Raw genomic sequence first — 56,414 nt, forward strand, 5'->3', positions numbered from 1 at the left:
TGGAGCCCTCCTGCATCCTGACCCTGCGCGACGAGTTCCTGGCGCTGGTGCCCGGCGAGGCCGCCGAGGCAGTGGCGGCGTCGGCCATGCTGTTCGAGGAGTTCCTGATGCGCGAGGACAAGGCCGGGCACCTGTCCCTGCCTCTCGACGGCATCGGCCGCGAGGCCTATCTGCACGGCCACTGCCACCAGAAGGCCTTCGGCGCCATGTCGGCGGTCGAGGGCGCGCTGCGGATGATCCCCGGCCTCGACCTGAAGGTGATCGAATCGTCGTGTTGTGGCATGGCGGGCGCCTTCGGCTATGATGCCGAGACCATCGACGTGTCACTGGCCATGGGCGAGCTGTCGCTGCTGCCGGCGGTGCGCGCGGCACCGGCCGATGCGGTGATCGTCGCCGACGGCACCTCCTGCCGGCACCAGATCGCCGACGGCGCTGCACGCCGCGCCGTGCATGTGGCGGAAGTGCTGGCGGGCGCGCTCCATGGAGCTGCGCCGTAATGGCGCCGGTTCGGGTTGGCTCCCGGCCGCCGGCGCTCGATGCGGCCCGTATCCGCGGGGCCGGTCATTCCACGACGGGACACGACGCATGAGCCTTGCCGATACCGATTTCGACGCGCCGCTCTCGCGCCCCGCGCTGGCCGTGGAACTGACCGACCGGATGCGCCGGATGATCATGGAGGGCGAACTCCAGGCCGGCGAGAAGGTGCCCGAAAAGGCGCTGACCGAACGCTTCGGCGTCTCCCGCACGCCGGTGCGCGAGGCCCTGAAGGTGCTCGCCCACGAAGGCTTCGTGCAACTGGTGCCGAACCGTGGGGCCATCGTCTCGGGCGAGACGATGAACGAACTGACCGAGCTGTTTCCGCTGGTCGCGGCGCTGGAGGGCCTGGCCGGCGAACTGGCGGCCGAGCGCGCCTCCGAGGCCGAGATCGCGGCGATCGCCGATCTCACCCGCCGGCTCGGCGCCGCCTACGAGGCGCGGGACCGGCCGGCCTATTTCGAGATCAACCAGGCGATCCACAGCGCCATCCTGGCCGCGGCGGCCAATCCGACGCTCTCCCAGCACCATGCCATGGTGGCGCGTCGGGTCTACCGGGCGCGCTACCAGGCCAATCTGACGCCGGAGCGCTGGCTGACCGCGACCCGCGAGCACGAGGGCATCCAGGCGGCGCTGGAGGCGCGCGACGGCCCGCTGCTGGGCAGCCTGATGAAGGCGCATCTGACCCATAAGCTGCAATCGCTGCTCGCCCATGCCGAGGCCGAGGCGGCCGCCGGCTAGGACGTCGTCACCGCCACGCGGCAGGCCTGCCGGTCAGTCGCCCACGTAATCGGCGTCGGCTGCGGGCTGCGCGGCCGGCCGGCGCGGCTTGCGCATGGCCAGCACCACCGCGATGAGCAGGAAGCAGCCGGTGATCGTGTAGAGCCCGATCGAGATCCAGCTCGACACGAGGATGCCGGCATCGCCGCCGGAGATCGCCAGCGCGCGACGCAGCATGCTTTCCATCTCGCCGCCGAGCAGCAGGCCGAGCACGACCGGCACCACCGAAATCTCCAGCTTGCGCAGCACGAAGCCGAGCACGCCGAAGCCGACCATGACCTGCAGGTCGAAGGTGGAATGGCTGATCGAATAGATGCCGACGAAGGAGATCATCACCACGAAGGGCATCAGCGCCCACATCGGGATGGAGAGCATCCGGGTGAACAGGCCGACCAGCGGCAGGTTGAGGATCAGGAGGAAGACGTTGGCCATGAACAGCGCCGCGATCAGCCCCCAGACGATGTCCGGCTGGTTCTGGAACAGCAGCGGCCCGGGCGTGATGTTCAGCGAGATGAGCAGCGCCAGGAGCACCGCCGTCGTGCCCGAGCCCGGCACGCCGAGCGCCAGCATCGGCACCAGCGCGCCGCCGGCCGCGGCATTGTTGCCGGCCTCAGGCGCCGCGACGCCGCGGGGATCGCCCTTGCCGAAGGTGTCGTTGTTGTTCGAATAGCGCTTTTCCAGCGTGTAGGCGATGAACGAGCCGAGCGACGCCCCGGCGCCGGGCAGGATGCCGGAGATGAAGCCGAGGCCGGAGCCGCGGAACATCGCCCCCAGCGACTTGCGGATATCGGGCCAGCGGGCGAAGGCGCGGTTGACCGGCACCGCGCCGGAATGGCCGCCGATCCCGTGTTCCAGAAGGATCAGCGCTTCGGAGATGGCGAACAGACCGACGATGGCCACGATGGCGTGGAAGCCGTCATAGAGATGGAAGCTGCCGAAGGTGTAGCGCGGCACGGCGCTTTGCGGATCGATCCCGACCGTGCCCAGGGCGAGGCCGATGCCGGCCGCCAAGAGCGTCTTGGCCGGATTGGCGCCGGTGATGCCGCCGATCGTCGCGAAGGCCATGACATAGAGCGCGAAATACTCGGCCGGGCCGAAGCGGATGGCGAACTGCACCAGCAGCGGGGCGAACAGCACCAGGCCGATGGTCGCGGTCACGGCGCCGACGAAGGACGCGATGCCTGAGATCGCCAGCGCCTCGGGCGCCTTGCCCTGCTGGGCCATCGGATAGCCGTCGAGGCAGGTCATCATCGCCGGCTCGTCGCCGGGAATGTTGAGCATGATCGACGAGATGCGGCCGCCATACATGCAGCCGTAATAGACGCAGGCGAGCAGGATCAGCGCCGAGCCCGCGGGCAGCTGCAGCGAGAAGGCCAGCGGGATGAGGATCGCCACGCCGTTGACCGGGCCGAGGCCGGGCAGCGCGCCGATGATCGTGCCGATGAAGCAGCCGAACAGCGCCAGCCCGATATTGGTCGGGGTCAGGGCGGTGGCGAAACCGTCGGCGAGAAAACCAAGAATTTCCACGTGATCTCCTTGGCACCGGCCAGGCGGTGACTAACCGAAGAGCGGTCCTGTCGGCAGGGGCAGGCCGAAAACGCCGTCGAAGAGGAAGAACAGCCCGAAACCGATCACCAGTCCGGTGATGACGGATTGCAGCCAGCTGGCACCGAGGATGCGGGCCAAAAGAAGCGCCGCAACGCTCGTCGACAGCGGAAAGCCCGCCGGTTCGAGAATGATCGGATAGACGATGAGGACCGCCAGCATGGCGATCTGGCCCCAGACATGCGGCCAGCGGAACCAGACCGGATCGGGATCCGGCTTGACGATCAGGAAGGCCGCGAACAGCCCAAGCGGCACCGCGACCATGCGCGGAAACAGGCTCGGGCCGGCCGGATCGCCGTAGGCGACGCTGTAGCCGCCGGCGGCGATCCAGTACCAGATCGCGAGGGCGAGCAGAATCGCCCCCGCGATACGGTCACTGAGACGCAGGCTCGGGGTCGGTCTAGTTGATGACACCGATGGCCTTCGAAATCTCGGCTGCCTTCTTCTCGGACTCGCGGACGAAGGTGTTGAACTCCTCGCCGCCGCGCCAGATCGGCGTCAGGCCGGATTCGGTCGCGGCCGTCTGCCAGCTTTCCGAATCGTAGAGCGCGTTCATCTTCTCGACCCAGAAATCATAGGCGTCGTCGGGGACTTCGCCGCCCATGTAGAAGCCGCGCCAGTTGTAGCCGACCGCGTCGACGCCCTGCTCCTTGGCGGTGGCGATGTCCGGATAGGCCGGCAGCCGCTCGTCGGACATGACCGCGAGAGCCTTGGCGTCGCCGGACTGGATGAAGCCGCCGATCTCGCCGATGTCGGTGAGGACGACGTCGATATGGCCGCCGAGGAGCTGGGTGACGGCGTCACCGCCGCCGGAGAACTCGACCCAGCGGATGTCCTTCAGCTGGTCGGTCGGAACGCCGGCTTCCTGCGCGAGGATCAGGAACCGCAGATGGTCCCAGCCGCCGATCGAGGAGGAGCCGCCGACCACGACGCCGGCCGGGTCTTCCTTGACCGCGGCGAGAACGGCGTCGAGCGAGTCGTATTCGGAGTCCTTGTTGACCAGCATCGTGCCGACATCGGCACCAAGCATGCCCAGCCAGCGCATCTGGTCGATGCCGGCCGGATACTTGCCCTGGGCGATCTGGGTGATGCCGACGGTCGAGGTCGCGACGATCAGATTGGGGTCGTCATTGCGCTTGGACGCGACATTGGCGAAGGCTACCGCGCCGACGGCGCCCGGCATGTTGGTCACCTGGACGGCGCCCGGAACGAGACCCTCGTCCTGCAGGATGCGGCCGACGGTGCGGCAGGTGAAGTCCCAGCCGCCACCCGGATTGGCCGGTGCGATGCATTCGACATTCGACGGCTCGAATGCGGCAGCGGGCATGGCGATCGCCGCCACGGCCGCGGCCATCAACAAACGTTTCAGAAACATGACTTCCCTCCCTCAGGCGGCAGTTCTTGCGTCCCCGCCATTGTGTCGGCCGTGGGAGATCGTGCCGACAGCGGCATTCTCCCGTGTGCCTTCCCTAGTGGATGACACCGAAGCATTCCGGCGGTCAAGGCTGGTGCGATGCTCTCTTGTGCTGCAACGCGGAAGAAAGTCGTGCTGCGATGCAGCATGGGATTTCGAAATTTACTTTCGGCGGGCCCGTCGCGTATGGGAACCGTAATGCCAGCGAAACAATGGGAGGGGGGCGATGGCCGACGCATGCGACGTGCTGCCGATGCCAATGCGCGCGGGACGCCGGATCGCCATCGCCACGGCGAGGCGTTGACCCGTATGGACCAGCCGCTCGCCGGTATCCGCGTCGTCGACCTGACGCGCATCCTGTCCGGCCCGTTCTGCTCGATGCTGCTCGGCGACCTCGGCGCCGACGTCATCAAGGTCGAGGCGCCGGGGCAGGGTGACCATGTCCGCGGCCTCGGGGCGATCGTCGACGGCATGTCCTGGTACTTTGCCGGCTTCAACCGCAACAAGCGCTCCCTGACGCTCGACCTGAAGAGCGACGCCGGCAAGGCGGTGCTGCGCCGGCTTCTCGCCGACGCCGACGTGCTGGTGGAAAACTACCGGCCCGGCGTCCTGGCCGCGATGGGCTTCGACCGGGAGACCCTCGACGCCATCAACCCGCGGCTCGTCGTCGGCTCGGTCAATGGCTACGGCTCCACCGGCCCCTATCGCGACCGCCCGGCCTTCGACTTCATCACCCAGGCGATGTCGGGCTTCATGTCGGTGAACGGCTCGCAGGAAAGCGGGCCGATGCGCGCCGCGCCGCCGCTGACCGACCTGATCGCCGGGCTCTACACGGCCTTCGCCATCGTCGCGGCGCTGCGCGTACGCGATCGCGACGGCGAGGGGCAGGCGGTCGAGGCCTCGATGATGGGCGGCATGATGTCGATGCTGGCCTATCTCTCGGCGGCGCAACTGGCGACCGGCAAGACGCCGCCGGCGACCGGCAACGACCATCCCATCGCCTCGCCCTACGGGCTGTTCCGCGCCGCCGACGGCCATGTCGCCGTGGCGCCCTCGACCGCCCCGACCCTGCGCCGTTTTCTGGAGGCGATCGGGCTGATCGGCCTTCTCGACGAGCCGCGCTTCGCCAGCAATGCCGACCGCGTGGCGAACCGCGCGGCGCTGAACGCCCTGATCGACGACGCCATGTGCCACGAGCCCCAGGATGTCTGGATCGAGAGGCTCAACGCGGCGGGCGTGCCCTGCGGCCGGGTCCAGACCCTCGGCGAGGTATTCGCGGACCCGCAGGTCGCCGCGCAGGAGATGGTTCTGGACGTTCCCCATCCCGGCCACGGCACCGTGCGGATGACCGGCTTCCCGATGAAATTCGCCAAGACGCCCTCGCAGCTGCGCCATCCGGCGCCCGATCTCGGGCAGGACACCGAGGCGGTGCTGGCGGAAGCCGGCTATGATGCCGCCGACATCGCGCAATTGCGGGCGGACGGCGTCGTCTGAACGCCGGCTGCCGAGGCGGTCGTTCGTCGCCGGCCGGCGCACGCTCGCCTGATCGAACAACTCTGGAGGACCATGCCATGACGACGATCCCGACGATTCCCCTGTTCAGCGGCGGACCGGAGGTGGCGCGCCTCTGCCTCGGCACCATGATGTTCGCCGACCGGACCGACGAGGCCGAGGCGGCGCGCATGCTCGACCGCTATTTCGAGGCCGGCGGCAATTTCATCGACACCGCCGATTCCTATACCGGCGGCAAGTCCGAGGCGATGCTGGGGCGGCTCCTGAAGGAGCGCCGTGCCGATTGCGTGCTGGCGACCAAGGTCGGCAACCCGGTCACCGATGTCGAGGGATCGGGCGGCCTGTCGCCCGGATGGATCGCCCGGGCCGCGGAGATGTCGCGCGAGCGGCTGCAGACCGAGACGATCGACCTCTACTATCTGCATCTCGACGACGAGACGACGCCGCTGGACGAGGTGATCGGTGCGCTGGGCGAGCTGATCGCCAAGGGCACCATCCGCCACTGGGGCTTTTCCAATTTCCGCGGCTGGAAGATCGCCGACATGGTCCGCATTGCCGACAGGCTGGGCGTGGCGCGGCCGGTCGTGGCGCAGCCCTACTATCACATGCTCAACCGCACGTCGGAGACCGACTATCTGCCCGCCTGCCACCATTTCGGCATCGGGGTCGTGCCCTATTCGCCGCTCGGTCGCGGCATCCTGACCGGCAAGTATCGCGGCGGCGTGCCGGACGATTCCCGCGCCGCGCGCGGCGACAAGCGCATGCTGGAGGCGGAGTTCCTGCCCGGCACGATCGAGGCGGCCAACAAGGCGGCCGACTATGCCGAGCAATCCGGCCGCGATCCGGGCGCCATGGCGCTGAACTGGCTCCTGGCGAATGCCGCCGTCTCCAGCATCCTGATGGGGCCGCGCAGCCTCGCGCAACTCGACGGTTATCTCGGCGTGGTGGGCGCCCGCTACGACGCGGAGGACGAGGCGTTTCTCAGCGGGCTCTGTGCGTCGGGCCATACGCCCGTCGTCGGCCACAGCGATCCACGCTATCCGTATCGCGGCCGCGTGCTGCGCTTCTAGCGGCGAGGCTGTCGGCGGCTGGTGCCCTGCCGGGCATCGCCGCTGTCACCCTGCGCCGGGCACGGCAGTCCGGCGGGCCAGTTGATGGCAACGGGAGCGCGGACGGGACAGGACGCGGCGAGGCCGCGATCGATGCGGGGAGAGGGAGGGGTCAGGCGGCCTGCTGGCTCTGCCGGCCGCCGCGGCGTGGTGGCTGCCATGCCGCCAGACCCGTCGCGATCGCCGCACAGGCAAGGCCGACGGTGCCCGGCGCCCCCTCACGTTCGAAAGCGGCGATCTGTTCGGCGGGAAGGCCGAGGCGTGTCGCGGCATCGTCGTGGGAGAACCACATATGGTCCAGCCACGCACCAAATTCGTGGGCGGTCATCCGAGTTACCTCCGACTGGGATAGTTCTATTTGGCCCACGAAGATCGACCGGAGTCAATTCCATCAGCGCCATTCTTATAGTTCATAAGCGGCAGTTATTTGTTTCAGATGACAGAATCGTTGCTATACGCAACCATCGACTGACCGGCGCGGTCGCATGCGCCAGCCGGCACGCCGCGCCGCGACGCCAGCCGGCCATTTCGGCGCTTGATGCGCGTCGGGCAGGCTTCTAGACCGGTTGGGGAGGAGTCCGCCGCAAGGCGGCCGATGGCCACGGGCCGGGATTTCGGGAGGAATCGTCTTGGATTTTGCGCTCACCGACGAGCAGAGCCAGATCTTCACCATGGCGCGGGATTTCGCCACCGAGAAGATGGCGCCCCATGCCGCCCGCTGGGAAGACGAGAAGGCGCTGCCGCGCGAGGTACTGACCGAACTGGCCGGGCTCGGCATGGCGGCGATCTATGTGCGCGACGACTACGGCTCCGGCCTGTCGCGGCTCGACGCGGCGCTGATCTTCGAGGCCCTGTCCTATGGCGACCCGTCGGTGTCGGCCTTCCTGTCGATCCACAACATGGTCGCCTGGATGATCGACAGCTTCGGCAGCGAGGAGCAGCGGGCCGAATGGCTGCCCAAGCTCGCGTCGATGGAGAAGGTCGCGAGCTACTGCCTGACCGAGCCGGGCTCGGGCTCCGACGCCGCCGCACTGCGCACCAGCGCGAAGCCGGACGGCAATGGCTACGTCCTCAACGGCACCAAGAGCTTCATTTCCGGCGCCGGTTTCTCGGACCTCTATGTCGTGATGGCACGGACCGGCGACGCGGGGCCGAAGGGCATTTCCGCCATTCTCGTCGAGAACGGCACCGAGGGCCTGTCCTTCGGCGCGCTGGAGAAGAAGATGGGCTGGGTCGCCCAGCCGACCGCCGAGGTGCGCCTCGACGGCTGCAGCGTGCCCGGCGGCAATCTTCTCGGCGAGGAAGGCAAGGGCTTTGCCTATGCCATGATGGGCCTCGATGGCGGCCGGTTGAACATCTCGGCCTGCGCGCTGGGCGCGGCCCAGGCGGCGCTCGACAAGTCGGTCGCCTACATGCAGGACCGCCAGGCCTTCGGGAAGAGCCTCACCGAATTCCAGGCGCTGCAGTTCCGGCTGGCCGACATGGAAACCGAGCTGCAGGCGGCGCGCATCTTCTTGCGCCAGGCGGCGTGGAAGCTCGACACCAAGGCACCCGACGCGACCAAGCATTGCGCCATGGCCAAGCGCTTCGTCACCGACACCAGCTTCAACGTCGCCAACATGGCCCTGCAACTGCATGGCGGCTACGGCTACCTCGCCGATTACGGCATCGAAAAGATCGTGCGCGATCTCCGGGTCCACCAGATCCTGGAAGGCACCAACGAGATCATGCGGATGATCACCGCACGCGCACTCCTGGCGGAGCATTCATGAGCATCGAGACCAACGCAGCCAATGACGACGTCCTGATACGCGCCGAGGGGCGGGCGGGGCGCATCACCCTCAACCGGCCGAAATCCCTGAACGCCCTGTCCCATGCCATGTCGCTGGCGATCGAGGCGGCGATGGATAGCTGGGCCACGGACCCGGCCATCGACCTCGTGATCATGGACGCGGCCGGCGACCGGGCCTTCTGCGCCGGCGGCGACATCCAGAAGATCTATCACGACAGCCGCGCCGGGGACCTGTCGGCGGCCCGCCGTTTCTGGGCCGAGGAATACCGGCTGAACGCGAAGATCGCCCGCTATCCCAAGCCCGTGGTCGCGCTGATGGACGGCATCGTCATGGGCGGCGGCGTCGGCCTCGGCGGCCATACCAGCCACCGCGTCGTCACCGAGCGCTCGATGGTCGCCATGCCCGAATGCGCCATCGGCCTCGTGCCCGATGTCGGGGCGACGCTGATCCTCGCCAACGCACCCGGCCGGCTCGGCGAATATCTGGCGCTGACCGGTTTCCGCATGGGGCCGGGCGAGGCGATCGCCGCCGGCTTTGCCGACACCTGCGTCCGCTCCGACGATCTCGCCGGGCTGACCGCGGCGCTGGTCGAGAGCGGCGATCCGCAGATGATCGCGCGCTTTGCCGACGCGCCGCCGCCCTCGACGCTGGCCGAACAGACCGAGGCGATCGACGCGGCATTTTCGGGCGTCGACGCGGCCGACATCCTGCAGCGCCTCGCCCTCGACGGCGGGGAATGGGCGCAGCGCACGGCCGCGCTGATCCGCAAGGGCTCGCCGATCTCGGTCGGCGCGACGCTGGAGCTGGTGCGGGCGTCGCGGGCCGAGCCGACCATCGAGGCGGCGTTGCGCAACGAATACCGCTTCACCTACCGCTCGATCGACGAGGGCGAATTGCTGGAGGGCATTCGCGCCGCGGTGATCGACAAGGACCGCACGCCGAAATGGTCGCCGGCGCGGATCGAGGACCTGCCGCGGGAGCGGGTCGCCGCGATGCTGGCGCCGCTGGGCGAACACGAACTGACATTCGACCAACAGGCAGGGGAGGAACGGCCATGAAGATCGGTTTCGTCGGTCTCGGCAATATGGGCGCGCCGATGGCGGCCAATCTGGCGAAGGCCGGCCATGCGGTGAGCGGCTACGACGCGGCCGGCGTGACCGCCGAGGGTGTCGCCCCCGCCGCAACGCTCGCCGAGGCCGTGACGGGCATGGAGGCGGTGATCACCATGCTGCCGAATGGCGACATCGTGCGCGCCGTCCATGGCGACATCGTGCGCCAGGCTGAAGCCGGGGCATTGCTCATCGACTGCTCGACGGTGGACGTGGACAGCGCCCGCGCCGCCCACGACATGGCCCGCGAGGCGGGGCTCTTGTCGCTGGACGCGCCGGTCTCCGGCGGCACCGGCGGCGCGGCGGCCGGCACGCTGACCTTCATGGTCGGCGGCAGCGACGAAGCCTTCGCCAAGGGCAAGCCGCTCTTCGACATCATGGGCCAGAAGGCGGTGCATTGCGGCGAGGCCGGTGCCGGCCAGGCGGCGAAGATCTGCAACAACATGATCCTCGGCATCTCGATGATCGGCGTCTGCGAGGCGTTTCACCTTGCCGACAAGCTCGGCCTCGACCGCCAGGCGATGTTCGACGTGGCCTCGACCTCGTCGGGCTCCTGCTGGTCGATCAACACCTATTGCCCGGCACCGGGCATCGGTCCGAAGAGCCCCGCCGACAACGACTACAAGCCGGGCTTTGCTGCCGATCTGATGCTGAAGGACCTCAACCTCTCGCAGACCGCCGCGGAGACCGCCGGCGCGACCACCGAACTCGGCCGCCACGCCCGCGACATCTACGCGGCTTTCGTGGAGTCCGGCGGCAAGGGCCGTGACTTCTCGGCGATCCTCGACAAGCTGGCGAAGCAGTAGCGCCGTAGCGCGGCAGGCCCGTCGCTCAGGCCTGCCGCGCGCTTTGACCTCAGGCCGGCGTCACAGCTTGAGCGTGCGCAGCCTCAGCGCGTTGCCGATCACCGAGACCGACGAGAGGCTCATCGCCGCCGCCGCGAGCATCGGCGAGAGCAGGAGGCCGAAGACCGGATAGAGGACGCCGGCCGCGACCGGCACGCCGACGGTGTTGTAGACGAAGGCGAAGAACAGGTTCTGCTTGATGTTGCGGATCGTGGCGCGGGCGAGGTGCCGCGCCCGCACGATGCCGTTGAGATCGCCCTTCACCAGCGTCATGCCGGCGCTTTCCACGGCGACGTCCGCGCCGGTGCCCATGGCGATGCCGACATCGGCCGCCGCCAGCGCCGGCGCGTCGTTGACGCCGTCGCCGGCGACGGCGACCTTGGCACCGCCATTGCGCAGCTCCTCCACCAGCGCCTGCTTGTCCTGCGGCGACAGGCCGGCCCGCACCTCGTCGATGCCGAGCGCCGATGCGACGGCCTTGGCCGTGCGCTCGTTGTCGCCAGTCGCCATGACGATCCGCATGCCGCTCTCGTGCAGGGCGCAGATGGCAGCCTCCGTCGTCGGCTTGATCGGGTCGGAGACCGCGATGAGCCCCGCCGCCCGGCCGTCGATGGCGACGAACATCACCGTCTTGCCGTCCGTCTCCAGGGTCCGCGCGTCGGCGTCGAGGGCGCCCGCATCGATGCCCTCGGCGGCGAGCATCGCCCGGTTGCCGAGAACGACGGCCGAACCACGCACCTCGCCCCGCACGCCCTTGCCGGTGACCGCGTCGAAGCCGGTGGCCTCCGAAAGCTCCGCGCCGCGTTCCTGCGCCCCGGCGACGATCGCCTCGGCCAGCGGATGTTCCGAGCCGCGCTCGAGACTGGCGGCGGCCGAGAGAAATGCCGTCTCGTCGCCCTCGAGCACGACCACGTCGGTCAGTTGCGGCCGGCCCTCGGTCAGCGTGCCGGTCTTGTCGACCACCAGCGTATCGACCTTGGCGAAGCGCTCCAGCGCCTCGGCATCCTTGATCAGGACGCCGGCCGAGGCGCCGCGCCCGGTGGCCGTCATGATCGACATGGGCGTCGCGAGCCCCAGTGCGCAGGGGCAGGCGATGATCAGCACCGAGACGGCGGCGACCAGCCCGTGCACCATGGCCGGCTGCGGCCCGACCAGCGCCCAGACGACGAAGGCGACGATCGCCGACAGCACCACGGCCGGGACGAAGTAGCCCGCGACCCGGTCGGCCAGCCCCTGGATCGGGGCGCGCGAACGCTGCGCCTTGGCGACCATTTCGACGATCCGCGACAGGGTGGTGTCGGCGCCGACCGCCTCGGCCTCCATGACGAAGCCGCCATTGCGGTTGAGCGTGCCGCCGGTGACCGTGTCGCCGGGGTTCTTTTCGACCGGCACCGGCTCGCCGGTGATCATGGATTCGTCCACCGAGGAGCGGCCCTCGACCAGCGTGCCGTCCACCGGCACGCTCTCGCCCGGCCGCACCCGCAGGCGGTCGCCGGACGCCAGGGCATCGAGCGGCACGTCTTCCTCGGTTCCGTCGGCCTTGATGCGGCGGGCGGTCTTCGGCGCCAGATCCATCAGCGCGCGGATCGCCGAGCCGGTGCGCTCGCGCGCCTTCAGCTCCAGCACCTGGCCGACGAAGATCAGCGCGACGATCACCGCCGAGGCCTCGAAATAGACCGGCACGACGCCGTCCTGGCGGAAGGATGCAGGGAACAGGCTGGGCAGGAGGGTGGCCACCACGCTGTAGCCATAGGCCGCACCGACGCCGATGGCGATCAGCGTCCACATGTTGGGCGAGCGATTGACGATCGACGCCCAGCCCCGCTTGAAGAAGGGCAGGGCCGCCCACAGCACCACCGGCGTCGCCAGCGCGAATTCCAGCCAGACCGCCAGCTCCTCGCCGATCCAGTCGCGGATCGGCAGACCGACCATCGGGCCCATCGAGATGATGAACAGCGGGATGGTGCAGAGCGCGCTGACCCAGAGCCGGCGGGTGAAGTCGATCAGTTCCGGATTGGGGCCTTCCTCGCCGGTCGGCACGCCCATCGGCTCCAGCGCCATGCCGCATTTCGGGCAGTCGCCGGGATGGTCCTGGACGATCTCCGGATGCATGGGGCAGGTGTACTGCGTGCCTTCCGGCATAGGTTCGGGGGCCGGGCGGTCGCCGAGAAAGGCGTCGGGATCGGCCTCGAAACGCGTCTTGCAGCCGGCCGAGCAGAAATAGAACCGCTCGCCGCCATGCTTGGCCATGTAGCGGGCATTGATGCGTTCGATGCTCATGCCGCAGACCGGGTCCGTCGCCGTCAGGTAGTCCTGCGGCGCGGCGACGAATCGGTCGTGGCACCCCTGCGAGCAGAAATGCACCGTGCGGCCGTCATGCTCTGCCTTCGGCTTGCCGGCCTCGGGATCGACCAGCATGCCGCAGACCGGATCGCGGGTGACGGCCCCGCCGTCGTCGTGATGGCTGTGACCGTGATCGTGGTGCGGGTGATGACAGGCGGTGCTTGTCTCGGACATGGGAGCGCTCGCTGCGAAAGGATGACCGCCCGCAGGCGGATTGGTCGCAAGATGGAGATTCCAGCCACTGGAAGGTCAAGGGCGGCGGGCGACCGATCGAAGCCGCGTTCCGTCGCCAGCGTCGGCGCCTCCCGACCCCCATGGGTGCGGGGCCGCCTGTTCCTGCACGCGATATTTCTGCGCGACGGTCTTTGAACGGCGCGGCGGCTTACCCACCTAGCGGCGACGCACGGTGCTCGCCGCGCGAGCGGTGACGCATGTCTGCCGCCCGCCGCAACGCCACCGGCAGCTTGCCCACGCCGGCGGACGACGTTGGCGAAAGACAATTCGAGACCGGGACACCCGACGCCCGGATAGGAACATTCTGGTGGATTCGACTGCGATTGGCGGCATGGTGGCCGAGGAAATACCGTTCTGGATCTGGGCGGCGACGATCGGCGGCATCGCCGGCCTGTTCATCTTCGATTTCCTCTCCCACGTCCGCAAGGCGCACGAGCCGAGCTTCAAGGAAGCGGCGGCCTGGTCGGTCTTCTACATCGTGCTGGCGATCCTCTTCGGCTTCGGCGTCTGGTATTTCTGGGACAAGACCCACGGGGTCGAGTTCTTCGCCGGCTTCATCACCGAGAAGAGCCTGTCGGTCGACAATCTCTTCGTCTTCGTCATCATCATGAAGAGCTTTGCGGTGCCGCGGGTGCACCAGCAGAAGGCGCTGCTGATCGGCATCGTGCTGGCGCTGATCATGCGCGGCATCTTCATCGCCGTCGGCGCGGCCGCGATCGAGCGCTTCTCCTGGGTGTTCTACCTGTTCGGCGCCTTCCTCCTGTGGACGGCGTACAAGCTGGCGGTGGAGAGCTTCTCCCACAGCCACAGCACCGACGAGGAATACGAGCCCAACGCGGTGGTGAAGTGGTTCCAGCGTAATGTGCGCACGACCACGGAGTTCGCCGGCGGCGCGCTGACGATTCGCCGCGACGGCCTGCGCTATTTCACCCCGATGTTCGTCGTCATCGTCGCCCTCGGCATGACCGACCTGCTCTTCGCCCTCGATTCGATCCCGGCGATCTACGGCCTGACCGACGCGCCCTACATCGTCTTCACGGCCAATGCCTTCGCGCTGCTGGGGCTGCTGCAACTCTATTTCCTGCTGGGCGGACTGCTGGACCGGCTCGTCTATCTCGGCTTCGGCCTGGCGCTCGTCCTCGGTTTCATCGGCGCCAAGCTCATCGTCCATGCGATGGAGGCCAATACGCTGGGCTTCATCAATGACGGCCAGCCCATCGAGGGCCTGCCGCATATCTCGACCAGCTTCTCGCTGGCGGTCATCGTCGGGATTCTCGTGGTCACGACCGTGGCCAGCCTGATACGCTCGGGCATGGTCGCCAACCGGGCGGCCGACCGGCCGGGCGAGGAGCATTGAGCTTGCCCGTCCGCCGCGGCTCGAACAGGGGAACGGCGTCCGATGGATGATCCGAAACACGGCGAGGCCACCGAGCCGGCCGACGCGGCGCGGCCTGCGGTCGCAGCCGGTCCCGGCGCGGCCGATCTCGACGCCCGCAGCGCGGCGCTGGCCCGGCGTCTTGCCGAGCAGCGCCAGCGCATGCCGCAGCTGCGCGACGAGCCTGCCGACCGCACCAGCGGCATGCAGGGCGTCGCCCAGGGGCTCAAGATCGCCAGCGAGTTCGTCGCCGGCATCCTCGTGGGCGTCGGCATCGGCTATCTGATCGACCAGCTGGCCGGCACGACGCCCTTCGGCCTGATCGTCTTCCTGATGATCGGATTCGCCGCCGGCGTGCTCAATGTGATCCGTGGCGTTTCGGGCACAACCCCGCCCCATGGCCGCGGCCCGGCCTGAACCGGCCCCTTCGCGCTCGTTCCGCGTGCGTTTGCAGTGGTCAATCTGACAACGGGGTGTTGCGAAGCGCAGTCCGGGACGCTATGGGCAGGACGGCCCGCGCCAGGGCCTGCCACGAGATGACGAAGGACCAGTGAGTTTGGCGACGAACCCGACAGATCCAATCCACCAGTTCCAGATTTCCAACATCGTTCCGATCGAGATCGGCGGGTTGGACTTCTCGTTCACGAACTCCGCCCTGTTCATGGTGGTGACGGTCGCTGTGGCGACCGCCTTCCTGTACTATTCGACCCGCGGGCGCGGCCTCGTGCCGAGCCGCATGCAGTCGGTGAGCGAGCTCTCCTACGAGTTCGTCGCCAACATGCTGCGCGACGCGGCAGGCTCCGGCGGCATGCGGTTCTTCCCGTTCGTCTTCTCGCTGTTCATGTTCATCCTGGTCGCCAACCTTCTTGGCATGGTCCCGTATTTCTTCACGGTGACCAGCCACCTGATCGTGACCTTCGCGCTGGCCCTCCTGGTGATGGGCGTCGTGGTGGTCTACGGCCTGATGAAGCACGGCCTGCACTTCTTCAAACTCTTCGTGCCCGAGGGCGTGCCGGCCGCCGTGCTGCCGCTCGTCGTGGTGATCGAGGTGGTTTCGTTCCTGTCGCGGCCGGTGTCGCTCTCGGTTCGTCTCTTCGCCAACATGCTGGCGGGCCACATCACGCTGAAGGTCTTCGCCGGCTTCGTGGTGTCGCTGAGCGCCTTCGGTGCGCTCGGGATTGCCGGTGCGATCCTTCCGCTGCTCATGACCGTCGCTTTGACGGCACTCGAATTCCTGGTCGCCGCACTGCAGGCCTACGTCTTTGCGGTTCTGACCTGCATGTATCTCAACGACGCGATCCATCCAGGCCACTAAGACAAGTTCCAGGATACAACGGGGCGGCGTGGAAGCCGCCGCAACCACCCGCAATCGAACAGTTTCAAAAGGAGTTTCGACATGGAAGCGGAAGCAGCAAAGTTCATCGGTGCCGGCCTCGCCTGTTTCGGTATGGGCATGACCGCCCTCGGTCTGGGCAACATGTTCGCGAACTACCTCGCCGGCGCGCTGCGCAACCCGTCGGCTGCCGACGGCCAGTTCGGCCGCCTGATCTTCGGCTTCGCCGTCACGGAAGCCCTGGGCATCTTCTCGCTGCTCATCGCCCTGCTGCTGCTCTTCGCCGTCTAATCGGCGTCCAGCGCAGGTAAGAAGACCGGCCGGCGGCAGCTTCTGTCGCCGGTCCCCCTATGCCGGGAGCCCTCGATGTTCGTCACCCAAGCCTTCGCACAGGCCGATTCGCTCGATGCCGTGGAATTGCCGCCTGCGAGCGACACCGCCGAGATGCATGGCGAAACGATCCATGTAGAAGGCGAGCATGGCGGCTTCCCGCCTTTCAATGCCGAATATTTCCCGTCGCAGATCCTCTGGCTCGCGATCACCTTCGGAATCTTCTACCTGGTTCTGAAGAAGGTGATCCTGCCGCGGATCGCCGGAACGCTCGAAAACCGCCGCGACCGGATCGCCCTCGATCTGGAAGCCGCCGAGCGGATGAAGTCCGATTCGGACGAGGCCAAGGCAGCCTACGAGCAGGAGCTCGCCGAGGCCCGCGACCGCGCCCACAAGATCGGCCACGACGCCCGTGAAGCAGCGCGCAGCGACGCCGAAGCCGAGCGCCAGCGCCTCGACGCAGAGCTCGACGAGAAGCTGGAAGCCGCGCAGCTGCGCATCGCCGCCGTCCGCGACGAGGCGATGAAGGATGTCGGCCAGATCGCCGAGACCACCGCCGACGCCATTCTGCGCGACGTCATTCGCCTGGAGGTCTCCCGCGAGGAGGTCGCCAGCGCCGTGACCGCTGTTCGCAGCTGAGGAGCCGACCATGGACAACTCATTCTGGGCCTTTGCCGCCCTCATCATCTTCCTGGCCATCGTCTGGTATCTGAAGGCGCCGGCCAAGGTCGGTTCCACGCTCGACCAGCGGGCCGACCGGATCCGCAACGAGATCGAGGAAGCGCGCGAGCTGAAGGAAGAGGCCAAGCAGCAGCTGGCCGAGTATCAGCGCCGCCGTCAGGAGGCCGAGGAGGAGGCGAAGGAGATCGTCGCCGCCGCCAAGCGCGAGGCCGAGTTGATGCTCGCCGATACGCGTCGCAAGAACGAGGAATATGTCGAGCGTCGCACGGCCATGGCCGAGACAAAGATCTCGCAGGCCGAGACCGACGCCATCGCCGAAGTCCGCGCGACGGCGATCGACGTGGCGGTGGCCGCCGCGGCCAAGATCATCTCCGACCGCAATTCGGGCGGCAATGCCGGCCAGTTCACCGAATCCTCCATCGCCGAGGTTCGCAGCCGGCTCAACTGAGCCCGGCGGCGGTCCCGATCCGGGGCCAGTATCGCGACGTGACGTTCAAAGGGCTGCCATCGGCGGCCCTTTTTCGTTGTGCGGGCATGGAAGGCTGAGCGGAGCGGGCGGCGTCCGGCCTATTCGGCGGCGTCGAGCAGGTCGCGGCGCAGCGGGCTGAAGCTCATCCGATGGATCGGCGTCGGGCCGAGCCGGGCGATGGCGCCGAGATGCTCGGGCGTGCCGTAGCCCATATGGCGGGAAAAGCCGTAACCCTCATAGGCCCGGCAGGCCCGCGCCATGATCCGGTCGCGCGTCACCTTGGCAACGATCGAGGCGGCCGCGATGCTGAGGCTGAGGGCGTCGCCGGAGATGACCGCCGTGCCGGCGCAGCGCAGGGCGGGCGGCACGTCGCGCCCGTCGACGAGGACATGGCAGGGGGCTTGCGGCAAGGCATGCAGCGCCCGCCGCATGGCGAGGAGGGTGGCGCCGCGGATGTTGAAGCGGTCGATCTCGTCGGCGCTGGCCGAGGCGATCCCGATCCAGCCCTTGGCGACGATCTCGGCGAACAGCCGCTCGCGGTCCTCGGCGGTCAGCTTCTTGGAATCGTTCAGCCCGTCGGGAAAGTCGCGGGTGGGAAAGATCACCGCGGCCGTGACCACTGGCCCGGCCAACGGCCCGCGCCCGGCCTCGTCGATCCCGGCGACGAAGCGCTTGCCGTCGGCCAGAAGCCCGGCCTCGCGCGAGAAGTCGGGCCCGGCCGCGACGGCGGGGCGGCGCGCGGATTTCTTTGCGCGAACGGGAGAATCGGAGGAACGGCGAGCCATGTTGCGGCGAGACTCGCGCATTCTCCGATTCTCCACAAGCCTCGCCGTGTTCGGGGTGGCAAACCGGCGAGACCATCCGGCCGAGGGGGAGGCCGGACGATGGGGTATCCCTGGCGTCAGAGCAGGGCGAGCTGGACGCCTGCGCCGCGCGGCGGGGTGAACAGATCGCAGCGCAACTGCGTGCGGCTCTCGTTCAGGCCGAGCCGGCGCGCCGCCATCTCGAAGCGCCGGCGGATCTGGAAGGCATAGGGCCCGGTGCCGCGCATCCGCTTGCCCCATTCGGCGTCGTAATCCTTGCCGTCGCGCATCGAGCGCAGCAGCGACAGGACATGCCGGTAGCGGTTCGGGTAGTGGCGCAGCAGCCAGTCCTTGAACAGCGGCGAGACTTCCAGCGGCATGCGCAGGAGGACGTAGCCGACCTCCCTTGCGCCGGCGGTCTGCGCTGCTTCCAGGAGCCGCTCGATCTCCGAATCGGTGAGGCCGGGAATGATCGGCGCGGTCATCACCATGGTCGGCACGCCGGCCTCGCTGAGCGCCTTGACCGCCTCCAGCCGCTTGGTCGGGGTCGCCGCCCGCGGCTCCATCGCCCGCGCCAGCGTCCGGTCGAGGGTGGTCACCGACAGCGCCACCTTGGCCAGCCCCTTGGCGGCCATGCGCGACAGGATGTCGATGTCGCGCAGGACCAGCGCTGACTTGGTGACGATGCCGACCGGATGGTTGGCGGCCTCCAGCACCTCGAGGATCTCGCGCATCACCCGCCAGCTCTTCTCGATCGGCTGGTAGGGATCGGTGTTGGTGCCGATGGCGATCGACTTCACCTGATAGCCGGGCTTGGACAATTCGCGTTCCAGGAGCTCGGCGGCATTCGGCTTGGCGAACAGCTTGGATTCGAAATCGAGGCCGGCGGACAGCCCCATATAGGCGTGGGACGGCCGCGCGAAGCAGTAGACGCAGCCATGCTCGCAGCCGCGATACGGATTGATCGAGCGATCGAAGGAGATGTCCGGCGAGGTGTTGCGGCTGATGATGGTCTTGGGCTTTTCGACCTGCACGTCTGTCTTGAAGGCCGGCAGCTCGTCCAGCGTGTTCCAGCCATCGTCGACGGCCTGCCGCTTGAACGGTTCGAAGCGCCCGCTCGGGTTGAGCCCGGCGCCGCGACCGCGCCGCCGCTCGAAGCCGATGCGCAGTCCGGCCTCGCCGATGATGTGGTTGGCGATATCGACGCCGTCCGGCGCGGAGAAGGCGGCCTGATCGGCCTTGGCGATGTCCTGCATGACGTTGCTCTCCCCATGTTCCGGCTGCGTTCTGTGACTGACGTCCTAAACCCGTTAAGAGAACAAGACAAGAACAAAAACGTTCCGATCTGGTCAGGGCCGATGGGCTCGGCTAGACGAAAGGGATGCTGAGCGTTTTCATCGACTGTGGACCCGAGGATCACTGGCTGGCGGCGACCCTCGCGCCGCTGATACCCGGCGCCGTCGAGGGGCTGGTGCGCGAGGTCGTGCTGGTCGATCGCGGCATGGGGGACAATGCCCGCAAGGTCTCCGACCACGCCGGATGCCGGATCGTCGCAGCGGAGGATTTCCGCGACGCCATCGAGACGGCGCGGGGCGACTGGCTGCTGCTGCTGGAGCCGGGCGCGCGGCTTCTGCCCGGCTGGATGGAGGCCGTGGTCGAGCATGCCGACATGGTGGGGGCGGGACGGGCGAAGACGCAGGCGGCGCGCTTCCGCCGGGCGCCGAACGACCAGCCCGGCTTCTTTGCCCGGCTGCGCCAGATCCGCACGGCGATGGCCGAAGGGTTCCTGGTCCAGAAGCGCCAGGCGATCGGCTTGTCGAAGCTCGCCTTCAGCCTCGAGGAGGTTGCCAAGGGCGTTGCGGTGACACGGATGCGGGCCTTCATCCGCCCGGCGGTACGGGGCCGGCCCGCGAGCTGACCGTGCGGTTCAGGCGGTCCGGCCGCCGCGGCGCAGATGCTCGTCCAGACGCGGCATGATCTCGACGAAATTGCAGGGCTTGTGGCGGTAGTCGAGCTGCGCCTTGAGAATGTGATCCCAGGCATCGCGGCAGGCGCCGGGCGAGCCTGGCAGGGCGAAGACGAAGGTGGCATCGATGACGCCGCCCGTCGCCCGCGACTGGATCGTCGAGACGCCGATCTTGTCGTAGGAGATGCGGTGGAAGACCGCCGAGAAGCCGTCCATGCGCTTTTCGAACAGCGGCTCCAGCGCCTCGGGCGTCACGTCGCGGCCGGTAAAGCCAGTGCCGCCGGTGGTGATCACCACATCGACGTCGTCGCGCCTGCACCAGCCCTGGACGACCTCCTGGATCGCCGGCACGTCGTCGGTGACGATCTGCCGGTCCGCGACCCGGTGGCCGGCCTCGGTCAGCCGTTCCACCAGCAGCGAGCCGGAGCGGTCCTCGTCGAGGCTGCGGGTGTCGGAGACGGTGAGGATCGCGATGGACAACGCGATGAAGGGTCGTTCGTCGCTCATGGGGCTTCCCTTGGCATGTCTGCGGGGGCGGCGCGGTGCTCGGCACCGGACAGCCACCATTCGGGATGGGACGCGGCGATCCGGCTACGCGCGCGGGCAAGCCGGGCGTCGTCCTCGAACAATCCGTAGACGGTTGCGCCGGAGCCGGACATGCGGGCGATCAGCGCGCCTTCGCCGGCCAGCGCGTCGCGCACGGCGACGATCTCCGGTGCCAGCCGCTCCGCCGGTGCGGCGAGATCGTTGCGGGTGGCGTGAAGCCAGGCGACCAGTTCGGCGGCGGTGGCGAATCCCTCGGCCGGGACCGGCGGCAACGGCGCGTTGTCGCGCTGTTCCAGCGCGGCGAAGACCGCCGGTGTCGAAACCGGCACGCCCGGATTGACCAGCAGCATATGCAGCGCCGGCAGGTTCGCGAGGGGCAGGATCTCCTCGCCGATGCCGGAGACGCGCGCAGCACGACCCGCAACGCACATGGGAACGTCCGCGCCAAGCGTGGTGGCCTTGGCGAGCAGGACATCCCGAATGGCAGGCACCGCGTCGCCGATCATCCGCAGGAGCGCCGCTGCGTCGGCCGAGCCGCCGCCGATCCCGGCGGCGACGGGCAGGCGCTTGTCCAGCGTGACGGACAGGGGCGGAAGCCGCAGGCCGGCATCGGCCAGCACCTGCCGGGCGACGGCGATGGTGCGGTGGAGAATGTTGTCCGCGTCGGTCGGCAGGCCCGGACCGAACGGCCCGGCCATGACGAGGCGGTCGGCGCCCTCGGGCGCTGCGCCAACCGTGAGGACGTCGCCGGCATCGCCGGCAAAGGCGATCAGGCTTTCCAGGCGATGATAGCCGTCAGGGCGCCGCCCGACGACATGCAGGGCGAGATTGACCTTGGCCGGCGCCGTCAGATGCAGCGGCTCCGCCAGCGTGAACGTCATGTCCGCCGGACTGCCGCTCACTCGACCTTGGTGGCGGGCGCGTCGCCCGTCGGTGCCGGGGCCTCGGCGGCCGCGGCCTTGCGGGTGTCGTCGCCATCCTCGGCTTCGGCCCGCTCGTTGGCCGCGGTCAGGCCGTCCTCGATCTTGGCGCGGATCGTCGCCTTGACGTCCTCTTCCGGCTCGGGCTGGCCGATCAGCGCGCGCTCCCACTGGAAGCGGGCCTCGCGGTTGCGGCCGACATGCCAGTAGGCGTCGCCGAGATGGTCGTTGATGGTCGGGTCCATCGGCGTGATCAGCACGGCGCGTTCGAGCTGCTCGACGGCCTCGTCGTAGCGTCCGAGGCGGTAATAGGCCCAGCCGAGGGAATCGATGATGTAGCCGTCATTCGGCCGCAACTCGACCGCCTTGCGGATCATGTCGAGGCCTTCCTGGAGGTTCTCGTTCTTGTCGACCCAGGAATAGCCCAGATAGTTCAGCACCTGCGGCTGGTCGGGCGACAGTTCCAGCGCCTTGCGGAAATCCTTCTCCGCCTTGTCCCACTGGTCGGTCCGCTCGAAGGCGATGCCGCGCTGGTAATAGAGGTTCCAGCTGGCTTCGCCGGTCGCCTCGGTCAGTTCGATTGCCGTGTCCAGCGCCTTGGCGGCCGGAGCGTAGTCCTTGTCGGCGGCGAGCACGTCGGCCAGCGCGGTGTGGGCCTTCGGGTCCTCCGGATAGCTGCGCACGGCGCGCTCCAGATGCGCCTTGGCCTCCTCCTTCTGGTCCGAATACCAGAGGTCGAGGCCGATCTGCAGCTCGGCCGTGCGGCGATAGGCGGAGTTCTCCGGGATCTCGCGGTAGAAGGCGATCGCCTGTTCCAGCCGCTCCGAGCGTTCGGCGATACCGCCGAGCGCGGTGAGCAGCGACGGGTTCCGGGGCGCCAGCGCCCGCGCCATCTGGAAATACAGGAGCGCGACCTGCTGGCCGTCGCCGCGATTGATCGCCTGGCCGAGGATGTAGAGCGTTTCGGCCGCGCCCTCCTGCACGCTGGCGACGGCGGGCTCGATGGTCTCGCCCTTCTCGATGCGGCCCTTCAGATGCAGCAGCGGGTCGTAGGTCGGCACAAGGTCGAGGCCGGTCTGGAGCGCTGCCAGCGCGGCGTCCGTCTTGCCGTCGCGCACTTCCAGGCGCGCCAGCGCCTCGGCGGCGCCGAGATAGGCGTCGGGCGAGGTGCGGGCATTGTTCTGGTCGTCGACGACAAGATGCAGCGCGCGGCGGGCGACGTCGTCGCGCCCGGCGACGACCGCGATCAGGCCCTTCTGATAGGCGTTGAAGACCGCGAACCAGGGCGCGCCCTGCAGATTGTCGATGCGCAGCAGCGCCTCGTCGACGCGGCCCGCGCCGACATCGGCCCAGGCCATCAGCTCACCCAGCAGCAGCGCGTCGAGGTCGCTGGGATCGACCACGTCGAATTCGGCGATCGCGGCGTCGAAGGCGCCCTTCGACAGGGCGTCGACGCCGAGCGCGATCCGCGCGACCTTGCCGGCCTCGGGCACGTCGCGCAGCTTCGAGGCGATGTCGACGGCGTCCTTGAATCGGCCATCGGCGAGGAAGGCGAACATCGCGTCCTGCTGGAGCAGCTGCGAGGTCGGGTCCATCGACAGGGCCTGGACGAAGAGATCGCTGGCCGTCGCCATGTCGCCGCCGATCTGGGCGGATTTGGCGGCCAGATAGGCGCCGGACAGGGACTGGGCGGTGATCGGGGCCGGTTCGCTCGCTGCCGTATCCGCCGCAGCCAGGGCAGGCGCCGCGGTGGCGCCGGCCAGAAGCGTGACGGTGAGAAGTCTCAGAAGCCGCATTCTGTGCACGTGAAATCCTCTTCCCGGGGCACGCCCGCAGACGATCGAACGCCGCGTTTCGTGGTCGAATGTGATGCCGGTCACCTGTCTGGCCGATTCGCCGAGGTGAAGCCAAGCCACACGGCAATGCAAGTCCCGCCCGTTCTGGACCCAGAGATTGTCGGGAATGCGACCCGCGGCGGGAGTCTCGCCCCCGCGACGATGGGTCAGCTCACCCGGTCGATGCAGAATTCCACGACGCCCAGCATCGCGTCGCGGCTTGGGCTCTGCGGCAGGCCGCTGGCGGCGGCATAGGCGGCCTCGCCATACTGGCGGGCGCGTTGGACCGTCTCTTCGAGTGCGCCGTGCTGGTGGATCAGCGCGGTGGCGCGGGCCAGCGCCTCGTCGTCGTTGCGACCGCCCTCCATCGCCTCGCGCCAGAACGCCTTCTCGGTGTCGTCGCCGGCCTGATAGGCGAGGATGACGGGCAGGGTGATCTTGCCTTCGCGGAAATCGTCGCCGGTGTTCTTGCCGAGCGCGGCGGCGGTGCCGCCATAGTCGAGGACGTCGTCGACGAGCTGGAAGGCAAGACCGAGGCTGCGGCCATAGTCGCGCATGGCGGTGCGTTCGGCCTCGCCGGCGCCGGCGATGACCGGGCCGACTTCGGCGGCCGCCGCGAACAGCGCCGCCGTCTTGGCGTCGATCACGGCGAGATAGTCCGCCTCGCTGGTGGTCATGTGCTTGGCGGCCGACAGCTGCCAGACCTCGCCCTCGGCAATGACCGAGGAGGCGGTGGACAGGATGTCGAGGGCGGTCAGCGAGCCGACCTCCACCATGGTCTTGAACGCCTGGCCGAGCAGGAAGTCGCCGACCAGCACGCTGGCCTGGTTGCCCCAGATGGTGCGCGCCGTCTTCTTGCCGCGCCGCAGGTCGCTCTCGTCGACCACGTCGTCGTGCAGCAAGGTCGCCGTGTGCATGAACTCGACGCTGGCGGCGAGCTTCACATGGGCGTCGCCGCGATAATCATGGGCCAGGGCGGATGCGATGGTCAGCATCGGCCGCAGCCGCTTGCCGCCCGACGAGATCAGATGCTCGGCGATTTCCGGGATCAGCTCGACGTTGGATCCGGCCATGGCGAGGATCAGGTCGTTGACGCGAGCCATGTCCGGCGCCGTGACCGCGATCATCGGCTCGATCGAGGCGCGGCTGTCGGTCCGCTCGACGGGGCTGGCCAGGCTCACAATGCTACTCCGTGGGTTTGCGTCGCTGCGCTCGCACGGGCGAGGCGGCTTGTCGAGGGCACAGATGGCGTCCCGATCGCGGTTATAAAGGCCGCGCGACGGTGCGTCGCCTGCGGCGCGGCGGCTTCGCGGTTCGAGCGCTTGCTATGGCCGGCGCTCTTCAGGCACTTAAGGGGCGTTGCGGTCGTCATCGGCCGTCCCGTTCGTCGGCTTCGGTCGTCAAGATTCGCGGAGCCATTCATGCAGGAACTCATGCGGTCCAACGATGCGGTGCTGCTGTCCTTCGTCGATGCACTGCTGAAGGATGCGGACATTCCGCATTTCCTCGCAGATGTCCATATGAGTATCCTCGATGGATCGATCGGCGTCCTGCCGCGCCGCGTGCTGGTGGACACCGATCGCATGGATCAGGCCCGCCGCATCCTCAAGGATGCCGACCTCGGTCATGAACTCTCCTGAGCCGCAATCACCCGCGTCCTGCGGGGCCGACATGGCGACCCGCTGCGACCGCTTCTATGGCGGCCGCTTCGCCCTCATGCAGCCGCAGGGCCGCGGCTATCGCTCCGGCCTCGACGCGCTGCTGCTGGCCGCGACCCTGCCGGCGACGGCGACGGGGCGCCTTGCCGACATCGGCGCGGGGGCCGGCGCCGTCGGGCTGGCGGCGGCCTGCCGCAACGCCTCCGTCGAGGTCACGCTGGTGGAAAACAGCCCGGTCATGGCCGATCTCGCCCGGCGCGGACTGGAGCTGCCGGCCAATTCCGAACTGGCCGGGCGCCTGCGGCTCGTCGAGGCCGACATCCTCGCCGGCGGCACGGCGCGCGCGGCGGCGGGGCTCGGTGACGGCGCCTTCGGCCATGTCCTGACCAATCCGCCCTACCATCCGCACGACCACCGGATCTCGCCCGATCCGCTGCGCGCCGCGGCGATGAGCGCGGCGGACGGCGATTTCCTCGCCCGCTGGGTGCGCGCCTGTGCCGCGCTGCTCTCCCATGGCGGCCGCTTTGCCACCATCGTGCGCACCGACGCGCTGCCGACGCTGCTGGCGGCCTGCGACGGGCGGATCGGGGCGCTGCGGCTCCTGGCGATCCATGCGCGCGCCGACGCGCCGGCGCCGCGACTGCTGGTGCTCGGCCGCAAGGGATCGCGGGCGCCGCTGAGCCTGTTGCCGGCGCGCATCCTGCACCGGCCGGACGGCACGCTGACCGAGTTCGCGACGGCGGTGGCGGAGGGGACCGCCGATCTCGGCTGCTAGTAGCGACCGGCGCCGCAGCCTTGCGTTGCGAAGCGGTGCGGGACGCTTACATGAAGGGCATCCTGTTCTGCGACAAAGGCCCATCCTCTTGGCGAACCGTCTGACCAAACTCGTTCCCGCCCGCCTGCGCCCGGATCACACGGTCATTCCCGTGGTGCGGCTCAGCGGCATGATCTCCTCGGGCGGCACGGCGCTGCGGCCGTCGCTGTCGCTGGCCTCGGCCGCGCCGCTCCTGGCCAAGGCCTTCGCCCACAAGAAGGCACCGGCGGTGGCGATCGTCATCAATTCGCCCGGCGGATCGCCCGTCCAGTCGCGGCTGATCTACCAGCGCATCCGCGATCTCGCCGAGGAGAAGGACAAGCAGGTGCTGGTCTTCGTCGAGGACGTGGCGGCCTCCGGCGGCTACATGATCGCCTGCGCCGGCGACGAGATCATCGCCGACCCGTCCTCCATCGTCGGCTCGATCGGCGTCGTCTCCGGCTCCTTCGGCTTCGTCGAGGCGATCGCCAAGCTGGGCATCGAGCGCCGCGTCCACACCGCAGGCAGCAACAAGGCGACCCTCGACCCGTTCCAGCCCGAGCGGCCGGAGGATGTCCAGCATCTGAAGACGCTGCAGCTGGAGGTGCACAAGACCTTCATCGACCTGGTCAAGGACAGCCGCGGGACGAAGCTCGCCGATCATGACGACCTCTTCACCGGCCTGTTCTGGTCCGGCCTGCGCGGGCTCGAACTCGGCCTCGTCGACCGGCTGGGCGATCTGCGCGGCACGCTGCGGGCCCGCTTCGGCAAGAAGGTGAAGCTGGAACTGGTGCAGGCCAAGCGCACCCTGTTCGGGCGTCCGCAGCCTGGCGTGCACGCCGGCATGGCGGCGGGCGACGGGCTGGCCGGGATCGGCGCCGGCTTTGCCCGCGAGGTGATGGGCGTCGCCGAGGAGCGGGCGCTCTGGGCCCGTTTCGGCCTGTGAACAGGCATCGGGCGGTGCGGCCTTACGATCACGGCCGCCTCGCCGCGAATGTGAAGGGCGGGCCGCTGTGATCCTGCCGCTTTTGGTTGCCAAGGTCGTGGCCACGGCGCATAATTGTCGGGGAACGGAGCGATGATCGCCTACATGCCGCAGTTACTACTTCTGGGTCTCGTGGGGGCCGCCGCGCTGTTTGGCTACAAGCAGATGAAGCGCGATGCCGAACGGGTGTCGGAGAACAATCGCCGCTCGGAGGCCGAGAGCCGCACGGGCGCGCAGGGCACGCTGGTGCGTGGCCCCGACGGCGTCTATCGCATCAAGAAGGACTGAGATCCGCGCCAGCGCGGGTCCTGGCATCGCGTGACGCCGTTCAAGCGCCGCGCGATGCGCGATGACGCGTCCTTGCCTTTCAGGTCCCGCTTGGTCCGCTGATCCCTTATGAACCGCCGGTTGCGTAGGCGGCTGCCCATTCGCAGGACGCAGGTGTCGGAACTCGGCGCGCTTTGCGGGGATTACCCGGTCATCCCACGAACGCGATGATCCCGGAGTTCCGCCATGAAAGCCATTACCTGGCACGGCAAGCACGACATGCGCTGCGAGACGGTGCCCGATCCCGAAATCGAGCATGGCCGCGACGCCATCATCAAGATGTCGGCCTGCGCCATCTGCGGCTCCGACCTGCATTTCTACGACGGCTTCATGCCCGGCATGGAATCCGGCGACATTGTCGGCCATGAATTCATGGGCGAGGTGGTCGAGGTCGGCAAGGACAACAAGAAGCTGGCGGTCGGCGACCGGGTCGTCGTGCCCTTCACCATCGTCTGCGGCGAATGCGACCAGTGCCGGCGCGGCAATTTCTCCGTCTGCGAGCGCTCCAACCGCAATGCCGAGACGGCGGCCAAGATGTTCGGCCACACCACGGCCGGCCTGTTCGGCTATTCGCATCTGACCGGCGGCTATTCCGGCGGCCAGGCGGAATATGTCCGCGTGCCCTTCGCCGATTTCGGCCCGGTCAAGGTGCCGGAAGGCCTCAGCGACGAGGAAGTCCTGTTCCTCGGCGACATCCTGCCGACCGGCTGGCAGGGCGCCAAGAACTGCGACATCCAGCCCACCGACACGGTGGCGATCTGGGGCGCCGGCCCGGTCGGCCTCTTCGCCCTGCAGAGCGCCATCATCCAGGGCGCCAAGCAGGTGGTGGTGATCGACGAGGTGCCCGAGCGCCTGGCGATCGCCGCGCGGATGGGTGCCATCACCATCAATTTCCAGGAAGAGAGCACCGTCGAGCGGCTGAACGACCTGACTGAGGGCAAGGGCCCGGAATGCTGCATCGACTGCGTCGGCATGGAGGCCCATTCGGGCTACGAGGCCGAGCATCTGTTCGACCGCGCCAAGCAGGCGATCATGGCCGAGACCGATCGCCCGCATGTCCTGCGCGAGATGATCTATGTCTGCCGTCCGGGCGGCACGATCTCGGTGCCGGGCGTCTATGGCGGCCTCGTCGACAAGATCCCCTTCGGCGCGGCGATGAACAAGTCGCTGAGCTTCAAGATGGGCCAGACCCACGTCAACAAATGGGCCGACGACCTGCTCGGGCGCATCCAGCAGGGGCAGTTCGACACCACCTCCTTCATCTCCCATCGCGGCACGCTGGAGGATGGTCCGGAGCTCTACAAGACCTTCCGCGACAAGACCGACAATTGCACCAAGGTGGTGCTGACGCCGTAAGGCGCCGGCGCGGATTTCCGAGATCGAAGGCGGGGCGGATCTCGATGATCCGCCCCGTTGTCATTCAGGCCGCCGGCGACGCCTCGCCACGGCCCCGTCCGGCCCGGCGAAACGCGCCGTGCCTTGACCGCTTCGCGGCGCTCGTGGCAACTCGCGGCCAACTCCCGCCTCCTTCGAGGGGCCGCAAGCCGGATTCCGCGAAATGTCTGATCTTCCCCCGCACATGGACCCGCGCCGTTCCTTCCAGGCGCTGATCCTGACGCTGCACCGCTACTGGGCCGATTACGGCTGCGTCGTGCTGCAGCCCTACGACATGGAGGTCGGGGCCGGCACCTTCCATCCGGCGACGACCCTGCGCGCACTCGGCCCCAAGCCCTGGAACGCCGCCTATGTGCAGCCCTCGCGCCGGCCCAAGGACGGCCGCTATGGCGAGAACCCCAACCGGCTGCAGCATTATTACCAGTATCAGGTGATCCTGAAGCCGAACCCGTCCAATTTGCAGGAGCTCTATCTCGGCTCGCTGCAGGCCATCGGCATCGATACCGAGCTGCACGACATCCGCTTCGTCGAGGACGACTGGGAGAGCCCGACGCTGGGTGCCTGGGGCCTTGGCTGGGAATGCTGGTGCGACGGCATGGAAGTGTCGCAGTTCACCTATTTCCAGCAGGTCTGCGGCATCGAATGCGTCCCGGTGGCGGGCGAGCTGACCTACGGCCTCGAGCGCTTGGCCATGTATGTGCAGAATGTCGACAACGTCTACGACCTGAACTTCAACGGCCGCGAGGGCGACGAGAAGGTCACCTATGGCGATGTCTTCCTGCAGGCCGAGCAGGAATATTCCCGCTACAATTTCGAGATCGCCAACACGGCGGTGCTGTTGAAGCATTTCGAGGACGCCGAGGCCGAATGCCTGGCGGTGCTCGCCGCCGGCGCGCCGGAGGGGGCGAGCCCGCTGCATCGCTGCGTGCTGCCGGCCTACGACCAGTGCATCAAGGCCTCCCACGTCTTCAACCTGCTCGACGCGCGCGGCGTGATCTCGGTCACCGAGCGCCAGAGCTACATCCTGCGGGTGCGCACCCTCGCCAAGGCCTGCGGCGAGGCGTTCCTCTTGACCGAAGCGGGCGGAGCGTCCGCGGCGATCGCCGCCGCCTGATCCTCTTTTCCGAGGTCACGCGTGCTTGGGCCGTATATCATGCGGGAAACCGACGCCGAGGTGCTGAGGAACTGCCTGCGGCTTGCCGCCGGCTCCAGCGTGATCGAGTTGGTCGAATGGCGCCTCGCCATGGTGTCCCCGGATGAAGGCAGCTCCTGATGAGTGATCTTCTCTACGTCTTTTCCGCTCTGCTGGTGGGCGCCGGTCTGCTGGCCGTCGCCGCGATGTTCATCGCCGGAACATGGGGCATCTGGCACCAGATGGCGGCCGACCGCCGGGCCCGTCGGCAGGGCGACGCGGAGATCCGGCGCATGGGCCGCGAGCTTCGCCTCGGCCATTGAGGCTCGGCGCGATCCGGGCCGCGAGACATCATTCTTCCGCCTGACGCTGTAACATCGCGCGCCGCGCCTTAAGTGCTCGCCTTCCATCGGACGAGAGGTCGATCGCATGCAGTGGCGCGGACGCAGGCAATCCAGCAATATCGAGGACAGGCGCGGCTCGGGAGGCGGCTTCGGCGGCCGTGGCGGCGGCATGCGCCTGCCGGTGCGCGCCGGCGGTGGCGGCACTATCGGCATCATCATCGTCGCGCTGGTCCTGTGGCTGGGCTTCGGCATCAACCCGATGCAGCTGCTCGGCATGGCCGGCGGCGGCGGGGGCGGCGGCAGCGTCCAGACCACCCGGTCCGGCCCCGGCGTCGCCGGCACGGCGGACGAGACCGACGATTTCGTCGCGACGGTTCTGGCCGACACCGAGGATGTGTGGAGCCAGCGCTTCCAGGCGGCCGGCGAGACCTATCCGGCGCCGACCCTCGTTCTGTTCGAGAACCGGGTTCAATCGGCCTGCGGCATTGCCGGCTCGGCCAGCGGCCCGTTCTACTGCCCGTCGGACCGCAAGCTCTATATCGACCTCAGCTTCTTCGACCAGCTGCGCAACCAGCTGAACGCCCCGGGCGACTTCGCCCAGGCCTATGTGATCGCCCACGAGGTCGGCCACCACATCCAGAACATCACCGGCGTGCTGCCACGCTTCAACCAGGCCCGCCAGAATATGAGCGAGGCCGAGGCCAACGCCATGTCGGTGCGGGTCGAGCTGCAGGCCGACTGCTATGCCGGCGTCTGGGGCCACGATACCCGCCAGGCCGGCTATATCGAGGATGGCGATATCGACGAGGCGCTGAACGCGGCCCGGCAGATCGGCGACGACACGCTGCAGAAGCGCGGCCAGGGCACGGTGGTGCCGGACAGCTTCACCCACGGCACCTCCGAACAGCGCCAGACCTGGTTCCGCCGCGGTTTCGAAACCGGCGATTTCGGTGCCTGCGACACGCTGGACGGCGCGATCTGAGGACGGCTGCGTTCGCAACTGACGGCTCGCCGCCATGGCGATGACGCGCCGCGAGGCGAAGGCGCATCGCGCGCGCCGTGCCATCGCTTCGCAGACCACCGCGCTGGAGGAGAGCCTCTGGCGCGGCATCCGCCTGATCCCCGTCGAGGGAGCGCATTTCCATCGGCAGGTGGTGATCGGGCCGTATCTGGCCGACTTCGTCTCCCATCGCCTGCGCCTGGTCATAGAGGTGGACGGCGCCCAGCATGACCGTCCCGAACAGGCGGCGAAGGACGCCGTGCGCGACGATTGGCTGGCGGACCGCGGCTACCTGGTACTGCGCTATGCCAACAGCGCCGTGCGGGCCGATGCGGCGACGGTGCTGGACAGCATCCGCGCTGAGGTGGCGGCGCGGCGGCTGCTGCCCCCCGGCGAGGAACCGCCGAAGCCGGCGCGCGTCGGCAAGCCGCGTCCGCGGCCGAAGCCCGGCAGCTCCTGACAGGGGCGAGCGCACGCATTGCCATCCTTGACACGATCCGAGCCGTGGTCGAAGAGCGACGCCGAACGTGGGACGATCGATGATCTTGCCCCCAGCCTCCTCTTGCGGGGGCCGCGCAGGCGGCAGATGGGGACCGGTCGTTCCTGCCACCCCACCCCGGCGCACACGCGCCGACCCTCCCCATCGAGGGGAGGGCGAGGATAAGCCGAGCCCATGCCCGACCTTCTGCTCGAACTTCGCTCCGAGGAAATCCCCGCGCGCATGCAGCGCAAGGCGGCGGGCGATCTCAGGAAACTCGTCACCGACGCGCTGGTCGAGGCGGGGCTGACCTATGAGGGCGCCCGCGAATACTGGACGCCGCGGCGGCTGACACTGGACGTGCGGGGCGTCGATGCCCGCTCGAGGGACGTCGTCGACGAGCGCAAGGGCCCGCGCACCGACGCGCCGGAAAAGGCCATCCAGGGCTTCCTGCGCGGCGCCGGCCTCGCCTCGATCGACGAGGCGACGATCCAGTCCGATCCCAAGAAGGGCGATTTCTACGTCGCCACCATCCGCAAGCCCGGCCGGCCGGCGGAAGAGATCATCGCCGAGGTCATGCCTGGCATCGTCCGCGGCTTCCCCTGGCCGAAATCCATGCGCTGGGGTCCGGCCTCGCGCGCGCCCGGCAGCCTGCGCTGGGTGCGTCCGCTGCAGTCGATCCTGTGCACCTTCGGGCCCGAAACCGAGGAGCCGGTGGTCGTCGACTTCGAGGTCGACGGCATCCGGGCCGGCAATGTCACGCGCGGCCACCGCTTCCATGCGGCCGACGAGTTCCGCGTGCGCCGCTTCGACGATTATGTCGCCGGGCTGGAAAAGGCCTTCGTGGTCCTGGACGCCGAGCGGCGCAAGGACATGATCCGCCACGACGCGGAGAACCTTGCCTTTGCCCGCGGGCTGGAAGTGGTGCCCGACGAGGCGCTGCTGGAAGAGGTTTCCGGCCTGGTCGAATGGCCGGTGACGCTGATGGGCGAATTCGAGGAAACCTTCCTGCAGATCCCGCCCGAGGTCATCCAGCTGACCATCAAGGTCAACCAGAAGTGCTTCGTCACCCGCCGGCAGGGCGGCGACGGCACGCTGTCGAACCAGTTCGTCCTGGTCTCCAACATCGCCGCCAGCGACGGCGGCGCCGAGATCGCCCGCGGCAACGGCAAGGTCGTCCGCGCACGGCTCTCCGACGCGCTGTATTTCTGGCAGACCGACCAGGCCGACCTGCCGGGCCGTGACGCGCTGGCCCCCGCGGCCGAAAAGTTCGGACTCGATCTGGCGAAACCGCTCGATCAGCGCATGGCCAAGCTCGACGCGCTGGGCGTCACCTTCCACGCCAGGCTTGGCACCCAGGGCGAACGCGTCGGCCGCATCGCGGCGCTGGCGCAGGAGATCGCCGCGACGGTGTATCCCGAAGGCGCGACGCTCGCCGGCGCGAAGGTATCGGCGGACGACCTCAAGACGCTCGTGAAGCGCGCGGCCGTGCTCGCCAAGGCGGACCTGACCACCGAGGCGGTGGGCGAGTTCCCCGAGCTGCAGGGGCTGATGGGCCGCTATTACGCGGCGCTGCAGGGCGAGCACCCGTCGGTGCAGGCGGCGCTCGAAGAGCATTACAAGCCGCTCGGGCCGACGGATTCGGTGCCAACCGATCCGGTGGCGATCTGCGTGGCGCTGGCCGACAAGCTCGACATGCTGGTGGGCTTCTGGGCGATCGACGAAAAGCCGACGGGCTCCAAGGACCCCTATGCGCTGCGCCGTGCGGCACTGGGCGTGATCCGGCTGGTGCTGGACAACGACCTCGTCATGGCGCTCGGCGGCTTCATGCCGGCCAGCGACCTTCTCGCCTTCTTCCATGACCGGCTGAAGGTGCAGCTGCGCGAATCCGGCGCCCGTCACGATCTGGTCGATGCGGTGCTGTCCGGCGGATCGGGCGGCGATCGCGGCGACGACCTCCTCGACGTCACCCGCCGCGTGACCGCGCTCGGCGCCTTCCTCGACACCGAGGACGGCCAGAACCTTCTCGCCGGCACCCGCCGCGCCGCCAACATCCTCGCCGCCGAGGAGAAGAAGGGCACCCGCGTCGCCGACGCCGTGTCGCTCGATCTCCTCAGCGAGCACGAGGAAAAGGTGCTGGCCGGGGCCATCGACCGGGCCGAGATGGAGCTCGACGCAGCGCTCGCGGTCGAGAACTACGCCCACGCCATGACGGCGCTCGCCGAATTGCGCATTCCGGTCGACGCCTTCTTCGAGACCGTGCTGGTCAATGCCGAGGACGAGGCAGTGCGCGCCAACCGTCTGGCGCTGCTCGACCGCATCCGTGCGGCAACGCGTCGCGTCGCGGACTTTTCGCGCATCTCCGGCTGACCCACTTAGCCGCTTGAGGCGGCTCTCAAGGCCTGACACGACAGCAGACGGCGTCCGCAACACCATGCGGGCGCCGTTTTGCGTTGTGCCTCGCGCTGCGCGTCATCGGCTGATCGAACAGCGGGTTTCAGGCCCGCCGGGCCGGGCGCGCCCGCGCCGTTAACCCTCGGGTAAACATAAGCTTCGATAACATGAAGACTTGTGTCAAATTGCTTGCATTCCCGCAGCAATTCGGACAGCGCGCCGCAGGCTGTAACATTTCGTGATCGGGATGCCCGGAACCTGCCAGAATTCGATGAGAAGGGTCTGACAGTGCCGATTGGCGGATTGGAGCGGATGCTCAGGGGATCGCCTCCCGGCCCATTCGACTGCAAGAGACTTCGAGGGGAAACCACCGAATGACGAAGACGAGCGCCGCCTTTGCGGCTGCCCTGAAATTCGCCTGTACTCTTGCTGCCGGCGTCATGCTGGTCAGCGCGACGCCTGCACAGGCAGAATGGAATGCGCCTTGGAAATCCGAGGACAACGCTCTCGTCATCGACGCCTACGAGTTCAATCCCATCAACTGGCAGGAACTCGCCTCCGACAAGCGCATCGCCGGCTTCATCAACAAGGCCTCGGACGGTCTGCCGCCCGAATGGAGCTGCGGCAAGTCCAGCGGTGACGATTACAAGCTCTGCAAGAACCGGTGGTGGAAGTACTCCGTCACCAAGGAACTCTACATGACCCGTCGCGAGATGGCGAAGATGAAGGGGCTCCTGTGGGGCGCCTACCATCTCGGCCGTCCGGGCAATCCGCGCGAGCAGGCCGACCATTTCGTCGACTTCGCCGAGCCGGCCGAGGACGACCTGATCGCCCTCGACATCGAGGACAACAGCGACGAGTGGATGAGCCTGTCGGACGCCGAGATCTTCGCCGACCAGATCAAGATCCGCACCGGCCGCTATCCCGTCCTCTACACCAACGGTTCGACGGCGCGTTACATCTCCCAGAACAAGGCGGAATATCCGCTGCTGTCGCGCCTGCCGCTCTGGTACGCCCGCTACCGCGAGGACATCACCGGCAAGTTCCCGGAAGAGACCTGGCCGAGCTACGCCCTGTGGCAGTTCTCCTCCATGCACAATTGCAACAGCCGCAGCTGCCCCTACCGGGTGAAGGGCGCCAAGACCGACATCGACGTCAATGTCTCGTCGCTCGACGTCGCCGGCCTGAAGGCCGCCTGGCCCTTCGCCGAACTGATCGACAAGCCGAAAGCGCCGCAGGAGACCGATCCGGCCATGCTGGTGGCCTCGCTCGACGAAGGCACCAAGGCCGAGATCGCCAAGGCGGCCAAGCCGCGCAGCGAGGTTGCGAAGGCCAAGGATGCGCCGTCCGCGCCGGTTGCCGGGACCGTGGCGGCGGCCTATGGCCCGAGCGAGGTCCATGCCACGCTCGATCCGCTGAAGATCCTGACCGAGGTCGCCCGCAAGGAGCAGGACGGTCCCAAGCGCGTCGTCGCCGAGCCGGGTGCTGCGCTGGCCGGTGCCGTTCTCGATACGGCCGCGGTGGAGCAGCTCGGCGACCATGTCGAGACGCTGAAGGGCGCGATCGCCTATGCGGCGAACGAGATCGACCGGCTGTTCATCGGCCGCGCCGAGGCCGCAACGCGCCCGGAAGGGGCGTCCGCGCCGCAGCTCGACGAGATGCCGAACGCCGATCGCCGCGCCGGGCTCGACCCGAAGCAGCGCTCGCGCTTCCTCGCCATCGTCGAATCGGCGGCGGCCGCCCAGCGGGCGAACGCCCTGCCGATGCCGGCGCGGGTTCTCTCGCAGCTTGGCCCCGACACCTCCGAGCGCGGCAGCCGCGTCGTGCCGCAGGCCGAGCGCCATGCCGGTCTGGAGCGCCCCGAGCGCCGCATTCTGAGCGCATTCGCCGCCACCCGCTGAGACCGGCTTCGGGCCGCCGTCTCCGCTAGGGGCGACCGGCCATCGCCGTCCGACGTGAAGCCTGCCGGCGCGAACCGCGCAACGGCAGGGCGTGATAGCCGGCCATTCGCACGGCATCGGCGCCACCTGATCGGGCCCGCGCCTCTTTCCTTTCCGCTCCGCTTCTGCAATCGGTCCTGACCGTGAAGACCGAACTCCTCTCCGCCGATGCGCCCGATGCGGTGCGCCGTGCCGTCGCACTGCTGGCGGCGGGCGAACTCGTGGGCATTCCGACGGAGACCGTCTACGGCCTTGCCGCCGACGCGACCGACGGTGCCGCCGTCGCGCGGATCTTCGAGGCCAAGGGCCGGCCGCGCTTCAACCCGCTGATCTGCCACGTGCCGGACCTCGCCATGGCCGCGACCCTGGCCGAGATCGGCCCGGTCGCCGCGGTGCTCGCAGAAGCCTTCTGGCCGGGGCCGCTGACCATGGTCTTGGCCCTGAAAGAGGGCTCGCCCGTGCATCCGCTGGCAACGGCCGGCCTTGCCACCGTCGCCATCCGCGCGCCGCAGGGCATTGCCGGCCGGCTGGCCGCCGCGCTCGGACGGCCGCTCGCCGCGCCCAGCGCCAACCCGTCCGGCCGGGTCAGCCCGACCAATGCGGGCCAGGTGCTGCGCGGCCTCGGCGGACGTCTGCCGCTGATCCTCGACGGCGGGCCCTGCGAGGTCGGGGTCGAATCGACCATCGTCATGCCCGAGGCCGATCGGCTGGTCCTGCTGCGGGCCGGCGGCGTCGGCCGGGCGGAACTGGCGCAGGCGACGGGCCTGCCGGTGGTCGATCCGGCCGGCGATGCGGCGATCAACGCGCCGGGCCAGCTGACCTCGCATTATGCGCCCGCCGGCCGGGTGCGGCTCAATGCGACCGATGTGGCGCCGGGCGAATATCTGATCGCCTTCGGGCCGGCGCCGGTCGCCGGGCAGGACCAGGCAGCGGCGATCGTCAATCTCAGCCCCTCCGGCGATCTGCGCGAGGCGGCGGCCGGGCTCTTTGCCGCGCTGGCGGCCTTCGACGCGCCGGAGATCACCGCTATCGCCGTGGCGCCGATCCCGCAATCGGGTCTCGGCGAGGCGATCAACGACCGCCTGCGTAGGGCCGCTGCGCCGCGCGGCTGACGACGCAACACTTCGATCCGGATTGCCCCTGGCGCCACGGGGACCGCGTCTCGACGGATCACGCCGTGCGGGCTATTCACATGGGCATGACCGAGATCGATACCGCCCTTCCCGAAGCCCTTCTTGCCCGGTTCGCCGCCATTGTCGGCGACGCCAATGCGCTGCGCGCGCCGGACATGGTGGCGCCCTATCTGCATGAACCCCGCGACCTGTATGCCGGCCAGACGGCGCTCGTCCTGCGCCCCGGCAGCGTCGAGGAGGTGTCGGCCATCCTGCGCCTTGCCAACGAGACCGGCACGGCGATCGTGCCGCAGGGCGGCAATACCGGCCTCGTCGGCGCCCAGTCGCCGCGCTCGAAGCGCGAGGTGCTGGTCAATCTCTCCCGGCTCGACCGGATCCGCGACGTCGACCCGGTCGGGCGGACCCTGACGGTGGAGGCAGGCGTCGTCCTGAAGCGCGCCCAGGAAGCGGCCGACGATGCCGGTCTCCTGTTCCCGCTGTCGCTCGGCTCGGAAGGCTCCTGCCAGATCGGCGGCAATCTGTCGTCGAATGCCGGAGGCACCGGGGTGCTGGCCTATGGCAATGCCCGCGAACTCTGCCTCGGCGTCGAGGCGGTGCTGGCCTCGGGCGAGGTGATCCACGGCCTGCGCCGCCTGAAGAAGGACAATCGCGGCTACGATCTGCGCCATCTGTTCATCGGCGGCGAGGGCACGCTGGGCATCATCACCGCGGCGGTGCTGAAGCTGTTTCCCAAGCCCGCCGGACGCGAAGTGGCCTATGTCGGCCTGGCCTCGCCGGCGGCGGCGCTGGACCTCCTGAAGCTTGCCGAGCGGCAGGCCGGCCAGCAGCTCACCGCCTTCGAGCTGATCCCGCGGATCGGCCTCGACTTCACGCTGCGCCACACCCAGGGCGCTCGCGACCCGCTGGAATCGCAGCATCCCTGGTACGTGCTGATGGAGGTCTCCTCGAGCCGGTCGCAGGAGGAGGCGGCCGCGACGCTGGAGGGCGTCCTGACCGCGGCCTTCGAGGCGGAGATCATCGCCGACGCCGCCATCGCCCAGTCGCTGGCCCAGGCCGAGAACTTCTGGATGATGCGCGAGGAGATGAGCTGGGCGCAGAAGCCGGAAGGCGGCTCGATCAAGCACGACGTGGCCGTGCCGGTCGCCAAGGTGCCGGACTTCATCGCCGCCGCCGACGCGGCCGTCCTGGAGGCCATTCCCGGCGCGCGGATCGTTGCCTTCGGCCATCTCGGCGACGGCAACATCCACTACAACATCTCGCAGCCGGTCGGCGCCGACGCCGATGCCTTCCTCGCCCGCTGGCACGAGATGAACGACCTCGTCCATGGCATCGTCGCCGAGATGGACGGCACGTTCTCGGCCGAGCACGGGATCGGCCAGCTGAAGCGCGACGAGCTGGCCCGCACCAAGGCGGGCGCGGAGATCGAGTTGATGCGGCGGCTCAAGACGGTGTTCGATCCTAACAACATCTTGAACCCCGGCAAGCTCGTTCAGGTTTGATTCAAGTTTTCGTCTTGGTAACCCTCGTCGGAGTGAGGAACACTTAACCGCCTTTCTTAGCGCGACTTCAAGATGCGCATCCTACTGTCGTCATATCAAAGCCGGGAGACATCGGCTGACAGGGAGAGACCGAAACATCGGCTCTCGACAGAGGCAGAAGGCGTCAATCCATGAGCATCGCTCCGAACACAGCAGCCCGGCCCAATTGGGCCACCGTTCCGGTCCGCCTCGATCCCGCTGCCTCAGACCGTCGCCAGACGATCGAGATGGTCGAGGACGGGGAAATGGTCACCTACAAGGTCGATCGCCGGGGCGCTGTCGTCCATCGCAAGCTCGATCAGTCCGGCATTCCAGTGTCCATCGCGCTGCCGGCCCGCGCCTTCAAGGGCGTCGCGGCCCGCGCCATGGAGAATGGCGACGGCGAGGTGACCGTCACCCTCGAGCTACATCACCACGATCCCAAATGCACCGTGCCGCTTCTGGTGGCCAGCGACCTTTACGACGTGGCCGCCGACTGGCGCGGCTGGTCCGATCTGTTCGGCCTGCCGATGCTGATGGTCGAGGCCGACGGCACCATCCAGAGCCTCGAAGAGACGTTGGGGAAGATCAAGGCGGCTGCTCCGGCGCCGCGTCGGCGCTCGCCGAACCGCCAGCGCCGGCCGCGCTTCCTTGCCCGTCGCAAGCCGGGCCTCGGCATCCGCATGATCGTCAGCGGCGAGGAGATCATCGCCCGCCACTGATCGTCGGCAGACGACGGCAACAGATCGAGCGCCGCGCATCCTGTGAGGGATGCGCGGCGTTTCAGCTTGCCGGGATCGGGAAGGACAGCGACCAGAGCGCCGAGACGATCAGGCTGAAGAAGACGATCCAGCCGAAGATCGTGTTCGACTTGAACAGGCCGAGGCACTGGTCCGGATCGTCGATGTCGAGGGTGCGGATCTGCCAGATCATCTGGAAGGCACCGATCGCCAGGCCGGCATAGGCCGGCCACGTGACCCCGCCGCCGCTGGCCTGCCCGGTGGAGACGAAAGCGGCGAGGAACAGCACCAGCGTGCCCAGATACAGGATCGTCAGCGCGCCCTTGGTGCGCTCGCCGAACAGTCTTGCGGTGGAGCGCACGCCGACCAGCGCGTCGTCCTCCTTGTCCTGATGGGCGTAGATCGTGTCGTAGCCGATCACCCACAGGATGCTGCCGGCATAGAGCAGTACCGGCGCCAGCGACAGCGAGCCCCAATAGCCGGCCCAGCCCATCAGCGCGCCCCAGGAGAAGGCGAGGCCGAGGCCGAGCTGCGGCCAGTCGGTGAAGCGCTTCAGGAACGGATAGATCGCGACCGTGCCCAGCGACGCGATGCCGAGCAGGATGGCGAAATTGTTGAACTGGATCAGCACCATGAAGCCGACGGCGGCCTGCAGGGCGAGGAAGATCTTCGCCTGGCGCCGCGTGACCCGGCCGGAGGGCAGGGGGCGCGAGCGGGTGCGCGCGACCATGTCGTCGATCTTCTGGTCGACGAGGTCGTTATAGGTGCAGCCGGCGCCGCGCATGGCGATCGCCCCGATCAGGAACAGCGCCAGGTGCCACAGGCTCGGCAGGCCCGTATGCACCGCCCCGGCGGCCACCGCTTGCGGTGCCAGCGCGGCCGACCACCAGCACGGCCACAGGAGAAGCTGCCAGCCGATGGGGCGGTCCCAGCGGGCGAGCTGCGCGTATGGCCAGGCGCCGCGCGGCAGCGTGCGATAGACCCAGTTGTTCGACGGCGCGTCGGCAACGCGATCAGCCTTGTCGACGAGGGTGCCTTTGAGATTCGACATGCTTCCGACCATGTCCGCAAAAATGCCGCAGTCAAGTTTTTTCGACGGAGAACCGTGCGACTTTCTCGCGTCGGGAACTTGACCGCAGGGCGGACTGAAACGTAATCGGCAGCGTCGGCTGTCGGGCGCGGCCGGAACGGACAGGTCTGCCAAGATCAAAGACCGTCCGTCCGCCGTGAAATCTCGTGGAAATTCATCGCGTCCGGTGCGGGGACTTGCCGATCTCCGCCCGCGCGACAAAGACGCTGGCAGGACTGCATGACGATCAATGTTCTTCTCATCGGATCGGGTGGCCGCGAGCATGCGCTCGCCTGGAAGATCGCCCAGTCGCCGGAGCTGGGAAAACTGTTCGCCGCGCCGGGCAATCCCGGCGTCGCCGAACATGCCGAGATCGTCGCCCTAAACGTCGCCGATGCGGCCGCCGTCACCGGCTTTTGCCGCAAGCATGAGATCGGCCTCGTCGTGGTCGGTCCTGAACAGCCGCTGGTCGACGGTCTGGCCGATGCGCTGAACGAGGCCGGCATCAAGGTGTTCGGTCCCTCCAAGGCCGCCGCGCGGCTTGAGGGCTCGAAGGGCTTCACCAAGGATCTGTGCACGCTGCACGACATCCCGACCGCCCGCTACCGGCGCTTTTCCGATGCCGCCGCGGCCCGCGACTACATCAATGCCGGCGGCGTGCCGATCGTCGTGAAGGCGGATGGGCTGGCGGCCGGCAAGGGCGTGACCGTCGCCGAGACCAAGGAAGAGGCGATTGCCGCCGTCGACGCCTGCTTCGAGGGCGATTTCGGTGGGCCGGGCGCCGAAGTGGTGGTCGAGGAATTCCTCGAGGGCGAGGAGGCGAGCCTCTTCTGCATCTGCGACGGCGAGCGGGCGCTGTTCTTCGGCACGGCCCAGGACCACAAGCGCGCCTTCGACCGCGACCGCGGCCCGAACACCGGCGGCATGGGCGCCTATTCGCCGGCCCTGCCGATGACCGACGCGGTGACGAAGCGCGTCATGCGCGAGATCGTCGAGCCGACGCTGGCCGGCATGACGGCCGCGGGCACGCCGTTCCGGGGCGTCCTCTATGTCGGCCTGATGCTGACCGAGACCGGCCCGAAGCTGATCGAATACAATGTCCGCTTCGGCGATCCGGAGTGTCAGGTGCTGATGATGCGTCTGGAAAGCGACGTCCTGCCGATCCTGCTGGCCGCCGCCGAGGGCGACGTCTCCGGTGTGCGCCCCGAATGGTCCGACGCGCGGGCGCTGACCGTGGTCATGGCCGCCGACGGCTATCCCGGCACCTATGCCAAGGGCACCGCGATCCGCAGCCTGCCGGCGCCGGACGCCTCGATGCGGGTCTTCCAGGCCGGCACGACCCTGACCGAAGGCGGATTGGTGGCCTCGGGCGGGCGCGTCCTCAATGTCACCGCCACCGGCGACACGGTGAAGGAAGCGGCCCGCCGCGCCTATGAGGCGGTCGAGGCGGTGGACTGGACCGAGGGCTTCTGGCGCTCCGACATCGGCCACCGCGCCATCATGACCGAGGCCTGACGCGAGGCCGCGGCCGCCGCTGAACTCTCCCGCAGATCCCGTGCATCCCCGTCGCCGCGCCTGTCGAAGGGCGCGGTGACGCGTCGCCGTGCGTCCGCGCATGCGGCAATGCACATGCATGGCTGGGAAACCATCGGCGCGACCATACATTAGGCGCACAGGAGTTTCGAACCGGGAGCGCACCCCATGTCCTTTCGTCAGGAAAAGCTGACGCGGCCGATCTTCAAATGGGCGAAGACGGTAATGCCGCCGATTTCGGCCACGGAACGCGAGGCCATCGACGCCGGCACCGTCTGGTGGGACGGGGAGCTCTTCACCGGCAATCCCGACTGGGACAAGCTGGTCGCCATGCCGCCGGCGCGGCTGTCGCCCGACGAGCAGGCCTTCCTCGACGGTCCGGTCAACCAACTCTGCGCCATGATCGACGAATGGAAGCTGGTCTGGGAGGACCGCGACCTGCCGCCGGAAGTCTGGGACTTCATGCGCCGCAAGAAGTTCTTCGGCATGATCATCCCGAAGGAATATGGCGGCCTCGGCTTTTCCAACACCGCCCATTCGGAAGTCGTGCGCAAGGTCTCCTCGGCCAGCGTCGTCGCCGGCGTCACGGTGATGGTGCCCAACTCGCTCGGACCCGGCGAGCTGATGCTGCATTTCGGCGCGCAGGAGCAGCGCGATCACTGGCTGCCGCGGCTGGCCGACGGCCGTGAAATCCCCTGCTTCGGCCTGACCTCGCCGGAAGCCGGCTCCGACGCGGCGGCGATGACCGATCGCGGCGTCGTCGAATATGGCGAGCACGAGGGCGAGCGCAAACTCGGCATCCGGCTCAATTTTCACAAGCGCTACATCACGCTTGGCCCGGTCGCGACGGTGATGGGGCTCGCCTTCAAGATGTTCGACCCCGAGAACCATCTGGGACGCGGCGAGGATCTCGGCATCACGGTGGCGCTGATCCCGACCGATACGCCCGGTGTGCGCACCGGCGACCGGCACATTCCCGCCTTCACCTATTTCCAGAACGGCCCGCTCTACGGCGAGGACGTGTTCATTCCGCTGGACTGGATCCTCGGCGGGGCCGAGCAGATCGGCCAGGGCTGGACCATGCTGATGACGGCGCTGGCCGCCGGGCGCGGCATCTCGCTGCCGTCGCAATCGGCCGCGGCGGCCGCCTTCTGCGCCCGCACCACCGGCGCCTATGCCCGGGTGCGCACCCAGTTCAACGTGCCGATCGGCATGTTCGAGGGCATCCAGCAGCCGCTCGCCGAGATCGCCGCCAACGCCTATCTGATCGACGCCGCGCGGCGGCTGACCGTGGCGGCGCTCGACGAGGGCCACAAGCCGTCGGTCGTCTCGGCGATCATGAAGGCCCACGCCACCTATCGCATGCGTGAGTCCGTCGAGCGGTCCATGGACATCCATGGCGGCAAGGGCATCATCGACGGGCCGAAGAATTATCTCGGCGCCCAGTACAAGTCGGTGCCCATCGGCATCACCGTCGAGGGCGCCAACATCCTGACCCGCAACCTGATGATCTTCGGGCAGGGCGCCATCCGCGCCCATCCCTACATGCTGAAGGAATTGCTGGCCCTGTCCGACGAGGACGAGGATCGCGGGCTGAAGGAGTTCGACACGCATTTCTGGAAGCATGTCGGCCATTCGCTGACCAATGCGTTCCGCTGCTTCGTGCGCGGCTGGACCGGCGGCATGGCCGCCCCGGCGCCGAAGAACGCCGCCTTCATCGGCCATTGGCGCCAGCTCTCGCGCTTCGCCTCGGCCTTCGCTCTGGTCGCCGACCTGTCGCTGCTGACGCTGGGTGGTGCCCTGAAGCGCAAGGAGATGCTGTCGGCCCGGCTCGGCGACATCCTCTCCGAACTCTATCTCCTCGGCGCCGTCCTGAAGCGCTTCGAGGTGGAGGGCCGCCCGGAGGTGGACCGCCCGATCGTCGAGTTCATCATGCAGAAGGGCTACAACCGGATGTCGCTCGCCTTCGAGGGCGTGCTCGACAATCTTCCGGCCCGCTGGGCCGCCGCGGTGACCCGGGTTCTGGCCTTCCCGCTGGGCGTGCCCTTCCAGGAGCCGTCGGACGAGCTGACCGGCGAGGTCGCAGCGATCCTGATGCGGCCGTCCTCGCAGCGCGATCGCCTGACGCCGGACATCTATCTCGGCGAGGGCCATGCCGAGCATCCGGTCAAGGATCTGGAACTCGCCTTCGAACTCGTCACCGAGGCGGCGCCCATCGAGAAGAAGATGCGCGAGGCGAAGATGCGCGATCCGGCCGAGGCGCGCGATGCCGGCGTGATCACCGATGCCGAGTTTGACCGTCTGGCCGAGGCCAAGGCGGCGGTCGACAAGGTCGTGGCCGTCGATGCCTTCCCGATGGCCGACGTGTCCCCGATCGCCTCCCAACACGACCGCAACCGCACCGGAGGCGACGAAACCCACCGCGAGGCAGCCGAATAATGACCAGACCCGTCTATCTCGTCGACGGCGCGCGCACGCCCTTCATCAAGGCGCGGGGCAAGCCGGGACCGTTCTCGCCCGTCGATCTCGCGGTCCAGTGCGGGCGGCCCCTGATGCTGCGCCAGCCCTTCGGGCCGGACGCTATCGACCTCGTCATCCTCGGCTGCGTCAATGTCGTGGCCGACGAGATGAACCCGGCGCGGGTGGCCGCCCTGCGGCTCGGCCTGTCGGAAGAGATTCCGGCCTTCACGGTGCAGATCAATTGCGGCTCGGGCATGCAGTCGATCGACACGGCGTTCCGGACCATCGAGCTCGGCAAGGCCGACATGGTGCTGGCCGGCGGTGCCGAGGCGCTGAGCCATTCGCCGCTGGTGCTGCGCCGCGGCGCGGTCGACTGGTTCGCCAGGCTGAACGGTGCCCGCACGACCACCGACCGGCTGAAGGCCTTCACCGGCCTGAAGCCCCAATTCCTGAAGCCGGTGATCGGGCTGGAGCGCGGCCTCACCGACCCGATCTCCGATCTCAACATGGGCCAGACCGCCGAGATCCTGGCGCATCTCTTCGACATCTCGCGGCGCGACGCCGACAGCTACGCCGCCGAGAGCCACAACCGGCTCGCCCACGCCACCAAGGAAGGCTGGCTGAAGGACGAGATGCTGCCGGCCTTCTCGCGCGACGGCGAGGTCTTCGACCATGACGACGGCGTGCGGCCGGGCTCCACCGCCAAGAGCCTTGCGAAGCTGAAGCCGGTCTTCGAGCGCCCCTATGGCAAGGTGACGGCGGGCAACGCCTCGCAGATCACCGATGGCGCGTCCTGGACGATCCTCGCCTCGGAGGAGGCCGTCGAGCGCCATGGCCTGACGCCGCTGGCGCGGATCGTCGATTCCGAATGGGGCGCGCTCGATCCGTCGATCATGGGGCTCGGCCCGGTGGTTTCGACCGCGCCGATCCTCAAGCGGCAGGGAATGGGCGTGGCCGACGTCGATCTGTGGGAGCTGAACGAGGCCTTCGCGGCGCAGGTTCTGGCCTGCATCGCCGCCTTCGACGATCCGAAGGTCGCCGACGGCGTTCTCGGCCTCGACGGGCGCGGCGGCCGCATCGACCACGCCAACATCAATGTCGATGGCGGCGCCATCTCGCTCGGCCATCCGGTGGGCACAAGCGGCAACCGCATCACCCTGCATCTGGCCAATGCCATGCGCCGGCTCGGCCGCAGGCGCGGCATCGCCACCGAGTGCATCGGCGGTGGCCTCGGCGGCGCCATGCTTCTGGAAGCGGCCTGATCCGCCCCGCCGCCGGACCGCGAACCGGTCCGGGCGCCTGACATTCGACGAAAGACGAGAGCACACCCATGGGCAGAATGCTGAAGGCACTATCCGAACGCGCCCTCGAACTCGGGCCGGTGCGTGACGCGGAGCAGACCGGCAACTGGCGCGCCGCCACGGACGACGACTACGTCTACTGGCTGGTGCTCGATCGCCCCGGCAAGTCGGTCAACACCATCGACCGCAGCGTGATCGAGGAGCTGTCGCACCACGTCGACCAGATCATCGACCAACGCCCCTCGGCCGTCGTCATCCGCTCGGCCAAACCGTCGGGCTTTGCCGCGGGCGCCGACATCCAGCAATTCGCCGGCGCCTCGACCGGCGAGATCCGCGGCATGCTCAAGGAAGCCCATCTCGTCCTCGACCGGCTGTCGAAGGTGAAGGCCAAGACCATCGCGGTCATTCATGGCCACTGCCTCGGCGCCGGTCTGGAACTGGCGCTGGCCTGCGACCGGCGGATCGCCGTCGCCGACGCCAGCCTCGGCTTTCCCGAAGTGATGCTCGGCCTGCATCCGGGGCTCGGCGGGACCTACCGCTCGACCGCCATCGCCGATCCGGTGGAGGCGATGACCATGATGCTGACCGGCAAGTCGATGCCGGCGAAGAAGGCGAAGTCGATCGGCCTCGTCGATGCCGTGGTCGAGGAGCGGCACGTCGCCTCGGCCGTGCAGGCCGCGCTCTACAACGATCTGCCGACCGCGAGCCGCAGCCTGAAGGGACACGCCTTCTCGGTGAAACCGGCGCGCTCGCTCGCCGCCAAGCAGATGCGCAAGAGCGCCGCCGCCAAGGCGCCGCAGGAGCACTATCCGGCGCCCTACAGGCTGATCGATCTGTGGGAGGCACATGGCGGCGACGCCAAGGCCATGCAGGAGGGCGAGATCGACAGCTTCGCCGAGCTGATCGAGACCGACACCGCCCAGAACCTCGTCCGGGTGTTCTTCCTGCGCGAGACCATGCGTGCCCTGAAGGAGGGGGCATCCGGGATCCGGCACGTGCATGTGGTGGGCGCCGGCGCCATGGGCGGCGACATTGCCGCCTGGGCGGCGCGCGAGGGCTTTTCCGTGACGCTGGGCGACGTGGCCACGGCGCCGATCGGCAAGGCGATCAAGGCGGCCCAGAAGATGCTGAAGGCGACCCTGAAGGACCCGCTGAAGGTGCGCGATGCCCTCGACAGGCTGGTGCCGGACCCGATGGGCTACGGCATCGGTCGCGCCGACATCGTCATCGAGGCGGCGCCCGAGAAGATCGAGCTGAAGCGCAAGATCTACGCCGAGATCGAGCCGCAGCTGAAGGAGGGGGCGCTGCTGGCGACCAACACCTCGGCGCTACCCCTGGCCGATCTCGCCGCCGGTCTCGCCGATCCGTCGCGCCTCGTCGGCCTGCACTTCTTCAACCCGGTCTCGCGCATGCAGCTCATCGAGATCGTCAGCCACGATGCGATCAGCTCCGAGACGGCGCGCCGGGCGACCGCCTTCGCGGTGGAGCTGTCGCGCCTGCCGGCCCCGGTCACCTCGGCGCCGGGCTTCCTCGTCAACCGCTCGCTGACGCCGTACATGGCCGAGGCGCTGATCATGGTCGACGAGGGCATTCCGAAGGAGCGCATCGACGCCTGCGCCGAAGGATTCGGCATGCCCATGGGCCCGGTCGAGCTGACCGACCAGGTTGGCCTCGACATCGCCCTCGACGTCTCCGCCTCATTGCGCGAACGCCTCGACACGGCCTTTCCGGATTCGCCCGGCTGGCTGCAGACCATGGTCGACGAGGGCCGGCTCGGCCGCAAGACCGGTGCGGGGCTCTATGCCTATGACGAGGACGGCAAGCCGAAAAAGCAGCGCCTCGACGCGCTGCCGGACGGCTCGAAAGACGATCCGGACATGCTCGACCGGCTGATCCTGCCGATGCTGAACGCGGTCGTTGCGTGCCTGCGCGAGGGCGTGGTGGAGAGCGAGGACGTCGCCGACGGCGCGATGATCTTCGGCACCGGCTTCGCGCCCTTCCGCGGCGGCCCGATCCACTACGCGAAACAGCGCGGCGTCGACGAGATCGTCGCCCGGATGAAGGAACTGGCCGACAAGCATGGGCCGCGCTTTGCGCCGGACGAGGGCTGGCAGCGCCTGAAGAGCTGATGACGCAACGCTTCACCGAGGCCGATGCGCTGGCCGACGCGGTGATCGCGGCGGTCGGCAAGACGATCGTCCTGGCGCTGCCGCTCGGTCTCGGCAAGGCGAACCATGTCGCCAACGCGCTCTACCGCCGGGCGCTGCGCGACCCGCAGGTCGAGCTGACCATCCAGACGGCCCTGTCCCTCGACCCGCCCTCCGGCGGCGAGGGGCTGGAGGGCCGCTTTGCCGGGCCGCTGGCCAAGCGCCTCTACGACGGCGTGACCCGGCTCGACTATGTCGCGGACCGCCGCAACGATGCGTTGCCGCCCAATGTCCGGGTGGTCGAGTTCTTCCTCCAGGCCGGCGCGCTTCTGGGCAATCGCCACGCCCAGGAGAACTACGTCACGGCGAACTACACCCATGCCGCCGGCTACATCCTGGCGAGCGGCGTCAATGTCATCGGCCAGATGGTCGCGCCATCGGCCGACCGCAGCCAATGGTCGCTGTCCTCCAACACCGACATGACGCTCGACCTCCTGCCAGCGATGGACGCGGCGCGCGAGCGCGGGCAGCCGATCCTCTTCGTCGGCGAGGCCAATGCGAACCTGCCCTTCATGGGCGGTCCGGCGGCCCTGCCGACCGAGCGCTTCGACTGTCTGCTGGAGGGCGAAGACGTCGAAGCGGCGCGCCTGTTCTCGGTGCCCAAGCAGCCCATCGGTCCCGTCGAATACGCCATCGGCCTCTACAGCGCGGCGCTGGTGAAGGATGGCGGCACCATCCAGATCGGCATTGGCGGGATCGGCGACGCGCTCACCCATGCGCTCATCCTGCGGCATCGCGATCCGGTAACGTTTAAGGCGATGCTGGCGGCCCTCGGCAACTGGCCGGAAAGCCTCGAGCCTGAGACCGAGCCGTTTCGCGAAGGGCTCTACGGCCTGTCGGAGATGTTCGTCGACGGGCTGCTGGAGCTGTTCGAGGCCGGCATCCTCCGGCGCCCGGCCAGCGACGGCAACGTCCTGCATGGCGGCTTCTTCGTCGGCCCGCAGAGTTTCTATGCCCGGCTGCGGGAGATGGCGCCGGAGCGGCGGGCGCTCCTGTCGATGCGCGAGATCTCCTTCGTCAACGCGGTGCCGGCCGAGGACCGCGCAACCCACGCCGCCGATCGCCGCAACGCACGCTTCTTCAACGCCGCGATGCTGGCGACGGCGCTGGGCGACATCTGCTCCGACCAGCTCGACGACGGCCGGGTCGTCTCCGGCGTCGGCGGCCAGTACAATTTCGTTGCCCAGGCCTTTGAGCTGCCCGATGCGCGCTCGGTCATCGGCCTGCCGTCCACCCGCGGCGCGAACGGGCCCTCGAACATCCTCTGGGCCTATGGCCACACCACCATCCCCCGGCATCTGAAGGACATCGTCGTCACCGAATATGGCGTCGCCGACCTGCGCGGCCGCACCGACCGCGACACCGTGGCGGCGATGATCGGGCTGGCCGACGGGCGGTTTCAAACGGGGCTGGCCAAGGCGGCGATGGCCGGGACGAAGCTGGAGGGGGGCTTCGTGCCGCCTCAGCGCAACAGGCGTGCGGATGTGGTCGAGGCCCTGCGACCCTATGCAGACAGGCTGCCGGCCTATCCGTTCGGCACGGCGCTGACCGCCGAGGAGCGGCGGCTCGTGCCGGCGCTGAAGCTGCTGAAGTCGGCCAAGTCCGATCGCCTCGCCCTGGCGCGTCTGGCGCTGGCCGGCTGGCGCATGACGCCCGATCCGCGCGAGGAGGCGGCGCTGGAACGGATGGGGCTGGATGACCCGTCAGGGTGGCGGGAGAAGGGTCTATCGGCGGTTCTGGCCGGGGCGCTGCGCGCAACGCGCGACGACCCGCTGGGCCGGCCCTGGTCGTGAGGGGACCGGTCCGCGTGTCAGACCGCCACGCAGAGCGAGGACTGGCTGCCGAGGCCGGTGCCGCCGACGGTGATCCGGTCGCCTGCCTTCAGGAAGCGCGGCGGGTCGTAGGACAGGCCGACGCCGCCCGGCGTGCCCGTCAGGATGACGTCCCCGGGCTCCAGCCGCATGAAGCGGGAGATGTAGGAGATCAGATACGGCACCTTGAATATCATGCCGGCGGTGCTGGCGCTCTGCTGCCGCTCGCCGTTGACGTCGAGCCAGAGATCGATCGCGTCATGGTCGCCGACCGCATCCGGCGTCACCAGCCAGGGCCCGAGCGGCGCGAAGGTGTCGTGCGACTTGCCCTTCGACCACTGGCCGCCGCGCTGCAGCTGGAAGCTGCGCTCGGTGACGTCGTTGGCAAGGGTGAAGCCGGCGACGTGGCGCATGGCCTCCTCGACGCTGACATATTTGGCCGTGCGACCGATCACCACGGCCAGCTCGACGCCCCAGTCGACGCGGCTCGCCAGCTTCGGCAGTTCGATCCGGTCGTTCGGCCCGCAGGCCGCCGTTGCCGCCTTCAGGAACAGCGTCGGTTCGGGATTGACCTTGAAGCCGGCCTGGGCCGCCGCGTCGTGATAGTTCGGCCCGACGCCGATGATCTTGCCGATGCGCCGCACGGGCTTGCACAGCCGCACGCCTTCGGCCACCAGTGGAAGCGACGCGGGATCGAGCCGGCCGGCCGCGGCGAGGCGGTCGGGGTCGAGAGGCTCGCTGGTCTGGGAGGAGAGATGCTCGGAGAGGTCGCGGATACGGTCGTCGTTGTCGAGCAGACCGGGCCGTTCAGAGCCCCGGTCACCATACCGCACGAACCGCATGCAAATCTCCCTTCGAGTGATGCCAGTAGAATGGTTCGGGCGGCTTTCGGTTCCGCTCCTGTTGATTGACGATTACGTAAAAGGTAATTGCGTCGTGAGCCTGCCTCCGTCGCAATCCGCTCGGTTCGAGCATGAGGAGATCTACCATGTACAAGGCACCGGTCGATGACATCGCCTTCGCGCTGAAAAAGGTCGCGGGACTGGAAGCGGCGATGGAACAGGGCCTTCTGGGCGAACTGACCCCCGATTTGCTGGACGCCGTGCTGGAAGAGGCCGGCCGCTTCGCCGGCGAGGAGATCGCGCCGCTGGCCGATGTCGGCGACCGCGAGGGCACCTCGGTGAAGGACGGCGTGGTGACGACGCCGACCGGCTGGAAGGCGCTCTACGAGAACTGGTCGGCCGGCGGCTGGAACGCTCTGACCGGGCCGGAGGAATATGGCGGCCAGGGCCTGCCGACCTCGCTGTCGGCCGCCGTCTTCGAGATGTGGAACTCCGCCTCGATGGGCTTTGCCATCGGACCCACGCTGACCGTCGGCGCGGTCGAGGCGCTGGAGGCCCACGGCTCGGACGAACTGAAGGCGACCTATCTGGAAAAGCTGGTCACCGGCGCCTGGATGGGCACGATGAACCTGACCGAGCCGCAGGCCGGTTCGGACCTGTCGGCGCTGAAGACCAAGGCTGAACGCGCCGATGACGGCAGCTACCGGATCTTCGGCCAGAAGATCTACATCACCTATGGCGAGCACGACTTCACCGACAACATCGTCCATCTGGTGCTGGCGCGCCTGCCCGACGCACCGGCCGGCGTGAAGGGCATCTCGCTGTTCCTGGTGCCGAAGTTCCTGGTCAACCAAGACGGCTCGCTCGGGCGCCGCAACGACGCCTTCTGCCATTCGGTGGAGCACAAGCTTGGCATCCACGGCTCGCCCACCTGCACGATGATCTACGGCGACGGCAGCGTCGACGGCGAGGAGGCCGGTGCGGTCGGCTATCTCATCGGCGAGGAGAACCGCGGTCTCGCCTGCATGTTCACGATGATGAACAACGCCCGGCTGCTGGTCGGCGTGCAGGGCATCGGCGTCGCCGAAGCCGCCTTCCAGAAGGCGCTCGACTATGCCCGCGAGCGCCGCCAGGGACGCGCGACCCGTCTGGCGAAGAATCCGGAAGCCGGCGGCCAGATGAGCCCGATCCTCGACCATCCGGACGTCGCCCGCATGCTGCTGACGATGAAGTCGCTGACCGGCGCGGTGCGGGCGATCACGTATGCCTGCGGCCACGCGACCGACATGGCGAAGGCGCATCGCGCCGACGCCGAGGCGTCAGCGGCGTGGAAGGAGCGGGCCAACCTCCTGACGCCGATCGCCAAGGCGTTCTCCACCGATGTCGGCGTCGAGGTCGCCTCGCTCGGCATCCAGGTGCATGGCGGCATGGGCTTCGTCGAGGAGACCGGCGCCGCCCGGCTGCTGCGCGACGCCCGCATCGCGCCGATCTACGAGGGCACCAACGGCATCCAGGCGATCGATCTCGTGGCCCGCAAGATCGGCCAGTCCGGCGGCGAGGCGGTGCGCCGCTATTTCGCCGAGCTGGACGAAACGATCGAGGCGGTGCGCGGTCAGAACGAGGCGGCCTTCGGTGAGACCGGCGACGCGCTGGCCGAAGCGATGGCCGATCTGCGCGAGACGACGGAGTTCCTGTCAAACGCCACGGCCGCCAAGGACATGGACACGGCGCTTGCCGGGGCGACGCCCTATCTGCGGCTGTTCGGCCTCACCGCCGGCGCGGTCTATCTCGCCAAGGCGGCGCTGGCCGACACGACCCGCACCGAGCGCGCCCATCTCGCCCGTTTCATGGCTGAGAACCTCCTGTCGGAGACCGGTGCCCTGAAGCGGCAGGTCGTCGGCGGCGCCGCCAGCCTCGCGGCTGCCCATTCGATCCTGCAGTAGGACCGCGACCATGACCGATCTGATCCAGACGACGACCGAAAACGGCGTCCTGACCATCCGGCTGAACCGGCCGGACAAGAAGAACGCCATCACGCTGGACATGTACCGCACGATCACTGCCGCGCTTCAGGGCGCGGCCGGCGACGAGGCGGTGCGGGTGATCCTGATCTGCGGCGTGCCCGGCGCCTTTTCCGCCGGCAACGACATCAAGGACTTCCTGACACTGGCACAGGGCGGGCTGCAGCGCACCGAGATCCACGAGTTCCTGACGACGGTCGCGACCGCGCCGAAGCCGATGATCGCGGCCGTCGACGGTCTGGCGATCGGCATCGGTACGACGCTGCTGATGCATTGCGACATGGCCTTCGCCTCGTCGCGCTCGATCTTCCGCACGCCCTTCATCGATCTCGGCCTGACGCCGGAGGCCGGGTCCAGCCTCATCGGCCCGCGCATCATGGGCGACCAGCGGGCCTTCGCGCTGCTGGCGCTGGGCGACACCTTCGATGCGGAAGCCGCCCGCGAGGCCGGGATCGTCTACAAGGTCGTGGAAGACGACGTCGAGGCGGTGGCGCGCGAGACCGCCGAGCGGCTGGCCCAGAAGCCGCCGAAAGCCGTGGCGATCGCGCGCGAGCTCCTGCGCGGCGACCGCAAGGACATCGTGGCGCGGATCGAGCGGGAGATCGAGCATTTCTCCGAGCGGCTGACTTCTGACGAGGCCCGCGCCGCCTTCATGGCCTTCATGTCGCGCTGACCGGTCGGCGCCCCGCCGGGCGGGGCGTGGCGGTGGGTCCTGTCAGGACTTGCCGCGCAGCGAGGCATCATCTGCGGTGTTGGAATCTTCGGCCGGCGTCTCGTCGTCCTCTTCGGCAAACAGGAACTTGTAGGTTCCCACCATGCCGATGACGCAGACGAGCGCCGCGATGACGAAGATCGGCCAGGTCGAATAGGCCTCGAAGAAATGCCGGAAGGCCGAGCCGAACAGATAGGCGCCGGCTCCGTAGGCGGCGCTCCACAGGGCGGCGCTGATGCAGTTGTAGAACAGGAAGATCGGCCAGCTCATCCGCATCGTGCCGGCGACGAAGCCGTTGAGCTGGCGCAGGATGATGACGAAGCGGGCGACCAGCACGACGGCGAACCCGTAATTCTTGAAGCGCTCCTCGACCATGGCGAAGCGCTTTTCGCCGAGGCCGAAGCGCGAGCCCCAGCGCACGACGATCCGCCGCCCGTAGCGCCGGCCGACGACATAGCCGAGATTGTCGCCGACGATCGATCCGGCGAAGGCGGCAAACAGCACCGCCCAGATGTTCAGCGATCCTTCGCCGGCCAGCATGCCGGAGGCGACCAGAATGCTCTCGCCCGGCAGCGGAATGCCGGTGGATTCGAACAGCACGACCACGAACAGGAAGGCGTAGCCATACTGGGTGAGATATCCGGTCATGGCAGGGGCTTAGTCGCTCGGTCGCGGAGAATCAAAGGGATCGCGGCGGCGCCCGGGGCCGGTCAGCGCTCCAAGAGCGCGACCGCCTCGACATGGCGCGACCACAGGAACTGGTCCACCGGCGTCACCTCGACGAGGCGGAAACCGCCATCGACGAGAATGCGCAGGTCGCGGGCCATCGTGACCGGGTTGCACGAGACCGCGGCGACGCGGCTGATCTTCGACGCCGCGATCTCCTGCGACACCGCTTCGGCGCCGGCCCGCGGCGGATCGAAGACCAGGCCGTCATAGGCCTTCAGTTCCTTCGCCGGGATCGGCCGGCGATAGAGGTCGCGGCGCTCGGTCGTCAGCGGCTTCAGGCCGGGACGGGTGCGCCAGGCCGCGGTCATCGCGGCAAGCGGCGCAGCTTCCGATTCGACCGCATGGACCCGCGACTGGACGGCAAGACGCAGCGCGAAGGTGCCGGAGCCCGAGAAGAGATCGGCGACGTGCTTGGCGCCGGCCAGATGCTTCGTCACCCGCGACGCCATCGCGGTTTCGGCCGCTGCCACGGCCTGGACGAAGGCGCCGGGCGGCAACTCGACGGTGATGCCGTCGAAGGCGATCGAAGGCGGCCGCGTCATGACGAGGATCTCCCCGTCGACGGTGAGCCGCGCGAAGCCTTCGCTGACGGCCAGCGCGATGGCCTGACGCCGCTTGCCCTCGGCCAGCTTGGGCGCGGCGGTCGCGGCGACGTCGAGACCGGTGTCGGTCACGGTCACGGTGAGTTTCAGCGGTGTCCTGCGATCGGCCAGCAGAGCGGCGAGCCGCTGCAACGCGGGCAGGGCCCGCTGGATGGCGGGCAGGGCGATCGGGCAGACCTTGATCGGCACGATCTGGTCCGAATGGGCCGCATTGAAGCCGAGATGCACGGATTTTCCGGCGCCGACCGCCGACAGCGCCACCCGGCGGCGCGAGGCCGGCGGGCAGGCCACCAGCGGCGCGATCTCGGTGTCGAGGCCGACGCGCGACAGCGCATCGACCACGACGTCGCGCTTGAAGGCGGTGTAGAGCGCATCGTCGGCATGCTGCAGGTCGCAGCCGCCGCAGGTGCCGAAATGCGGGCACGGCGGCGTCTGGCGCTGCGGCGAGGAGGTGAGGACGGCGTCGAGCCGGAAGCGGCGCCCGGCTTCGGTCGCCTCGACCCGCTCGCCCGGCAGGGTGAACGGCACGAAGGCCGGCCCGGACGCTGTGTCGGCGACCCCGTCGCCCTGCGCCCCGAGCCGGTCGATGGTCAGTTCCAGGCTCATGATTTTTCGGCGATCAGCAGGAATTCGTGATTGCCGTCGCCGCCCGGGATCGGCGAGGGCGCGAGCCCCTTCACCTGCCAGTCGGGCTGGGCGGCGAGCCAGTCGCGCACGGCCTCGGCCACCTGCGGCGCGCTGTCGGGATCGCGCAAGAGGCCGTTCTTGGCGATCGCCTCGCGCCCAGCCTCGAATTGCGGCTTCACCAGAAAGACGCCGGTGGTGCCGGGCTCGGCCAGTTCCAAGGCCGGCGGCAGGGCCAGCCGCAGGGTGATGAAGCTGACATCGGCGACCAGCAGATCGAAGGTGCGGCCGCCGATATCCTCGCGGGTCAGGTCGCGGGCATTCAGGCCCTCGATCGCGGTGACGCGCGGATCGGCGGCGATGCGCGGATGCATCTGGCCGTGGCCGACGTCGATGGAGACCACATGGGCGACGCCGCGGCGCAGCAGCGCCTCGGTGAAGCCGCCGGTCGAGGCGCCGAGATCGACGGCCGTGCGGCCTTCGACGGGGATGGCGAACTGGTCGAGCGCCGCTTCCAGCTTCAGCCCGGCGCGCGAGACATAGTCGGCGGCCGGGTCGTCCAGCGTGATCTCGCTCTCGGGCGGCACGTTGAGGCTCGGCTTGGTGACGGTCTGCCCGTCGACCTTGACGTGACCGCGCATGATCGCGTCGCGCGCACGGGCGCGGCTGGCGGCAAGACCGCGGTCGCTGACGAGGACGTCGAGCCGGACGCGCGACAGATGTTGTTCTTCGGTGGAGGCCATCGGCAGGTCATGCGGCCAGCGGCGGCAAATGGCAAGCAGTAACGCGCGCGAAGCCCTTTATCGAGGAGGAGGTTACGCCTGCAGGACGCGGCTGGCTTCGGTGCCGAGGGCCCGGAAGACGGTGTCGACGATGCCCTGCCGGTCGAGTGCCGCCTGGCGGATCATCGTCTCCGGCGCGGCGTGATCGAGGAAACGGTCGGGCATGATCAGCGGCCGGATCTTCAGGCCGTGGTCGAGCAGGCCGCGCGCCGCCAGATGCTCCAGCACCTGCGAGGCGAAGCCGCCGCTGGCGCCTTCCTCGACGGTAATCAGCACCTCGTGGTTGCGGGCGAGGCGACCGATCAGTTCGGTGTCGAGGGGCTTGGCGAAACGCGCATCGGCGACGGTG

At 68.5% G+C, this 56,414-nt stretch carries 52 protein-coding genes (2 of these 52 cut by a window edge); 35 read left to right on the forward strand and 17 right to left on the reverse strand.

Annotated features, from left to right (window positions below; genetic code table 11):
• Together J3367_RS09700 and J3367_RS09705 are read left to right on the forward strand one after the other, a co-directional pair.
• Positions 1-497, forward strand: the end of a protein-coding gene (locus tag J3367_RS09700; protein WP_024349926.1) for an FAD-binding and (Fe-S)-binding domain-containing protein. 2,608 nt of this gene lie to the left of the window's left edge; the window shows 497 of its 3,105 coding nt (coding positions 2,609-3,105); its start codon lies beyond the left edge, outside the window; the stop codon is at positions 495-497.
• An 88-nt stretch (positions 498-585) separates the two neighbouring features.
• Positions 586-1,275, forward strand: a complete 690-nt coding sequence (locus J3367_RS09705) for a GntR family transcriptional regulator (RefSeq protein ID WP_024349927.1) — start codon at positions 586-588, stop codon at positions 1,273-1,275.
• A 33-nt stretch (positions 1,276-1,308) separates the two neighbouring features.
• On the opposite strand, the gene J3367_RS09710 is transcribed toward J3367_RS09705, so the two are convergent.
• The 3 genes from J3367_RS09710 to J3367_RS09720 are packed head-to-tail and all read right to left on the reverse strand — an operon-like array spanning position 1,309 to position 4,294.
• Positions 1,309-2,841 carry a tripartite tricarboxylate transporter permease gene (locus J3367_RS09710; RefSeq protein ID WP_024349928.1) on the reverse strand — a complete coding sequence of 511 codons (1,533 nt, stop codon included), beginning with the start codon at positions 2,839-2,841 and terminating at the stop codon, positions 1,309-1,311.
• Positions 2,842-2,871: 30 nt separating this feature from the next.
• Positions 2,872-3,333: a tripartite tricarboxylate transporter TctB family protein gene (locus J3367_RS09715; RefSeq protein ID WP_024349929.1), complete on the reverse strand. Its 462-nt coding sequence runs from the start codon at positions 3,331-3,333 to the stop codon at positions 2,872-2,874.
• Entirely contained in the window at positions 3,320-4,294 is a 975-nt protein-coding gene (locus tag J3367_RS09720; RefSeq protein ID WP_187391354.1) for a Bug family tripartite tricarboxylate transporter substrate binding protein, read from the reverse strand. The genes J3367_RS09715 and J3367_RS09720 overlap by 14 nt, the downstream gene beginning before the upstream one ends.
• A 276-nt stretch (positions 4,295-4,570) precedes the next feature.
• On the opposite strand from J3367_RS09720, the gene J3367_RS09725 reads away from it, so the two are divergent.
• On the forward strand, positions 4,571-5,827 hold the full coding sequence (locus J3367_RS09725) for a CaiB/BaiF CoA transferase family protein (RefSeq protein WP_244495382.1): 1,257 nt from the start codon (positions 4,571-4,573) through the stop codon (positions 5,825-5,827).
• 77 nt (positions 5,828-5,904) lie between these two features.
• Positions 5,905-6,915: an aldo/keto reductase gene (locus J3367_RS09730; RefSeq protein ID WP_024349932.1), complete on the forward strand. Its 1,011-nt coding sequence runs from the start codon at positions 5,905-5,907 to the stop codon at positions 6,913-6,915.
• A gap of 151 nt (positions 6,916-7,066) precedes the next feature.
• Here J3367_RS09730 and J3367_RS09735 read toward each other — a convergent pair whose 3' ends face one another.
• Entirely contained in the window at positions 7,067-7,282 is a 216-nt protein-coding gene (locus J3367_RS09735; RefSeq protein ID WP_024349933.1) for a hypothetical protein, read from the reverse strand.
• Between the two features lie 301 nt (positions 7,283-7,583).
• Here J3367_RS09735 and J3367_RS09740 point away from each other — a divergent pair, with 301 nt between their 5' ends.
• From J3367_RS09740 to mmsB, 3 genes are read left to right on the forward strand one after another with little or no spacing between them, the layout of a single operon-like run.
• A complete protein-coding gene (locus J3367_RS09740; RefSeq protein WP_024349934.1) occupies positions 7,584-8,726 on the forward strand; it encodes an acyl-CoA dehydrogenase family protein in 1,143 nt (380 codons plus the stop codon).
• Positions 8,723-9,805 (forward strand): enoyl-CoA hydratase/isomerase family protein, encoded by a 1,083-nt coding sequence (locus J3367_RS09745; protein WP_024349935.1) that lies wholly within the window; start codon positions 8,723-8,725, stop codon positions 9,803-9,805. Before J3367_RS09740 ends, J3367_RS09745 begins: the two co-directional genes overlap by 4 nt.
• The gene (mmsB, locus tag J3367_RS09750; RefSeq protein WP_024349936.1) at positions 9,802-10,662 is read left to right on the forward strand and encodes a 3-hydroxyisobutyrate dehydrogenase; all 861 of its coding nucleotides are present in this window, start codon (positions 9,802-9,804) and stop codon (positions 10,660-10,662) included. The genes J3367_RS09745 and mmsB overlap by 4 nt, the downstream gene beginning before the upstream one ends.
• A 60-nt stretch (positions 10,663-10,722) precedes the next feature.
• Here mmsB and J3367_RS09755 read toward each other — a convergent pair whose 3' ends face one another.
• On the reverse strand, positions 10,723-13,218 hold the full coding sequence (locus tag J3367_RS09755) for a heavy metal translocating P-type ATPase (protein ID WP_421460775.1): 2,496 nt from the start codon (positions 13,216-13,218) through the stop codon (positions 10,723-10,725).
• Positions 13,219-13,585: 367 nt separating this feature from the next.
• On the opposite strand from J3367_RS09755, the gene J3367_RS09760 reads away from it, so the two are divergent.
• The 6 genes from J3367_RS09760 to J3367_RS09785 all read left to right on the forward strand — a co-directional run bounded on the left by J3367_RS09760 (position 13,586) and on the right by J3367_RS09785 (position 17,445).
• Complete coding sequence (locus J3367_RS09760; RefSeq protein WP_228240104.1) at positions 13,586-14,635, forward strand: TerC/Alx family metal homeostasis membrane protein; 1,050 nt, start codon at positions 13,586-13,588, stop codon at positions 14,633-14,635.
• Between the two features lie 42 nt (positions 14,636-14,677).
• On the forward strand, positions 14,678-15,070 hold the full coding sequence (locus J3367_RS09765) for an AtpZ/AtpI family protein (RefSeq protein WP_024349939.1): 393 nt from the start codon (positions 14,678-14,680) through the stop codon (positions 15,068-15,070).
• 133 nt (positions 15,071-15,203) lie between these two features.
• The gene (locus J3367_RS09770; protein ID WP_370192807.1) at positions 15,204-15,968 is read left to right on the forward strand and encodes a F0F1 ATP synthase subunit A; all 765 of its coding nucleotides are present in this window, start codon (positions 15,204-15,206) and stop codon (positions 15,966-15,968) included.
• An 81-nt stretch (positions 15,969-16,049) separates the two neighbouring features.
• Entirely contained in the window at positions 16,050-16,277 is a 228-nt protein-coding gene (locus J3367_RS09775; RefSeq protein ID WP_024349941.1) for a F0F1 ATP synthase subunit C, read from the forward strand.
• Positions 16,278-16,352: 75 nt separating this feature from the next.
• Entirely contained in the window at positions 16,353-16,955 is a 603-nt protein-coding gene (locus J3367_RS09780; protein WP_024349942.1) for a F0F1 ATP synthase subunit B, read from the forward strand.
• A gap of 10 nt (positions 16,956-16,965) precedes the next feature.
• Positions 16,966-17,445 (forward strand): F0F1 ATP synthase subunit B, encoded by a 480-nt coding sequence (locus tag J3367_RS09785; protein ID WP_009210663.1) that lies wholly within the window; start codon positions 16,966-16,968, stop codon positions 17,443-17,445.
• A 119-nt stretch (positions 17,446-17,564) separates the two neighbouring features.
• Here J3367_RS09785 and J3367_RS09790 read toward each other — a convergent pair whose 3' ends face one another.
• Together J3367_RS09790 and J3367_RS09795 are read right to left on the reverse strand one after the other, a co-directional pair.
• Positions 17,565-18,272: a ribonuclease HII gene (locus J3367_RS09790; RefSeq protein WP_244495383.1), complete on the reverse strand. Its 708-nt coding sequence runs from the start codon at positions 18,270-18,272 to the stop codon at positions 17,565-17,567.
• A 95-nt stretch (positions 18,273-18,367) separates the two neighbouring features.
• Complete coding sequence (locus J3367_RS09795; RefSeq protein WP_024349944.1) at positions 18,368-19,525, reverse strand: PA0069 family radical SAM protein; 1,158 nt, start codon at positions 19,523-19,525, stop codon at positions 18,368-18,370.
• 125 nt (positions 19,526-19,650) lie between these two features.
• On the opposite strand from J3367_RS09795, the gene J3367_RS09800 reads away from it, so the two are divergent.
• Positions 19,651-20,187 (forward strand): hypothetical protein, encoded by a 537-nt coding sequence (locus J3367_RS09800; RefSeq protein ID WP_024349945.1) that lies wholly within the window; start codon positions 19,651-19,653, stop codon positions 20,185-20,187.
• 9 nt (positions 20,188-20,196) lie between these two features.
• Here the strand turns inward: J3367_RS09800 and moaB are convergent, their stop codons facing one another.
• The 4 genes from moaB to J3367_RS09820 form a co-directional block, all read right to left on the reverse strand.
• Positions 20,197-20,742, reverse strand: a complete 546-nt coding sequence (moaB, locus tag J3367_RS09805; protein WP_024349946.1) for a molybdenum cofactor biosynthesis protein B — start codon at positions 20,740-20,742, stop codon at positions 20,197-20,199.
• The gene (locus tag J3367_RS09810; RefSeq protein ID WP_029702891.1) at positions 20,739-21,662 is read right to left on the reverse strand and encodes a 4-(cytidine 5'-diphospho)-2-C-methyl-D-erythritol kinase; all 924 of its coding nucleotides are present in this window, start codon (positions 21,660-21,662) and stop codon (positions 20,739-20,741) included. The genes moaB and J3367_RS09810 overlap by 4 nt, the downstream gene beginning before the upstream one ends.
• Before the next feature lie 17 nt (positions 21,663-21,679).
• Positions 21,680-23,497, reverse strand: coding sequence for a tetratricopeptide repeat protein (locus tag J3367_RS09815; protein ID WP_035694659.1), 1,818 nt, complete (start codon positions 23,495-23,497; stop codon positions 21,680-21,682).
• A 206-nt stretch (positions 23,498-23,703) separates the two neighbouring features.
• Entirely contained in the window at positions 23,704-24,663 is a 960-nt protein-coding gene (locus J3367_RS09820) for a polyprenyl synthetase family protein (RefSeq protein WP_188077959.1), read from the reverse strand.
• Between the two features lie 294 nt (positions 24,664-24,957).
• Here J3367_RS09820 and J3367_RS09825 point away from each other — a divergent pair, with 294 nt between their 5' ends.
• The 14 genes from J3367_RS09825 to J3367_RS09890 all read left to right on the forward strand — a co-directional run bounded on the left by J3367_RS09825 (position 24,958) and on the right by J3367_RS09890 (position 39,354).
• Positions 24,958-25,176 carry a DUF2007 domain-containing protein gene (locus J3367_RS09825; RefSeq protein WP_024349950.1) on the forward strand — a complete coding sequence of 73 codons (219 nt, stop codon included), beginning with the start codon at positions 24,958-24,960 and terminating at the stop codon, positions 25,174-25,176.
• 31 nt (positions 25,177-25,207) lie between these two features.
• Complete coding sequence (locus J3367_RS09830) at positions 25,208-25,969, forward strand: SAM-dependent methyltransferase (RefSeq protein ID WP_024349951.1); 762 nt, start codon at positions 25,208-25,210, stop codon at positions 25,967-25,969.
• Positions 25,970-26,057: 88 nt separating this feature from the next.
• Entirely contained in the window at positions 26,058-26,933 is an 876-nt protein-coding gene (locus tag J3367_RS09835; RefSeq protein WP_024349952.1) for a S49 family peptidase, read from the forward strand.
• A 132-nt stretch (positions 26,934-27,065) separates the two neighbouring features.
• Positions 27,066-27,260 carry a hypothetical protein gene (locus J3367_RS09840; RefSeq protein ID WP_228240113.1) on the forward strand — a complete coding sequence of 65 codons (195 nt, stop codon included), beginning with the start codon at positions 27,066-27,068 and terminating at the stop codon, positions 27,258-27,260.
• 225 nt (positions 27,261-27,485) lie between these two features.
• Positions 27,486-28,655: a zinc-dependent alcohol dehydrogenase gene (locus J3367_RS09845; protein WP_024349954.1), complete on the forward strand. Its 1,170-nt coding sequence runs from the start codon at positions 27,486-27,488 to the stop codon at positions 28,653-28,655.
• 202 nt (positions 28,656-28,857) lie between these two features.
• A complete protein-coding gene (locus J3367_RS09850; protein ID WP_421460782.1) occupies positions 28,858-29,808 on the forward strand; it encodes a glycine--tRNA ligase subunit alpha in 951 nt (316 codons plus the stop codon).
• Positions 29,809-29,966: 158 nt separating this feature from the next.
• Complete coding sequence (locus J3367_RS09855) at positions 29,967-30,149, forward strand: hypothetical protein (RefSeq protein ID WP_024349956.1); 183 nt, start codon at positions 29,967-29,969, stop codon at positions 30,147-30,149.
• A gap of 106 nt (positions 30,150-30,255) precedes the next feature.
• Positions 30,256-31,152 (forward strand): neutral zinc metallopeptidase, encoded by an 897-nt coding sequence (locus J3367_RS09860; RefSeq protein WP_024349957.1) that lies wholly within the window; start codon positions 30,256-30,258, stop codon positions 31,150-31,152.
• A 34-nt stretch (positions 31,153-31,186) separates the two neighbouring features.
• Positions 31,187-31,630 (forward strand): endonuclease domain-containing protein, encoded by a 444-nt coding sequence (locus J3367_RS09865; RefSeq protein WP_051141530.1) that lies wholly within the window; start codon positions 31,187-31,189, stop codon positions 31,628-31,630.
• 213 nt (positions 31,631-31,843) lie between these two features.
• On the forward strand, positions 31,844-34,018 hold the full coding sequence (gene glyS / locus J3367_RS09870) for a glycine--tRNA ligase subunit beta (RefSeq protein ID WP_024349959.1): 2,175 nt from the start codon (positions 31,844-31,846) through the stop codon (positions 34,016-34,018).
• A gap of 398 nt (positions 34,019-34,416) precedes the next feature.
• On the forward strand, positions 34,417-35,943 hold the full coding sequence (locus J3367_RS09875) for a glycoside hydrolase family 25 protein (RefSeq protein ID WP_024349960.1): 1,527 nt from the start codon (positions 34,417-34,419) through the stop codon (positions 35,941-35,943).
• A 182-nt stretch (positions 35,944-36,125) separates the two neighbouring features.
• Positions 36,126-37,094, forward strand: coding sequence for an L-threonylcarbamoyladenylate synthase (locus tag J3367_RS09880; RefSeq protein WP_024349961.1), 969 nt, complete (start codon positions 36,126-36,128; stop codon positions 37,092-37,094).
• 86 nt (positions 37,095-37,180) lie between these two features.
• A complete protein-coding gene (locus J3367_RS09885; protein WP_024349962.1) occupies positions 37,181-38,614 on the forward strand; it encodes an FAD-binding oxidoreductase in 1,434 nt (477 codons plus the stop codon).
• Between the two features lie 170 nt (positions 38,615-38,784).
• Positions 38,785-39,354, forward strand: coding sequence for a DUF6101 family protein (locus J3367_RS09890; protein WP_024349963.1), 570 nt, complete (start codon positions 38,785-38,787; stop codon positions 39,352-39,354).
• Positions 39,355-39,415: 61 nt separating this feature from the next.
• Here the strand turns inward: J3367_RS09890 and ubiA are convergent, their stop codons facing one another.
• A complete protein-coding gene (ubiA, locus tag J3367_RS09895; RefSeq protein ID WP_024349964.1) occupies positions 39,416-40,423 on the reverse strand; it encodes a 4-hydroxybenzoate octaprenyltransferase in 1,008 nt (335 codons plus the stop codon).
• A 264-nt stretch (positions 40,424-40,687) separates the two neighbouring features.
• Between ubiA and purD the strand changes: the two genes are divergently transcribed.
• The 5 genes from purD (at position 40,688) to J3367_RS09920 (ending at position 49,735) form a co-directional block, all read left to right on the forward strand.
• On the forward strand, positions 40,688-41,956 hold the full coding sequence (gene purD, locus J3367_RS09900; protein ID WP_024349965.1) for a phosphoribosylamine--glycine ligase: 1,269 nt from the start codon (positions 40,688-40,690) through the stop codon (positions 41,954-41,956).
• A gap of 186 nt (positions 41,957-42,142) precedes the next feature.
• Positions 42,143-44,413: an acyl-CoA dehydrogenase gene (locus J3367_RS09905; protein WP_024349966.1), complete on the forward strand. Its 2,271-nt coding sequence runs from the start codon at positions 42,143-42,145 to the stop codon at positions 44,411-44,413.
• On the forward strand, positions 44,413-45,696 hold the full coding sequence (locus J3367_RS09910; RefSeq protein ID WP_024349967.1) for an acetyl-CoA C-acetyltransferase: 1,284 nt from the start codon (positions 44,413-44,415) through the stop codon (positions 45,694-45,696). The genes J3367_RS09905 and J3367_RS09910 overlap by 1 nt, the downstream gene beginning before the upstream one ends.
• A gap of 68 nt (positions 45,697-45,764) precedes the next feature.
• Positions 45,765-47,864 carry a 3-hydroxyacyl-CoA dehydrogenase NAD-binding domain-containing protein gene (locus tag J3367_RS09915; RefSeq protein ID WP_024349968.1) on the forward strand — a complete coding sequence of 700 codons (2,100 nt, stop codon included), beginning with the start codon at positions 45,765-45,767 and terminating at the stop codon, positions 47,862-47,864.
• The gene (locus J3367_RS09920; protein ID WP_024349969.1) at positions 47,864-49,735 is read left to right on the forward strand and encodes an acetyl-CoA hydrolase/transferase C-terminal domain-containing protein; all 1,872 of its coding nucleotides are present in this window, start codon (positions 47,864-47,866) and stop codon (positions 49,733-49,735) included. Before J3367_RS09915 ends, J3367_RS09920 begins: the two co-directional genes overlap by 1 nt.
• Positions 49,736-49,752: 17 nt before the next feature.
• On the opposite strand, the gene J3367_RS09925 is transcribed toward J3367_RS09920, so the two are convergent.
• On the reverse strand, positions 49,753-50,595 hold the full coding sequence (locus J3367_RS09925) for a fumarylacetoacetate hydrolase family protein (protein WP_024349970.1): 843 nt from the start codon (positions 50,593-50,595) through the stop codon (positions 49,753-49,755).
• A gap of 146 nt (positions 50,596-50,741) precedes the next feature.
• Here J3367_RS09925 and J3367_RS09930 point away from each other — a divergent pair, with 146 nt between their 5' ends.
• Positions 50,742-52,538 (forward strand): acyl-CoA dehydrogenase, encoded by a 1,797-nt coding sequence (locus J3367_RS09930; RefSeq protein ID WP_421460787.1) that lies wholly within the window; start codon positions 50,742-50,744, stop codon positions 52,536-52,538.
• 10 nt (positions 52,539-52,548) lie between these two features.
• A complete protein-coding gene (locus J3367_RS09935) occupies positions 52,549-53,289 on the forward strand; it encodes a crotonase/enoyl-CoA hydratase family protein (RefSeq protein ID WP_024349972.1) in 741 nt (246 codons plus the stop codon).
• A 42-nt stretch (positions 53,290-53,331) separates the two neighbouring features.
• Here J3367_RS09935 and J3367_RS09940 read toward each other — a convergent pair whose 3' ends face one another.
• The 4 genes from J3367_RS09940 to dxs form a co-directional block, all read right to left on the reverse strand.
• A complete protein-coding gene (locus tag J3367_RS09940; protein WP_024349973.1) occupies positions 53,332-53,976 on the reverse strand; it encodes a DedA family protein in 645 nt (214 codons plus the stop codon).
• 62 nt (positions 53,977-54,038) lie between these two features.
• Entirely contained in the window at positions 54,039-55,265 is a 1,227-nt protein-coding gene (locus J3367_RS09945; protein WP_024349974.1) for a class I SAM-dependent RNA methyltransferase, read from the reverse strand.
• Positions 55,262-56,026 carry a TlyA family RNA methyltransferase gene (locus J3367_RS09950; RefSeq protein WP_024349975.1) on the reverse strand — a complete coding sequence of 255 codons (765 nt, stop codon included), beginning with the start codon at positions 56,024-56,026 and terminating at the stop codon, positions 55,262-55,264. Before J3367_RS09950 ends, J3367_RS09945 begins: the two co-directional genes overlap by 4 nt.
• Positions 56,027-56,098: 72 nt before the next feature.
• Positions 56,099-56,414, reverse strand: partial view of a 1-deoxy-D-xylulose-5-phosphate synthase gene (gene dxs / locus J3367_RS09955; protein WP_024349976.1) — the 3' end only. Its footprint extends 1,601 nt past the window's final position; only the last 316 of its 1,917 coding nucleotides appear in the window; its start codon lies off the right edge, out of view — the gene reads right to left on this strand; the stop codon is at positions 56,099-56,101.

Origin of the sequence: Aurantimonas sp. NFXS3 (assembly GCF_049132005.1) — a bacterium.
In the GTDB taxonomy this organism is placed as follows: domain Bacteria; phylum Pseudomonadota; class Alphaproteobacteria; order Rhizobiales; family Rhizobiaceae; genus Aurantimonas; species Aurantimonas coralicida.

Excerpts from the sequence above, each read along its gene's own strand:
- J3367_RS09920 (WP_024349969.1), top strand. The coding sequence starts at position 47,864 with ATGACGCAACGCTTCACCGAGGCCGATGCGCTGGCCGACGCGGTGATC.
- J3367_RS09735 (WP_024349933.1), bottom strand. The coding sequence starts at position 7,282 with ATGACCGCCCACGAATTTGGTGCGTGGCTGGACCATATGTGGTTCTCC.
- J3367_RS09795 (WP_024349944.1), bottom strand. The coding sequence starts at position 19,525 with ATGCAGGACATCGCCAAGGCCGATCAGGCCGCCTTCTCCGCGCCGGAC.
- J3367_RS09930 (WP_421460787.1), top strand. The coding sequence starts at position 50,742 with ATGTACAAGGCACCGGTCGATGACATCGCCTTCGCGCTGAAAAAGGTC.
- J3367_RS09860 (WP_024349957.1), top strand. The coding sequence starts at position 30,256 with ATGCAGTGGCGCGGACGCAGGCAATCCAGCAATATCGAGGACAGGCGC.
- J3367_RS09950 (WP_024349975.1), bottom strand. The coding sequence starts at position 56,026 with ATGGCCTCCACCGAAGAACAACATCTGTCGCGCGTCCGGCTCGACGTC.
- J3367_RS09885 (WP_024349962.1), top strand. The coding sequence starts at position 37,181 with ATGACCGAGATCGATACCGCCCTTCCCGAAGCCCTTCTTGCCCGGTTC.
- mmsB (WP_024349936.1), top strand. The coding sequence starts at position 9,802 with ATGAAGATCGGTTTCGTCGGTCTCGGCAATATGGGCGCGCCGATGGCG.
- ubiA (WP_024349964.1), bottom strand. The coding sequence starts at position 40,423 with ATGTCGAATCTCAAAGGCACCCTCGTCGACAAGGCTGATCGCGTTGCC.
- glyS (WP_024349959.1), top strand. The coding sequence starts at position 31,844 with ATGCCCGACCTTCTGCTCGAACTTCGCTCCGAGGAAATCCCCGCGCGC.
- J3367_RS09810 (WP_029702891.1), bottom strand. The coding sequence starts at position 21,662 with ATGACGTTCACGCTGGCGGAGCCGCTGCATCTGACGGCGCCGGCCAAG.
- J3367_RS09925 (WP_024349970.1), bottom strand. The coding sequence starts at position 50,595 with ATGCGGTTCGTGCGGTATGGTGACCGGGGCTCTGAACGGCCCGGTCTG.
- J3367_RS09800 (WP_024349945.1), top strand. The coding sequence starts at position 19,651 with ATGCTGAGCGTTTTCATCGACTGTGGACCCGAGGATCACTGGCTGGCG.
- J3367_RS09780 (WP_024349942.1), top strand. The coding sequence starts at position 16,353 with ATGTTCGTCACCCAAGCCTTCGCACAGGCCGATTCGCTCGATGCCGTG.
- J3367_RS09940 (WP_024349973.1), bottom strand. The coding sequence starts at position 53,976 with ATGACCGGATATCTCACCCAGTATGGCTACGCCTTCCTGTTCGTGGTC.
- J3367_RS09725 (WP_244495382.1), top strand. The coding sequence starts at position 4,571 with ATGCGACGTGCTGCCGATGCCAATGCGCGCGGGACGCCGGATCGCCAT.
- moaB (WP_024349946.1), bottom strand. The coding sequence starts at position 20,742 with ATGAGCGACGAACGACCCTTCATCGCGTTGTCCATCGCGATCCTCACC.
- J3367_RS09765 (WP_024349939.1), top strand. The coding sequence starts at position 14,678 with ATGGATGATCCGAAACACGGCGAGGCCACCGAGCCGGCCGACGCGGCG.
- J3367_RS09840 (WP_228240113.1), top strand. The coding sequence starts at position 27,066 with ATGATCGCCTACATGCCGCAGTTACTACTTCTGGGTCTCGTGGGGGCC.
- J3367_RS09845 (WP_024349954.1), top strand. The coding sequence starts at position 27,486 with ATGAAAGCCATTACCTGGCACGGCAAGCACGACATGCGCTGCGAGACG.
- J3367_RS09850 (WP_421460782.1), top strand. The coding sequence starts at position 28,858 with ATGTCTGATCTTCCCCCGCACATGGACCCGCGCCGTTCCTTCCAGGCG.
- J3367_RS09830 (WP_024349951.1), top strand. The coding sequence starts at position 25,208 with ATGGCGACCCGCTGCGACCGCTTCTATGGCGGCCGCTTCGCCCTCATG.
- J3367_RS09745 (WP_024349935.1), top strand. The coding sequence starts at position 8,723 with ATGAGCATCGAGACCAACGCAGCCAATGACGACGTCCTGATACGCGCC.
- J3367_RS09890 (WP_024349963.1), top strand. The coding sequence starts at position 38,785 with ATGAGCATCGCTCCGAACACAGCAGCCCGGCCCAATTGGGCCACCGTT.
- J3367_RS09790 (WP_244495383.1), bottom strand. The coding sequence starts at position 18,272 with ATGCGCGAGTCTCGCCGCAACATGGCTCGCCGTTCCTCCGATTCTCCC.
- J3367_RS09785 (WP_009210663.1), top strand. The coding sequence starts at position 16,966 with ATGGACAACTCATTCTGGGCCTTTGCCGCCCTCATCATCTTCCTGGCC.
- J3367_RS09705 (WP_024349927.1), top strand. The coding sequence starts at position 586 with ATGAGCCTTGCCGATACCGATTTCGACGCGCCGCTCTCGCGCCCCGCG.
- J3367_RS09775 (WP_024349941.1), top strand. The coding sequence starts at position 16,050 with ATGGAAGCGGAAGCAGCAAAGTTCATCGGTGCCGGCCTCGCCTGTTTC.
- J3367_RS09820 (WP_188077959.1), bottom strand. The coding sequence starts at position 24,663 with ATGATCGCGGTCACGGCGCCGGACATGGCTCGCGTCAACGACCTGATC.
- J3367_RS09825 (WP_024349950.1), top strand. The coding sequence starts at position 24,958 with ATGCAGGAACTCATGCGGTCCAACGATGCGGTGCTGCTGTCCTTCGTC.
- J3367_RS09905 (WP_024349966.1), top strand. The coding sequence starts at position 42,143 with ATGTCCTTTCGTCAGGAAAAGCTGACGCGGCCGATCTTCAAATGGGCG.
- J3367_RS09910 (WP_024349967.1), top strand. The coding sequence starts at position 44,413 with ATGACCAGACCCGTCTATCTCGTCGACGGCGCGCGCACGCCCTTCATC.
- J3367_RS09935 (WP_024349972.1), top strand. The coding sequence starts at position 52,549 with ATGACCGATCTGATCCAGACGACGACCGAAAACGGCGTCCTGACCATC.
- J3367_RS09875 (WP_024349960.1), top strand. The coding sequence starts at position 34,417 with ATGACGAAGACGAGCGCCGCCTTTGCGGCTGCCCTGAAATTCGCCTGT.
- J3367_RS09865 (WP_051141530.1), top strand. The coding sequence starts at position 31,187 with ATGGCGATGACGCGCCGCGAGGCGAAGGCGCATCGCGCGCGCCGTGCC.
- J3367_RS09815 (WP_035694659.1), bottom strand. The coding sequence starts at position 23,497 with ATGCGGCTTCTGAGACTTCTCACCGTCACGCTTCTGGCCGGCGCCACC.
- J3367_RS09915 (WP_024349968.1), top strand. The coding sequence starts at position 45,765 with ATGGGCAGAATGCTGAAGGCACTATCCGAACGCGCCCTCGAACTCGGG.
- J3367_RS09945 (WP_024349974.1), bottom strand. The coding sequence starts at position 55,265 with ATGAGCCTGGAACTGACCATCGACCGGCTCGGGGCGCAGGGCGACGGG.
- J3367_RS09720 (WP_187391354.1), bottom strand. The coding sequence starts at position 4,294 with ATGTTTCTGAAACGTTTGTTGATGGCCGCGGCCGTGGCGGCGATCGCC.
- J3367_RS09755 (WP_421460775.1), bottom strand. The coding sequence starts at position 13,218 with ATGTCCGAGACAAGCACCGCCTGTCATCACCCGCACCACGATCACGGT.
- J3367_RS09730 (WP_024349932.1), top strand. The coding sequence starts at position 5,905 with ATGACGACGATCCCGACGATTCCCCTGTTCAGCGGCGGACCGGAGGTG.
- J3367_RS09855 (WP_024349956.1), top strand. The coding sequence starts at position 29,967 with ATGAGTGATCTTCTCTACGTCTTTTCCGCTCTGCTGGTGGGCGCCGGT.